Genomic DNA, 57,671 nt, shown 5'->3' with positions numbered 1-57,671 from the left:
TTAAATCATACGGTGATAACTCTACTGTCACTTTATCACCCGGTAAAATACGGATGAAGTGCATTCGAATTTTACCTGACACATGCGCCAATACCGTATGGCCATTTTCCAGTTCAACGTTAAACATTGCATTTGGCAATGTATCCGTTACAACGCCTTCCATTTCAATTACATCGTCTTTCGCCATCGTGTTGATCTCCCTTCTTCAAATCAGTCACAACCTCGTTTGTAAATTTTGCTATGGCAAATCGCAACTTACCATTTGTGACACGACCAGTTTCCAGAAGACTGCTTTGCACTTCGGAAGACACATAGTCCACAAGTTCAATATGATGCCTGTTTTTCTTTTTCGGGCGATCATATTTTCGCTTTTCTCCGTCCGCCAGCATGACATACCGATCGTCAATTACCTTAATGACTATCGCATACTGACCGTTTTCCCGGCCTTGCAATATACGAACAATTTGCCCCAATTGCGGTACCGAATCAGTTTCGTTCAACAACGATCACCTTCACTCAAGAGCTATAATTTAATTGACATATAAATGGAACATAGGAACATCCTGCGTCACTTAAGCATAGTAAGTTGTACACGTCCATTGAATTGCTACGTAATACATTATAACTTTTAACAAGCTGGATTGCATCTATTCTGTGTTATTTTCGAACTGCTTCACTGCTTATTTCTCAAGCTGCTTCTGTATGTCCTTAAATACATCAGTAATTTGCTGATCACCATTAATTGTTATCAGTGTACCTTCTTGTTTGTAAAAATCCAACAGTGGTTCCGTTTGTTTGATGTTAACTGCTAAACGATTTTTTACGGTGTCAGCTGTGTCATCATCTCGTTGAATTAACGTTGTACCATCTTTATCACAAATGCCGTCTTTCTCCGGGGGATTATATACAACATGGTATGTTCTCCCGCAAGTCGGACAAACGCGACGCCCAGTGAGGCGCTCCATCAATTTTTCTTCCGGGACGTCTACGTGAATAACATCATCTATTTTTTTATCCATATTTGCCAACAGATCTTTTAATGCTTCTGCTTGTGCAATCGTTCGTGGAAATCCATCCAATAAAAAGCCGTCTTTACAATCGTCCATGGCCAATCGTTCCTGCACAATTCCGATTGTTACCTCGTCAGGAACAAGCGCACCTTGGTCCATGAACTCTTTCGCCTTTTTACCGAGCGGTGTCCCTTCTTTAATTGCTAAGCGAAACATATCTCCAGTGGAAATATGCGGGATTTTATATTGTTCATTGATTTTTTCAGCCTGTGTACCTTTTCCGGCACCGGGCAACCCCATTAAAATTAAATTCAAATCTTTTCCCTCGCTCTCATTGGCAGAGAAGTCACATCTCTGGCGCCGGCTAAGCTCTCGCAGAACGATGAATGCTTTTAGCCGATTAAGCTATGTGCACCCTAGGTAAATGTCTGTTGCTTGATGCAAGCAGCTATAGGGTAGCTCCATGCTAATACTGGCGCTTTGATATTGCGATCGGGCGGGGTATCGCCATGTGACCGGACGTTTCCGATAGGACGAAAAAACCGTAAGCCCAAAACATCGCGCATTTAGCCAGTATGCAGTAAGAAAGTTTTAACCTTCCTTTTCTGCCAAGTTTATGATCTGATAAATCCTTTGTAATGCCGCTTTACGAGCTGACTTTCTAATTGTTTCATCGTCTGCAGTGCAACACCGACAACGATTAGTAAGCTTGTGCCGCCAATTTGTACCGCTGTAGGCAAACCGGCAAGACCGCCTAATAAGATCGGCAATACAGATACTGCAGCTAAAAAGATCGAGCCCACAAAGGTTAAGCGATACAGGACACGCGTAAGATACGTTTCTGTATTTTTACCAGGACGAATGCCCGGAATATATCCACCTTGTTTTTGCAAGTTTTCTGCCATCTGTTCCGGATTAACTTGAACAAATGTATAGAAATACGTAAAGGCAATTATCAATACTACATACAGTATCATACCAATTGGTTGCGTATAGTCAAAAATCGTTTCAATCGTTGAAGCGATTTGATTACCCTCAAAAAAACTAGCGACCGTTCGTGGTGCAACGATAAATGCAATTGCAAATATTACCGGGATAACACCTGCAGCATTTACTTTTAGTGGTAAATGTGCGGAGTGCCCACCAACTGGTGAACGATTAACAAGCTTTTTAGCGTATTGAATTGGTATTTTCCGAAGTGCCTGTTGAATATAAATAACACCTACAGTCACTGCAATAACAACCAACGCGATTAACGTAACGATAATAATGTTGATAAACAACTCATCACCTGGGTTGATGAAGTATTGACTGTATAACTGTTTAATGCCATTTGGTACTGCGGCAACGATCCCAGCAAAGATAATAATGGAAATACCGTTTCCGACACCATTGGCAGTTATTTGTTCCCCTAACCACATTAAAAATGCCGTTCCACTCGTTAGTACAATCGCAATAACTAAAAACTTCATAATACCCGGATCTTTTATCAACAAGCCGCCAGCCATGGCATTAAAGCCAATCGACATAGCAATGGCCTGGACAAAAGCCAGTACGATTGTTCCATAACGCGTTACTTGTGCAAGCTTCTTTCGACCCATTTCCCCTTGTTTCTTCCATTCGGAAAACTTCGGGACTACATCCATTTGCAAAAGCTGCATAATAATCGATGCAGTAATGTACGGCATAATACCCATTGCGAGGATGGAGAAGTTCTGTAATGCTCCACCGCCGAATGTGTTTAAAAAGCCGAATACATTTTGTTGATTCATGAAGTCGATTGCTTCTTTATTTGTAAAAGGAACCGGAATAAATGTTCCAAGACGAAAAATGACCAACATTAACAATGTAAAAACGATTTTCCGTCTAATGTCACCTATTTTAATAAAGTTGGAGATTGTACGGAACATTAAATCACCTCTGTTTTACCGCCAGCCGTCTCTATCGCTTCTTTAGCAGCAGCTGAAAACTTATGAGCCTTTACCGTTAATTTCTTTTCAATCGTGCCTTTGGCGAGTACTTTAATACCCGTCTTCATTTTACTTACGACACCTTCTTCAAGTAATAGCTCTGGTGTAATTTCCGTGCCGTCTTCAAATTGATTTAACGTATCCAAGTTTACAATAGCAAACTCTTTACGATGAATATTTGTAAAACCACGTTTTGGCAAACGTTGGAATAATGGCATTTGTCCGCCTTCGAATCCTGGACGCACACCGCCACCTGAACGTGCATTTTGACCTTTATGTCCACGTCCGGATGTTTTACCGTGACCAGAAGATGGTCCACGACCAACACGTTTACGAGATTTTCGAGTTTCTGCTGCTGATTGCAATTCATGAAGTTTCATGCGAGCACCTCCTTCTTAGGATTCGTTGATCTTATACTTCTTTAACCGTAACTAGATGCGATATCGTATTAACCATACCACGAACAGCCGGGTTATCATTTTGAACTACGGAATCATTTATTCTCTTCAAGCCCAATGCCTGAACGGTTTTCAATTGTTTCTGTGTTCTGCCAATAACACTGCGCGTGAGGGTGATTTCTAATTTTTTAGACATAGCCTTTCCCTCCTTATCCTAACAGTTCTTCTACAGACTTCCCGCGTAATTTTGCCACATCTTCTGCACGTTTTAAATTCGTCAAACCGTTCAACGTAGCATGAATCATATTAACCGGGTTGTTTGAACCAAGTGATTTCGTTAAAATATCGCCAACACCTGAAAGTTCCAATACCGCACGAATAGGTCCACCGGAAATAACTCCCGTACCTTCTGCTGCTGGTTTCATGAGAACGTTTCCTGAACCATAACGGCCATTGATTTGGTGTGGAATTGTTGTCCCGACAATCGGTACTTCAATTAAATTTTTCTTCGCATTGTCAATCGCCTTTTTAATTGCTTCAGGTACTTCCAATGCTTTTCCTGTTCCAAATCCTACGTGACCATTTTTATCACCAACAACGACGATTGCTGCAAAGCGAAAACGACGTCCACCTTTTACAACTTTAGCTACACGGTTGATGGCTACAACACGTTCTTCAAGATCTAGCTTGTTTGGATCAATGTTAAATTTCATTTAAGCGTTACCTCCTTTATCCATTAAAATTCAAGTCCTCCGGCACGAGCTCCCTCTGCCAATGCTTTCACACGTCCGTGATAAAGGTAGCCCCCACGATCGAATACTACTGACTTGTAACCTTTGTCTTGGGCGCGTTTAGCCATTAGTTCTCCAACTTTTTCAGCTGCTTCAACACTGCCTGTTGATTCCAGGTTTAATTCTTTATCGATGGTCGACGCACTTGTTAATGTGATGCCTTTATCATCATCAACTAGTTGTGCATAGATATTTTTATTTGAACGGTATACATTCAACCGAGGTCGTTCAGCTGTTCCAGAAATCTTTTTACGTACACGTTTATGAATTCTTTTACGTACAACGTTTCGTTCAGGTTTTGTGATCATCTAACCAGACACTCCTTTCTGCCTATTACTTAGCAGTTTTACCTTCTTTACGACGTACATATTCGCCTTTGTAACGAATACCCTTCCCTTTATACGGCTCAGGGGATCGAATCGAGCGGATATTAGCAGCAACCGCACCTACTAATTCTTTATCGATTCCTTTTACAATGATTTCTGTATTTTTTGGCACATCAATCTCAATGCCATCTTCTTCTTCGATTTCAACCGGATGTGAATAGCCGGCACTAACAATTAGTTTGTTGCCTTGCTTTTGTGCACGATAACCAACCCCGCTGATTTCCAGCTCTTTTTGAAATCCGGTATGGACGCCAGTGATCATGTTTTGAATCAAGCTGCGTGTTGTACCGTGTAATTGACGATATTTTTTCTGATTAGTTGGTCGTTCAACGTTGATAATCTTATCATCCACTTTTATAACCATGTTGCCATTAAGTGCTGTCGTTAATTCACCTTTTGGACCTTTTACAGTAACTGTATTTTCATTCAGTGTAACTTCAACGCCCTCAGGAATTTCAATTGGTTTAAGTCCTGTACGAGACATTCCATGCACCTCCTATCCAAAATATAAATTACCAAATATATGCTAAAATTTCTCCACCGATCGCTTGGGATCTTGCTTCTTTATCGGAAAAAACACCTCTTGATGTAGAAACGATTGCTGTACCCAAACCATTCAATACACGTGGTACTTCATCCGATTTTGCGTAAACGCGAAGTCCGGGTTTACTGATCCGCTTTAAGCCAGTAATTACTCTTTCATCATTTTGGCCATACTTAAGGAAAATCCGTAAAACCCCTTGCTTATTATCCTCGATGAACTCATAATCACGGACATAGCCTTCTCGTTTTAGAATATCGGCAATTTCCTTCTTTATTTTAGAAGCCGGGATTTCCAGCTTTTCATGTCGCACTACATTAGCGTTTCGAATGCGAGTTAACATATCTGCGATAGGGTCTGTCATTACCATTATTCATTACCTCCTTCCCGAATGGGGATTACCAGCTTGCTTTTTTGACACCGGGAATTTGACCTTTATGGGCAAGTTCACGGAAACAAATACGGCATAGTTTAAACTTACGAATTACGGAATGTGGTCGTCCACAACGCTCACAACGTGTGTATTCACGTACTTTAAACTTTTGTGGGCGTTTTTGTTTCGCAACCATTGATTTTTTAGCCACAAATTTCCCTCCTTTTATAGCTCTAAGCTTACTTTTGGAAAGGCATGCCTAGTTGTGCTAACAATTCACGTGCTTCTTCGTCCGTGTTGGATGTTGTTACGATAACGATATCCATCCCACGAACCTTACTTATTTTATCATAGTTAATTTCCGGGAAAATCAGCTGTTCTTTCACGCCCAACGTGTAGTTTCCACGACCATCAAATGATTTTTTTGATACGCCGCGAAAGTCCCGAACACGTGGAAGGGATACTTTAATCAGTTTTTGTAAAAAGTCATACATGCGCTCACCGCGTAACGTTACTTTCGTGCCAATTGGCATTCCTTCACGAAGTCGGAATCCAGCAATGGATTTTTTCGCGCGAGTAACTACTGGCTTTTGACCAGCAATCAATGTTAACTCTTCTACTGCATTGTCTAGTACCTTGGAGTTTTGAACGGCATCTCCAACGCCCATGTTTACAATTATTTTTTCGATCTTGGGTACTTCCATTACAGACTTGTAATTAAACTTTTCCATCATGGATGATACAATTTCATCTTGATACATCACTTTCAGTTCGTTCATTATGTCGCCCTCCTTTCGCCTGAAACTATTTATCTAACGCTTCACCGGATTTTTTAGCGATACGGACTTTTTTTCCATCTCGTATTTCATAACCAACTCGACTTGGTTCGTTTGTTTTCGGATCAATCGGCAGTACATTAGAAACATGAATGGCAGCTTCTTGATTAAGAATTCCACCTTGCTGATTATCTTGAGAAGGTTTTGCATGTTTTTTCACCATGTTAATGCCTTCTACGAGAACACGCTCTGTCTTTGGATATGCTTCTAAAATGGTGCCTTCTTTTCCCCGATCTTTTCCGGATAGCACTTTTACTTTATCGCCTTTTTTCACATGCATATTTACGCACCTCCTACAGGTCTTTTCATTACCTTGACTATTACAAAACTTCTGGAGCTAGAGATACGATTTTCATGAATTTTGCATCACGTAACTCACGCGCGACAGGGCCAAAAATACGTGTTCCTCTTGGACTTTTGTCATCGCGAATAATTACGGCTGCATTTTCATCAAAACGAATAAATGAACCATCTTTTCGGCGCGCACCTGTCTTTGAACGGACGATAACAGCTCGAACTACTTCGCCTTTCTTGACAACGCCTCCTGGTGTTGCGTGTTTCACCGTACAAACAACAACATCACCGATATTAGCGGTTTTACGTCCGGAACCACCAAGGACTTTAATCGTTAATACTTCTCGTGCTCCTGAGTTATCTGCAACTTTTATACGAGATTCCTGTTGAATCATTTCGCTGTAACCTCCCTTCGGATACACTTAACGCGAACTATTATATAATAACGGACTCTTTTACAATTTCAATTAAACGAAAACGTTTAGTAGCTGAAAGCGGGCGTGTTTCCATAATGGTAACAATATCTCCTGCCTTAGCCTGATTGTTTTCATCATGTGTTTTAAACTTCTTCGTCACCTTCACGCGTTTTCCGTACAATGTATGGAATTTATACGTTTCAACCACAACGGTAATCGTTTTATCCATTTTATCGGACACTACACGACCGGTATAAACTTTACGGTTATTTCGTTCACTCATATCGGAGTTAACCTCCCCTCAAATTTACTTATTTACGCTTAGTTCACGCTGACGTGCAACTGTTTTTAAGCGTGCAATTGATTTTCTGACTTGACTGAGTCTAGCCGTATTCTCCAATTGTCCGGTTGCAAGCTGGAAGCGTAAATTAAATAATTCTTCTTTTAATGATTTGACGTTTTGTTCAATTTCGGCAGTGGTTAGTTCTCTGATTTCATTAGCCTTCATTGATTTCACCACCAATTTCTTCACGTTTAACAAACTTTGTTTTAATCGGCAGTTTATGAGAAGCGAGACGCAATGCTTCGCGTGCTACCTCTTCCTGGACACCTGCAATTTCAAACAATATTTTCCCTGGCTTTACTACTGCAACCCAGCCTTCAAGTGCCCCTTTACCGGAACCCATCCGAACTTCGAGGGGTTTTGCAGTATATGGTTTGTCTGGGAATATTTTGATCCAAACTTTACCGCCACGTTTCATGTAACGAGTCATGGCAATACGTGCAGCTTCAATTTGACGACTTGTAATCCATGACGCTTCTACTGCCTGTAGTCCATAATCTCCAAAACTTACGGTTGTTCCGCCTTTTGCTTGGCCTTTCATACGGCCACGATGTTGTCTGCGATATTTAACACGTTTAGGCATTAACATAATGCACTACCCCCTTCCTTATTTTTTAGGTTTTTCTGGAAGGACTTCACCACGATAGATCCACACTTTAACACCTAACTTACCATACGTAGTGTTTGCTTCCACGTTGCCATAGCTAATGTCAGCACGTAGTGTGTGTAATGGCACGGTCCCTTCACTGTAATGTTCTGCTCTTGCAATGTCCGCTCCGCCTAGACGACCGGATACTTGTGTTTTAATCCCTTTTGCGCCGGCACGCATTGTACGTTGAATAGACTGCTTTTGTGCACGACGGAAAGAAATACGGCTTTCCAATTGACGAGCTATATTTTCTGCAACCAGTTTAGCATCCAAGTCGACTTTCTTAATTTCAACGATATTAATATGGATTCTCTTACCGGTTAAATTATTTAGTGCTTTTCGTAACTTTTCTACTTCTGAACCACCTTTACCGATTACCATTCCAGGTTTACCTGTATGGATGGTAATATTCACTCGGTTTGCTGCACGTTCAATTTCAATTGAAGAAACTGCAGCTGTCTTCAGGCGATTTTCAAGATATTCTCTAATCTTAATATCTTCGTGTAACAAATCTGCATAATCCTTGTCTGCATACCATTTTGATTCCCAGTCTTTAATGACACCGACACGAAGACCAACTGGATTTATCTTCTGACCCACTGACTACCCCTCCTTCTTTTCTGATAGAACCACTGTAATGTGGCTTGTGCGTTTATTAATTTTGCTTGCACGACCCTGCGCACGTGGGCGGAAGCGTTTCAAAGTAGCTCCTTCATTTACAAATGCTTCAGAGATAACTAAATTCTCCGTATCCATTTCGTAGTTATGTTCTGCATTAGCAACTGCAGAATTTAACACTTTTTCTACAACTGGAGAAGCACCGCGCTGTGTAAGACGTAAAATTGCTGTCGCTTCAGAAACGTCTTTTCCTCGAATTAAATCTACGACTAATCGTACTTTACGAGGAGCTATACGAACAGATTTCGCAATCGCTTTTGCTTGCATGTAGAGTGCCTCCTCTCATTAGCGTTTTGTTTTCCTGTCATCACCGGCATGACCTCTAAACGAGCGTGTCGGCGCGAATTCTCCTAGTTTATGTCCAACCATATCTTCTGTTATATACACTGGTACGTGTTTACGTCCGTCATAAACAGCGATCGTGTTACCGACAAAATCAGGGAAAATTGTTGAACGACGAGACCATGTTTTAATTACCCTTTTTTTATCTTTTTCATTCTGAGCTTCAACCTTTTTCTTTAGATGATCATCTGCAAAAGGTCCTTTTTTTAAGCTTCGTCCCATGAATAAACCTCCTTTCGTTAGATAAACTCGGCTAATTAAAGCCTTAATTATTTCTTGCGTTTACGAACGATATATTTATTTGATGGCTTATTGCGTGTACGAGTTTTGTAACCAAGTGTTTTCTGTCCCCAAGGTGATACAGGTGATTTACGGCCAATCGGCGTACGACCTTCCCCACCACCATGCGGGTGATCAATTGGGTTCATTGCGGAACCACGTACAGTTGGACGTTTGCCTAACCAACGAGAACGTCCTGCTTTACCTACCGTCGTCAATTCATGTTCGATGTTTCCTACTTGACCTACTGTCGCACGACAAGCAGTTAATATTAAGCGAACCTCTCCTGATGCTAAACGAACAAGACTGTATTTACCTTCGCGACCAAGAATTTGTGCTTCTGCACCAGCTGAACGAGCCAACTGTCCACCGCGTCCTGGCTTCAATTCAACATTATGAATAACGGTACCTATTGGAATGTTTCCAAGTGGCAATGCGTTCCCTACTTTAATGTCCGCATTTTCGCCAGACTCGATCACTAGCCCAACTTTCAACCCTTTAGGTGCTAAAATATACCGTTTTTCACCATCTGCATAATTGATTAGTGCAATATTCGCAGAACGGTTCGGATCGTACTCAATCGTAGCAACGCGCCCTGGTATTCCATCTTTGTTTCGTTTGAAATCTATAATTCGATATTGGCGTTTGTGCCCTCCACCATGATGGCGCATCGTCAATCTTCCTTGCGAATTACGACCACCACTCTTGTGTAATGGGCTCAACAATGATTTCTCCGGTTTATCTGTCGTAAGTGCCGAAAAGTCCATCCCTGACATATTACGTCTGCCATTTGTTGTTGGTTTGAATGTTTTAATAGCCATGTGTTTTTCCCTCCCTCATTTTTTTATTTGTTTATGCTTCAAAGAACTCCAGCTCTTTACTGTCTTCCGAAAGTTGAACAACCGCTTTTTTGCGATCTGGGCGAAATCCGCCATAACGACCCATGCGTTTGAATTTACCTTTCAGATTCATTGTGTTGACCTTATCTACTTTGACTCCGAAAACAGTTTCAATTGCTGCTTTAATTTCTGTTTTGTTCGCTTTCGGCTCTACTTCAAATGTGTATTTCTTCTGTTCTATTAAATCCGCAGAGTGCTCTGTAATAACTGGGCGCTTTATAATATCACGCAAGTCTTTCATTATGCAAGCACCTCCCCTGCTGTTTCGGCTGCTTCCTTCGTTAAGATCAGCGTGTCATGCGTAAGCAAATCCAATACATTTAACTGGCTTACAGTAACCACTTTTACTGACTGAAGGTTATTTGCTGAACGAACAACGTTTTCGTCTAATTCTTTTGTCACGACTAATGCTTTTCTTTCTACATTAAGAGCTCCGAGCATATGAACTACATCTTTTGTTTTAGGTGTGTCCAGTGCAAGGTTGTCTAAAATAATCGTGTTCTCTTCCTTCACTTTAGAAGATAGAGCTGATTTTAGTGCTAATCGACGCATTTTCTTCGGCATTCTATAACTGTAACTGCGTGGTGTTGGACCAAATACAGTTCCACCGCCGACCCACTGTGGTGAACGAATGGATCCCTGACGTGCACGACCAGTTCCTTTTTGGCGCCATGGCTTCCGACCGCCTCCACGAACAGCAGAACGATTCTTAACCGCATGTGTCCCTTGTCTGAGAGAAGCACGCTGCATGTTTACTGCTTCGTTTAACACAGTTATGTTTGGTTCAATACCAAATACGGATTCGTGTAATTCGATATCTCCTGCTTCTGATCCATCTTGTTTAAATAATGTTACTTTAGGCATGACATATCCTCCCTTCGTCTAAAATTTAATTACCTTTAACGGCTGTCGCTACTTTTACATATGATTTTTTTGCACCTGGAACATTTCCTTTAATTAAAAGTAAATTGCGTTCTGCATCTACTCTTACAATTTCAAGGTTTTGGATCGTAACTTGTTCGCTACCCATTTGTCCTGGCAATTTTTTACCTTTGAATACTCGTGCCGGGTCAGCTGCAGCGCCCATTGAACCTGAACCTCTATGGAAATGCGAACCGTGGCTCATTGGCCCTCTCGCATAATTATGGCGTTTAATAGAACCTTGAAAACCTTTCCCTTTGGACGTTCCTGTTACATCAACAATATCGCCCTCTTGAAAAGCTTCTACGTTAATTTCTTGGCCAACTTCATACTCATCAAGCTTAGCCGTACGGATTTCACGAACGTAGCGCTTAGGGTTTGTGTTTGCTTTTTCAGCATGACCTTTTTCCGCTTTATTCGTACGTGATTCCTTTTTGTCGGCAAACCCTATTTGCAATGCTGTGTATCCGTCATTTTCCATTGTTCTTTTCTGTAAAACGACATTCGGCTCTGCTTCTACTACAGTAACCGGGATTAACTCGCCACTTTCCGAAAAAAGTTGCGTCATGCCGATTTTTCGACCTAAGATTCCTTTCGTCATCCGTTACACCTCCTATTAGTTAAAACTTTCATTTATAGTTTAATTTCAATGTCTACACCAGATGGTAAATCGAGACGCATTAATGAATCGACTGTTTTCGGTGTTGGACTGACAATATCGATTAAGCGTTTATGTGTACGCATTTCAAACTGCTCACGTGCATCTTTGTACTTGTGCACCGCGCGCAATACTGTATAAATCGATTTCTCCGTCGGCAATGGGATCGGTCCGGAAACCTGTGCTCCTGAACGTTTCGCTGTGTCGACGATCTTTTCTGCCGATTGATCTAAAATACGGTGATCATACGCCTTTAATCGAATTCGAATCTTCTCTTTTGCCATTATCTTCCCTCCCTTTCGTCCATTTTATAATAGACTGCTCCATGAAAATTTCTTGACCACCGCCCATGGCAAAGGGTCCGTGTGTGCCAACAACCTTTCACTTCATTGCTAAATAGAGCGTTCAAATGTTCCGTTGAACAGCTTCTTTTATAACCAACGTTTCTATTATATAGAAAACCGCTGCCTATTGCAATCGTTTTATGCATCATATCTTTGATTGCACGATTATATATTATACAAAGGTTTGATGTGGAATGCAAGGATTAATTGGTATTAGTAGAATTTATTCCGAGAGGACCGCTCCCGGGTAATGTAAGATTCTATGATGGAAATAAGTACAAACTGCGTCCATATACGGTCTTTGCTTGTTTTATGCAGTGAAGGATTTTAATAGTTGAATGGATTTTTCATAAATCATCTGCCTTACATAGACATTCTTCTTTGAAAAGAATTATTTCACAAATTGAATAAATAAAGTTGGATTTCACAATTTGTGTCAGAGTAAGGGGGTGATAACACTTGTTTATGCAAGGCGATTCATGAGCTTCAAGAGGAGTATAATAAATAGAAATGCAGAACGACTAATGACTTAATTGTCTTGATTTATGATGAAAGTTTTCTAAAATGAATCACATTGTGTGAATTCACATCAAAATAATGCTTCCAAAAGACATAATAATCTTTGGAAGCACTATAGAATAATTAATCTTATCTCCAGTTATTTTCTAAGCTAATTAATGGAGATTAATTCAACTAACCCGATACTGCTATTTTTTTGGAAGTACCGGCCCAAGTGCTTTACTTGGCTTTCGTTCTCTAAATTCATTTAATAAGTCTACAAGTTCTTCAACAGCTGCTTCAAAAATTTGCTTTCCTTTTTCCTCTGTTGATGTAGTAGGATTCCCACGAACTCCGGATTCAGTCATCGTATGCCAAATTTCCATCATTTTAGCTGGACTTGAAAAACCCTCAGGACGACGACCTAATAGATCACTCCAGAAATGAGGTGTAAGATTATCCAATCCGTCTCTTCTGACCTTATCCATTTGTACAAGTTCTTTTTTAAGGTGTAAATATACTGAAGTCTCTAAGTCACATCCATGGCTTGTAGGATCACTATCTAATAATTGACCAGCCACATCACGAACCTTCTGTAACTCCCACCATGATATTGATGCACACAGGGTTTCTGGGTAATCAACAATTGTGTTTCGGGCAATCAAATCAATAATGGGTCTATTACTACCATGTCCATTTAATAGTAATATATGTTTAAACCCATGATAAGCAAGACTATTTGTTACTGCTCTACCAAATTCAATCAATGTAGCAGAAGGGATATCGATAGTGCCGGAGAACCCCATATGATGTGATTGAAACCCGAATGGAATTTCTGGCATAACAACATCCATTCCAGTTTTTTCAGCAGCTGATCTACTTATATTGTTAACGATTCTTGTATCAACATCAATTGGTAAATGATGTCCATGCTCCTCGGTAGCTCCTAACGGAAGAATAACCACCGTTTTTTCTTTATCCAACTCATGAATCTCTGGCCAAGTTAACTGTGCGTAATTTACTGTCATTTTAAGTTTCTCCTTATAAATTTCATCAAATTTTTGATTCCCATTTTCTAAAAGTGACCTTTTTAATCTCACTTTATTTATTTGTTCAAATTGTCTAATGGCCAAATTGGATGTGTAATCTGCCTGTACTGCAGTGTTGATAAATTATTTGTTGACACACCAGGAGCATCTACATAAATGATCTCTTCTACCAAAGGATCAAATGCCGCCCGAAAATGGTTTTTTACTTTAAGCCCTAATATTTTTTTATCGGTCGGCTCTATTCCTAAGTGCCTAAACATTTCTGGGTCATTTGCAGACATTGGGCGTCCAATTAATACGATGTCCAAATTATTTACAATGATATGCGCTGCACCTTTTAAATCAACCTTTAGATACTGATTCATCGGTCCAGAATTATAAAAGACACCATCTGTTAACTTCACTATTTTCGCTAGCACACTTACCGGAGATCCATATTCTGGAGTCACTTTCCCACCAAGATCCAACGATACCAGTTGCCCTTCTCCGGCCTCACGGCATTTCTCAATCGATTCAGGATCAAATAAACCTCCAAATAAAGCTTGCTCGACATCACTGTCAATCATGGTGCGCAGTAATTCTGTCGTATCTCCACTACCACAGCTTAATGGATTGTCAGATATATCGGCTAACACTATTGGCTTGATATTATTCCGTGATAAAGCTACTTTTAACCCTTCTTTTGCATTAGGTAAATCAACAATAAATTCTTCTTTTAATTCCCAGTATTGTTTCGTTAATTTTTGTATTACTTCTTTAACAGTATTTTCATCTATACCAACAACGATAATACTTGCCCTGCTCGTTGGAGTATCTGCATAAGGAAAGCCACCAAAAATAGATACATTTTCAATTCCTTCTATTTGCTCAGCTTCCAAAGCAAACTGGATCATTTTTTGCATTGGGCCTGATTCCGTACGCATGTTTAAAGAGGGAAGAAGCATTGGCAGCCATTCAAATGAAGCTTTAAATTTCTTATTTTCAAATAAATATTGATGAACGGCTCCTGCAGCTGCCCGACCTTGCTCATACATATCAATATGGGGATACGTTTTAAATCCGAAATGGAGGGGGGTATGGTTCAACATTCTTGCATCAATATTCGCATGCATATCTAATGTTGTTGCAATAGGAATACCCACTCCTACAATTTGTCGAATTTTTCCTAGTAGTATCTCTTCAGGATTTGACATCTGCTCAACAACCATTGCACCATGAAGTGCTAATAATACCCCGTCCAACGGTGCACTGTTCTTTATGATTTCAAGCATCTCTGATTCAATATGCTCATATGTTTCTTTTGTTACAACACCCGATGGAACAGCAGCAGCGCAAAGAAGAGGTACTATTTCTACTTCTGCCGACTTTTCTTGTAAGAAATCAATAAAACCGCCAATCTCAGTTTTTGTCCCTTTATAATGAGCAATGATTGTTTCTCCTGTTAGATATGCTTCATTTCTAAAATGCTCTAATTCAGTTATCATTGGCGTAAAACTGTGTGATTCATGATAGAAGAAGGCTATGCCAATTCTTTTTCTTTTCATTTTATATACATCCTTTTGTGATCTACTAGAAGTTAAGATTCTAAATCTGAATTCGAAATCGCTAAAAATAGCTTGGAAACGCTATTGTACTTATATACTCCTTTGCGCCTTCCCGGATTTATAAAGTGGATATAAAATTGACACTACTGCTATTAATAGAAGTATTAATGAAATTGGCCTAGAAAAGAACGGCAAAACATCTCCTCCTGTTGTCATTAGACCAAGACGCCAGTTTGATTCAATTATAGGTCCTAATATATAACCTAATATTATAGGTGCTAATGGAAACTTATTCTCCACTAAAGCGTAGCCTATAAAACCAAATAGTATAAGCACACCTAAGTCGAATATTCTGTTGTTAGCTGAATAAACACCTACCATAGACATTAAGATAATGACAGGCAATAAGATATATTTCGGTACCTGAATAATTCGTGCAAAAAACCTCATTAACCCACTCTGAATTAAAAACATTAAAATAGTCGCCAGCAGTAATGATACAAAGATAGTGCCTACTACATCCGCATTGTTACTGAAAAGCATCGGACCCGGTTGTAATCCATGAATCATTAGTCCCCCTAGTATTACAGCAGTAACCATGTCTCCAGGTATACCTAAAGTTATTAAAGGTATTAAAGCACCTCCAGTGATGGCGTTATTAGCTGATTCTGACGCTATAACCCCTTCATAGTGTCCTTCGCCAAATTTATTAGGAGTTTTTGATGCCTTTTTTGACCTATCATAGGCTAAAAATGACGCTATACTTCCACCTGCACCTGGCAAAATTCCTATCAACGTTCCCAAAAAGGATGAGCGAAATAGGTTTTTTATGGACTTTTTTAGTAAATTTAATGAGGGAAATATTCTATATTTTTTATCCATCACTACCATAGAATGATTGCTCTCTTTAGATGTTATATCGCTGAAAAAACGTGAGACAGCAAAAAAACCTAACAATGTTGGTAAAATACTAAACCCCCCTTCCAATTGTGTAAATCCGAAAGTAAAACGAGGTGTAGCAATAACTGGATCTTGGCCAAAAAAGGTTATAAAAACACCTAAACTTGCTGATATTAATCCTTTTATTAAATTCCCCCCAGAAACACTAACCACAATAGTCAACCCAAAAATTCCTAAAGAAAAATATTCCCAAGGACCAAATAGCAATGCTCCTTTTGCTAATAATGGGGCTACAAAGGTTAGTATGATCATACTGATGACTCCACCAACTAACGATGCAAATACTCCCAAGGAGAGAGCTTGGTTGGCATTTCCTTTTTGTGCCATGGGGTATCCATCAAAGGTTGTTACAATTGAAGCTCCTGTTCCTGGTATGCCAATCAGAGTTGCAGAAATTAAGCCTCCAGAAGTTGCACCAACATAAATACCCAACATGGCCGCTAATCCATTGATTGGTCCAAGACCGTAAGTAAATGGTAATATTAGTGCAATACCCAACGTTGCAGTTAACCCCGGTATAGCTCCAAAAAATATCCCTAAAGTGACACTTAAAGCAACAATTAATATTGTATAAATGTTAATTGTTTGTTCTAATCCTAATAAAAGAAATTCCACCATTTCACCACCTTAGAGGTTAGATTAAAATATATTTCCCATAGGTAAGAAAACCTTTAGTATTTCAGAAAAAATGAAGTAGGTACTGAGGGTAATAATAGCTGAAATGGCTAGTATTCTTAACTTACTAATGTTTTGATCTTTACCTAAAATGCTAATAGTTATAGTTAGAAATATAAATGTTATTAGAATATATCCTAAAGAGCCAATTAATGAAACGTATCCAACGGTAGCTAAAAGCATATAATATACTTGTCGTTTTTCTACAATGAGAGCAGTAATGGCTTTCTTTTCTTCTTTATCTCTTTTCCTACCCTGTAAAAATAACAATATACTTAGACCTATTAGAACTATAGACCATACTTGTGGGAAAAAGGCTGAATCATCCCTCACTATTGCAAATGGTTGATTTGAAATAGAAAAACTCATGATAAGCATAAATATAGCAAACATGAAGATTATCATCGCCATTGTCTTATCTGATTTAATCAATTTATCTCTCCTTTTTAACTTCCATACCCTTGATTTCGAGCATCTGTCTAGACGTTAAACAGACGCTCATTTTGTGAATCTAATATAATTTCACATTAATATTTTACAAGTTGCTATGATCTAATTACTCTCCCCTTTAATTCTAAAAACAAAGTAATGATATATCCTCAACCGCATTCACTTTTTAATTATCTTTCCGGCCTTCCTATTGCGACTTTCTTATATATTTTATTATTCAGCTTTTATTAAGTCGCCAACCGGTTCAATCATGTTGTCTAAGTCCTTTAATTCTTTAGTAAAATCTTCAGCAGATAAATAAGCGGATTCTGTAACCAATCCGTTCATTAGCTCTATATATTCTTCGTCTTCTGTAACTTCTTTTATTTTTTCATTTAACACATCAATAACCTCTTTTGGTGTACCTTTAGGCGCAAAAATCCCATTTCTATGATTCAAAACAAATTCAATATCCATTTCTTTAAATGTCGGGACATCTTCAAGCATAGGCGACCTTTCCGAACCTGTTGTTGCTAGCATCCTAAAATCTCCTTCTTGAATGAAATCATAAAACTCAGATACAAATCCAGCCATTATGTCGATATGATTTCCAGCTAAAGCTGCTCTACTTTCTGAAGACCCATCATAAGGAACATAGTTAACTTCAATATCTGCAGCATCTGCAAAAACAGCACTTATCACATGAGCACCCCCGCCAATTCCAGGAAGGCCTATAGATAATTCTCCTGGATTATCCTTTGCGTAATCTACTAAATCATCTATTGTTTCCCATTTCGAATCTGCCCTAACTACAATCCCTCCACTTTGTGAAGCTACCGCAGCGACTGGCTCCATTTCTTCCCATATTTTATTTTCATACAATCCAGAGTAATACCCAGATACTGTGGCGGTCACTGAGTGTGTTAATAATGTATACCCATCTGGATCAGATTCCACAACTTCCATTGTGCCAATTTTCCCACTCCCTCCATCTAGGTTAGTAACTACCATTTCCTCATCCATATCAATAAATTGACTCACAGCCCTTGCAACAGTATCGGTGCCACCACCAGCTGAGTAAGGAACAATCATTTTAAGCGATCTTTCTGGGTATGTTAAAGATGATTCATTCTCTTTTTCGTTACTACCATCTTCAGAGCTCTTTGTTGTTGATTCTTGTCCTTCACCACATCCAGATACTATTAGGCCTACTATGACCAACAAAAACACCATTGGTAAAACATTCTTTAACTTTTTCATTTAGACGTCTCTCCTTTTTTATTTCATATCATTTTCAAAAGAATCAATAACTTTCTCCAATATCGTCACCATTTCATCAATTTCTTCCTTATTTACGTTCAACGGCGGACTAATAATCAAATGCTCTCCTCTAAGTCCATCAATACCTCCCGATCCTGGATAGAATACTGCTCCCAGCTCAAATGCGATTTCATTGATTTGATTTGATACTTGTTCAATTGGATCAAATAAAATATTACTCTCCTTGTCTTTTACTAGTTCAATTCCTATTAAGAGTCCTTTTCCCCGTACATCTGAAATAATATTCGATTTGCTTTTTAATGAATCTAGTTTTTCAATTAAATACTTACTCATTTGTATACAGTTATTCAATATGGAATCTTCTTCATAAATTTCCATGGCAGCGAGCCCTGCTGCTGCTGTAACTGGATGCCCGCTATACGTATAGCCATGTATAAATTTCCCGGCACTGTTTTTAATCGTGCTTTCTATTATTTTGTCACTTACTATCATTCCAGCTAGTGGAGCATAACCTGCTGAAACACCTTTTCCGAATGTTATAATATCCGGTACGATCTCAAAATGCTCAATAGCAAAATTCTTTCCTGTTCTACCAAAGCCTGTCATCACTTCATCAATGATGAGGACTATGTCATGACTATCACAAAGTTTTCTTACCTCTTTAAAGTAATCTTTCGGAGGAACTACTGCCCCTTGTTGGCTCCCTACAATTGGTTCCATGATAATTGCTGAAATATTTTCTGAGCCCAAATTGTTAATTTTGGTTTCTAAATCTTTAACACAAGACCAATTTTTCCTTTGCGAACAATCCTCACTATTACGTTGGTAAGGACATCGACGACAATAAGGGGAATATACATGTTCCGTGTTTATCAGGTTCGGCATATAAGGTTTCCTTCTTTTTATATCACCTCCTACAGATAACGATCCAAGAGTATTCCCGTGGTATGACTGCCACCTCCCTATTACAATGTGTTTGTCACGGTCCCCATTATCTCTATGGTATTGTCTCGCTAACTTTATAGCGCTTTCATTTGCTTCGGATCCACCGGATGTAAAATAAACCTTTTTTAAATTACGCGGTGCTAAATCTACGATTTTTTCTGCCAAGTGGTGTAGAACTTCCGTTTCAAATCGCATAGAATGCACAAATCCAACCTTCATCGCTTGATCGGCCATAGCCTGCGCTATTCTATTATTACTATGACCCAGATTTGCTGCTACTGCACCCGAGGAAGCGTCAATATATCTTTTTCCAGACTGATCATATAAGTAAATTCCTTCACCATGAGTAATAATGGGATACTTTTTATTTAAATCTCTGTGAAAAACTGCGTCTTTTACTTTCTGTGTCATTTCCTCTCCACCACCATGGAAATTCCTTGACCGCCAGCTATACACATCGTTGCTAATCCAAACTGTTGACTTCCCTTATTCATTTCACTGATGAGGGTAGTTAATATTCTTGCACCAGTTGCACCAAGCGGGTGACCTAAAGCAATCGCTCCGCCATTGACATTCACATTAGCTCCATCAGAGCCCCACTCCCTTAATACGGCTAAGCTTTGTGCAGCAAATGCTTCATTTAATTCGATTAAATCGATATCAGAATAATGTAATCCTGCCTTTCTTAAAGCCTTTTCCGTCGCTGGAACCGGTCCAATACCCATGATTTTCGGATCAACACCAGCTGAAGCAAACGAGCGAATGTGAGCAAGTGGTTTCAAGCCTAATTCATGCGCCTTTCTTTCACTCATCAGTAACAGCATTGCTGCACCATCATTTCTCCCTGTAGCATTTCCGGCAGTTACTGTTCCTCCCTCCTGGAAAGCGGGCTTTAGATTTGCTAGCTTTTCCAAATTTGTATCTCTAGGGTGTTCGTCAACAGCAAAGTGTCGAAAATCCTTTTTACCTTCTTTTACAGTTATTGGTACAATCTCTTCAGAAAATTTTCCTGATTCCATTGCTTTTTTTGCCTTCATTTGGCTATTAAGCGCAAACTCATCTTGTTCTTGTCGAGATATATGGTACTTCTTAGCTAATCGTTCAGCTGTAACTCCCATAGAAAATTTTCCGTAAAATTCCTCTGGCTGTGATTTTGGTTGGCTTTCAATATTGGCGTCCGAAAGTTTTAAGTCGCCTGGTTGGATTCCAAACCGATTGTTTACAAAATAATACGGCGCCTGGGACATTATCTCAACGCCACCAGCTAATACCACTTCGTTTTTTCCTGCCGTTATTGACATTGCCCCATTCATTATTGCCTGCATTCCCGATCCGCATTGCATATGTACGGTATGTCCTGGGACATGTTCCGGAATTTCAGCTTTTAAAAGTCCTAATCTAGCAATGTTTGGATTATGTGCGCTTTGTTTCGTATGTCCTACGATTACCTCATCAATCAACGCTGTGTCTAAACCAACCGAAGACAAGTTGTTCTTCATAAGTATAGATACAAGTTCTTCCGGTGAAGTATTTTTTAGTGATCCACCATACCGGCCAACTGGTGATCGTAAGGCGCTAACTATAACTGTCATCAAACTTCAATCTCCTTTGTCATTTCTGTTAGATTAGCTGCAGTTCGAAATGGAGCACCCGTCTTTTCTTTCACTTCTTCTATTGTTTTTCCGGGCGCAATTTCAGTTAATATTAACCCCTTATCATCTGTCCGGAAAACGGCTATCTCGGTTACAACAACATCAACTTGCCGCTTGGATGTTTTAGGATACGTTAATTTATCAACTATTTTGGCATCCCCGTTTTTAGTTGTATGCAGCATGGTGACAATAACTTTTTGAGCTCCTTCCAATAAGTCCATCGCACCACCTACTCCTAATATATCTTTTCCCGGGATCGCCCAATTGGCAATTCTTCCATATTGATCAACTTGCAACACTCCCAATATGGCTACGTCAACATGACCTCCACGTATCATTCCAAAAGATGATGGGCTATCAAAAAAAGATGATCCCTCTTTGATCGTTACAGGTAGTTTACCGGCGTTTACTAAATCCTCATCAATATCTTCTGTTGCTGGTGTAGGGCCAAGTCCTAAAATTCCATTTTCAGAATGTAGATATATGCTAATATCATCCGGCAAATAGTCAACAACTAGCGTTGGTAAACCTATTCCAAGATTGACAATATCCCCATCATTTAGTTCTTGTGCTGCTCTTTGTGCAATATAATTTTTCTTATCCATTCTTAAGATCCTCCGTTAACAATTAAATAATCGATATATAAATGTGGTGTGATAATCTCTTCAGGGTTTAATTCCCCAACTTCAACAATTTCGTCGACTTCCGCAAAAACGGTCTTTCCTGCTGTTGCCATTGCCGGATTAAAGTTCCGTGCTGATTTACTATAAATTAAATTACCTAACTTATCTGCTTTTTTTGCTTTTATGAATGCAGCATCTGCATGTAAAGATTCTTGAAGTACATATTCTTTATTGGATAGAACCTTTGTTTCCTTGTTTTCTGCCAATTTTGTCCCTGCACTTACAGGTGTGTAAAATCCTCCGAGACCGGCTCCTGCTGCTCGTATCGCTTCTGACATCGTCCCTTGAGGAAGTAGTTCAATTTCTAATTCTCCTCGTTTGTATGCATTAACAACGTCTTTGTTAGATGTAAAATAAGACCCGATACCTTTTTTTACTTGTTTATTTAGGACTAGCTTACCTAGGCCTTTACCGGCCTCTCCCAAATTATTACTAATAATAGTTAAATTCCTACGATCAGATTTACTTAGTTCATCTACAAGTTGTATCGGACAACCTACAAGACCAAAACCACCAATCATAATTGTGAAACCATCTTTTATCATACTAATTGCTTTTTCCGATGTAATTACACTTTTCATTCACAAACCCCTTTCCAGTTGTAAAAAAACAAAAACCGAGCATCACATTATAATTTAAAGAGTTTAATACTCTCTAAACGTATAATGTCTGCTCGGTTCTAAAGATTTTCTGAGGTGGGGTTGCCAACTCAGCTCAATATAACCAAATTTACATTAATTGTTTTGATTTAATTTTACGTATTCCCAATATCTTTGATTAGCAGATTGCAAAGCAACAATTATTGCTTGTTGCGATGGCGCAAAGTAACACTCTTTTATGCGGTCAATTAAATTATCCAGACCGTCTTCAAGAGAATATCCTACAACTATCTTTTTAAAAAAATTTTTAGTAAGCTCAGCAACCATTGTAAATTCTACATCTAGAATTTTATGCGTATCAACTTCTACTTCTAAAACAATACCTGCATGACGATATACCTCATACATTGATGTTCCTTGTGGTGCTTTTGAGTAACCTGTCACAAGCACAGATGTCATTTTTTCCATTTGTTAATTCCTTTTGAGTAACTTTGTTGACTATTATATTATTCTAAATTTTATAACCTGTCAAGCAACTTTTTAAATTTTATTAAATCTGCGACCAAGTAAAATCTAAAAAAGACTTTATGATAGCTAGGGAATGTTGGTATTTTTCAAGCTGTAATGCTCTGTATTTACTTTTTAAATAATTATATTAACCCAACTTAAAATGCCGATACTCAACAAAATCCAGCTGATAAAACACTCGTTGTCGCTAGTATTCGACAAAATCATGCCGAGAACAAGCGTAACAACGCTGGGAAACTAAATATTTGCGCCGATAAGCAATCCGTCCACCACCCACGACATGCTGTTTCACAATTCGTCCGCCATTTAAACGAAAGACTAAAAAACCCGAACAGCTTCTGAAAGCTACCCGGGTTTATATTAAAACTAATTACTTTTCAATAGATGATACAACACCAGATCCAACTGTACGTCCGCCCTCACGGATGGAGAAACGAGTACCGTCTTCAATAGCAATTGGAGAAATAAGCTCAACGCTCATTTCAATGTTATCGCCAGGCATTACCATTTCTACTCCTTCAGGTAGCTGGATAACTCCAGTTACGTCTGTAGTACGGAAATAGAACTGTGGGCGATAGTTTCCGAAAAATGGAGTGTGACGTCCACCTTCTTCTTTAGATAGTACATAAACTTCCGCTTTAAAGTTTGTATGTGGTGTAATTGAACCAGGCTTAGCCAATACTTGACCACGAGTGATATCTTCACGGCCTACACCACGAAGAAGTGCACCAATGTTATCGCCAGCTTCAGCATAATCAAGAAGCTTACGGAACATTTCAACACCAGTAACAGTTGTTTTTCCTGGTGCTTCTGCAAGCCCGATAATTTCTACTTCATCGCCAACTTTAACCTGCCCACGCTCAACACGACCTGTAGCAACAGTTCCACGTCCTGTAATAGAGAATACGTCCTCAACAGGCATCATGAATGGTTTATCTGTGTCACGCTCTGGGTTTGGAATGAACTCATCAACTTCGTTCATAAGTTCAACAATTTTTTCTTCGTAATCTGCATCACCTTCAAGTGCTTTAAGAGCAGAACCAGAAACAACCGGTGTATCATCACCAGGGAAGTCATACTCGGACAATAGGTCACGAACTTCCATTTCAACTAGCTCGAGTAGCTCTTCGTCATCAACCATATCCACTTTGTTAAGGAATACGACGATGGAAGGTACACCAACGTTACGAGAAAGTAGAATGTGCTCACGAGTTTGTGGCATTGGACCATCTGCAGATGATACCACAAGGATGGCACCGTCCATTTGCGCTGCACCAGTAATCATGTTTTTAACATAGTCAGCGTGTCCTGGGCAGTCTACGTGTGCATAGTGACGATTTTCTGTTTCATACTCAACGTGAGAAGTAGCGATTGTAATTCCACGTTCTTTTTCTTCCGGCGCACCGTCAATTTGGTCATAAGCCATTGCGGAACCTGAACCGTTTCTTTTGTTCATTACAGTTGTAATTGCAGCCGTCAATGTAGTTTTACCATGGTCAACGTGTCCAATAGTACCAATGTTAACGTGTGGTTTCGAGCGATCAAATTTTTCTTTAGCCATTTATAGTTCCTCCTTTTAATAAATGAACCTTTAATTTTTATATTGATAACTAAGAGTGAATCTTGTTGAATTAATCTTAGTCTTTAACACATGTTATACTGGAGAATGCGTAAAAAATCAATTATTCACCAGCATTTTTCGCGATTATTTCTTCAGAGATGCTTTTCGGCACTTCTTCATAGTGATCAAAGAACATTGTATAAGTTCCACGTCCTTGCGTGTTTGAACGTAATGCTGTCGCATAACCGAACATTTCAGCAAGTGGAACGAATGCCTTAACCAACTGTGCGTTGCCTCGAGTGTCCATGCCTTCCACACGTCCGCGTCTGGAAGTAACGTCACCCATAATATCACCCATGTACTCTTCTGGAATAACAATTTCGACTTTCATCATTGGTTCCAAAAGTACTGGTTGACACTTAGACTTTGCAGATTTCAATGACATTGAACCTGCAATTTTAAATGCCATTTCGTTTGAGTCCACATCATGGTAGCTTCCGTCATACAATGTCGCTTTAATGTCGATTAACGGATACCCTGCTAATACACCATTTTCCGTTGCCTCTTTAATACCTGCTTCAACGGATGGAATGTACTCACGTGGTACAGCTCCACCAACGATTTTATTAACAAACTCAAAACCTGCGCCATCTTCATTTGGTTCATACTTAACCCAAACGTGACCGTATTGTCCACGACCACCCGATTGACGGATGAATTTACCTTCAACCTCAGCCGAACCACGGAATGTTTCACGGTAAGCAACTTGCGGCGCACCAACATTTGCTTCTACTTTAAACTCACGCTTCAAGCGATCAACAATGACATCCAAGTGGAGCTCACCCATACCAGCAATCAATGTTTGCCCTGTTTCGGTATCGGATTCTGTCGTAAATGTCGGATCTTCTTCCGCCAACTTACCTAATGCAATCCCCATTTTATCTTGGTCTGCTTTTGTCTTCGGTTCGATAGCAACTTGGATTACCGGATCTGGAAAGTCCATGGACTCCAGAATGACAAGATTTTTCTCATCACATAAAGTATCCCCTGTTGATGTATCTTTCAACCCAACTGCAGCCGCTATTTCCCCGCAGTGGATCTCTGAAATCTCTTGACGAGAGTTAGCGTGCATTTGCAAAATACGTCCAATACGTTCACGCTTGTTTTTCACGGAGTTTACTACATAGGAACCGGATTTTAATACACCGGAATAAACTCGGAAAAAGGTAAGTTTACCAACGTACGGATCAGTCATTACTTTAAATGCCAACGCCGAGAACGGTTCTTTATCATCTGCTGGACGCTCAACTGTTTCTTCGCTATCAGGTAAAATACCTTGAATCGGAGGAATGTCCGTTGGTGCAGGTAAATAATCAAGCACACCGTCGATAACGAGTTGAACACCTTTGTTTTTAAATGCAGAACCACAAAACACTGGATAGAATTCTACATCTAATGTAGCTTGTCGAATGACTTTTCTTAATTCCTCGTTGGAGATTTCTTCTCCTTCAAGAAACTTCATCATCAAGTCTTCATCAAGATCAGCAACCGATTCGATTAACCCATTCCGTAACTCCTCAGCTTGCTCTCGATATTCTTCAGGAATTTCTCTTGATTCGTCTTTTGTACCCAGATCATCCAAATAGAAGTGGGCTTCCATATTGATAAGATCAATAATGCCGTCAAAGTTATCTTCTGCGCCGATCGGCATTTGGACCGGGTGTGCGTTTGCGCCTAAACGATCTTTCAGCGTGTTCGTTGCATATAAAAAGTCTGCACCGATTTTATCCATTTTATTAATGAATACGATTCTTGGCACGCCGTAAGTTGTTGCTTGACGCCATACTGTTTCTGTTTGTGGTTCAACGCCCGATTGTGCATCCAATACCGTTACAGCACCATCAAGCACTCTTAGGGAACGTTCAACTTCAACTGTGAAATCTACGTGTCCCGGTGTATCAATGATGTTGATACGGTGACCTTTCCATTCGGCAGTAGTAGCTGCAGAAGTAATTGTAATTCCACGCTCTTGTTCCTGCTCCATCCAGTCCATCTGGGAAGCACCTTCATGCGTTTCACCAATTTTGTGAATACGTCCTGTGTAGAAAAGAATACGCTCAGTAGTTGTTGTTTTCCCAGCATCTATGTGAGCCATGATTCCTATATTGCGCGTCTTTTCCAAGGAGAACTCTCTAGCCATGTATTCTTCTCCTTCCTTTCAAAAACCTATTAGTAGTTTATTCTTACCAGCGATAATGTGCAAAAGCTTTGTTCGCTTCTGCCATTTTATGCAGTTCTTCGCGTTTCTTTACAGATGCACCTGTATTATTAGAAGCATCAAGAATTTCATTGGCAAGTCGTTCTTCCATTGTTTTCTCACCGCGCAAGCGCGAGTAATTTACAATGTATCTTAAGCCAAGTGCTTGACGGCGTTCCGGACGAACTTCCATTGGTACTTGGTAGTTAGAACCCCCGACACGACGTGCACGTACTTCAAGTACAGGCATAACGTTTTTCATTGCTTGTTCAAAAACTTCCATTGCATTTTGTCCGCTCTTCTCAGAAACAAGTTCAAAGGAATTATAAAGGATTTTTTGTGCCTTTCCTCGTTTTCCGTGGATCATTATCTGGTTGATCAAACGCGTAACTAATTTTGAATTATAAAGTGGATCTGGTAAGACATCCCGCTTAGGCACTGGTCCTTTTCGTGGCATATGTCCCCCTCCTTTCCTCAATCTGCTGTTACTGTTATCCGTTTATTATTATTTCTTCGGCTTCTTCGTACCATACTTAGAACGACCTTGAGCCCGTCCTTCTACTCCCGCAGTATCCAATGCACCACGAACAATATGATAACGAACACCCGGCAAGTCTTTCACACGACCACCACGAAGTAATACTACACTGTGCTCCTGCAAGTTGTGACCAATTCCAGGGATGTATGCAGTTACTTCCATATTATTTGATAAACGAACACGCGCATACTTACGAAGTGCAGAGTTCGGTTTTTTAGGTGTAAGTGTTCCAACACGAGTACATACGCCACGTTTTTGTGGAGAGTTCAATTTCGTGAACCGCTTCTTAAAGCTATTGTACCCTCTGTTTAGTGCTGGTGAGTCATACTTTTTTGGTTTACTTACACGACCTTTACGTATAAGTTGGTTAATTGTAGGCATATATTGTCCTCCTTTCCAGTAATAATATATAGTTAGGAATTCGCCGATCCGACAAGCCCTAATTTTTTAATACATTAACAATATAAAGTCTTGTTAACATACTAACAACATAATCATTCATGAACCACACATCCAGGTGGTTCATCTTTGTGCAAAAAACAAAGTCTTCATGAATAAATTCATCAAAACTATTTTTGTTTTAATGCAACTGTGGACGCCCCTACTTCAATTCCACAAGCTGCTCCCAGCTTTTTCATGGAATCGACGTGACTACAAGGAATGTTTAAACTGTTGGCCAGTTCAATTACTTTCCCGATAATCTGCTGATCGGCATCGTTAGCGATAAACAATTCGCTTATTTCGCCATTTCTCATCGCTTTCAGCGTTTGCTTGGTTCCGATAATTGTACGAGCTTTATGCTGAGCCACTTTTTCATAAGACATCAGTCTTTCCTCCATGAAACAAGTAAAATTCGGAATCACCCTGGTTATATTACCATTCTCACGTTTTAATGTCAACACAAACCTTACATTTTCTACTTGTTTTTCTATCTTTTTTCATTCTATTCCTGTCTTATGATGAAAACCGTAAACACCACTATTATCTTTTCCCATAATCGTGCCCGCTGTAAACATCATACTTTTATAAAGATTGTATAAGCATCCCGTATTATAAAGTGAATACGGGATGCTTATGCTAGTTGTCAAAAATTTACACGTACTATTAAAAAAGTGTTATTAACCTATCATCTTTACTGGACAATTTCCGGATGTTCGATAACTTCTTCCTCTTCCGGTTTATCCAATCCAGGTTTAATTTTTCGATAACGCTGCATTCCTGTACCTGCTGGAATCAGTTTACCGATAATAACATTTTCTTTCAATCCAAGCAATTCATCTCGTTTACCTTTGATTGCTGCATCGGTTAATACTCTTGTTGTTTCTTGGAATGATGCTGCGGACAAGAAAGAGTCTGTTTCTAGTGAAGCTTTTGTAATTCCAAGAAGGATAGGTTCACCTACTGCAGGAATTTTTCCTTCTTTCAGCGCTGCTTCATTCGCTTCTTTAAACTGATGCAACTCAAGCAAAGCGCCTGGTAAAACGTCGGTGTCACCGGAGTCAATGACTCGCATTTTTCTTAACATTTGACGAACCATTACCTCAACGTGCTTATCACCAATTTCAACACCTTGCATGCGGTATACGCGTTGAACTTCACGCAGTAAGTATGCTTGAACACCTTCGACACCTTGCACTGTTAAAAGCTCTTTTGGATCAACAGAACCCTCGGTCAATTCTTGGCCAGCAATTACTTCGTCGCCAACCTGCACTTTAAATCGAGCGTTGTATGGAACAGCATACGAACGTTGTTCAATTTCACCTTGAATGACAACTTCATGTCTATCTTTTACTTCTTTAATCTCCTGGACCGTGCCGTGTACTTCACTAATAACCGCTTGCCCTTTCGGATTACGCGCCTCGAACAATTCCTGAATACGCGGTAAACCTTGAGTAATATCGTCGCCTGCAACCCCACCAGTGTGGAAAGTACGCATTGTCAACTGTGTACCCGGTTCTCCAATTGATTGCGCAGCGATAATTCCAACGGCTTCTCCAACTTCAACTTCATCCCCTGTTGCCAAGTTACGGCCGTAGCATTTTTTACATACGCCATGCTTCGTATTACACGTAAATGCGGATCGGATTGTGACTTCTTCAATGCCTGCATTTACAACTTGTTTTGCTTGGTCTTCAGAAATAACCGTATCTTTTTCAACGATTGTTTCGCCCGTTTCCGGATGTTTAATCGTTTCGAATAGCGTTCTTCCGATCAGACGATCAATTAGCGGTTCAATCAATTCAGACCCTACGCTCAATGCTGAAACTGGTAGTCCTCGATCGGTTCCACAATCAGTTTCTCTTACAATGACATCTTGAGCTACATCTACGAGGCGTCGTGTCAAGTAACCGGAATCTGCTGTCTTCAGTGCAGTGTCCGCAAGCCCTTTACGCGCACCATGAGTAGATATAAAGTATTCAAGAACGGTTAACCCTTCACGGAAACTTGATTTAATCGGAAGCTCAATAATTCTTCCTGCAGGGTTAGCCATCAACCCACGCATACCGGCGAGCTGTGTAAAGTTAGATGCATTACCACGTGCACCTGAATCACTCATCATGAATATTGGGTTTTCATTACTTAATGAGTCCATCAGCTTTTCCTGAATGACATCTTTTGCCTCGGACCAGATCGAAATAACCCGATCATAACGCTCTTCGTCTGTTATTAAACCACGTCGAAATTGCTTAAGCACATTGTCTACTTTTAATTGTGTCTCATCAAGCAACTTCCCTTTTTCTTTTAAAACGACGATATCGGAAACGCCGACTGTCATCCCGGCGCGTGTAGAATAATAGAAGCCGAGATCTTTCAGAAGGTCGAGCATTTTCGACGTTTCGCTTATTTTAAACCGTTTAAAGACTTCGGCAATAATATCACCTAAGATACCTTTTTTGAACGGACGAATAAGCTCGCGTTTTTCAATTTCTTCTTTAATATTTGCACCTTTATCAAGAAAGTACTTTTCAGGTGTCTCGATCTCCAAGTTGGATCTTGTCGGTTCGTTAATGTAAGGAAACGAATCCGGCAAAATTTCATTAAAAATTAATTTACCAACAGTTGTTAAAAGAAGCTTCTTATGTTGCTCTTCCGTAAACGTCTTATTATTTAAACTGCCGGCATATAAAGCGATTCTGCTGTGCAAATGAACATAGCCGTTCTGATAGGCAATTAATGCTTCATTTATATCACTAAATACTTTTCCTTCTCCAATAGCCGACTTGCGCTCCATCGTGAGGTAGTAATTCCCCAACACCATGTCTTGGGAAGGTGTAACGACTGGTTTCCCGTCTTTTGGATTCAAAATATTTTGTGCAGCGAGCATTAATATGCGTGCTTCAGCTTGTGCTTCAGCGGATAGCGGTACGTGAACAGCCATCTGGTCCCCATCGAAGTCCGCGTTGTATGCTGTACAAACGAGTGGGTGCAGACGAATGGCACGACCTTCTACTAACGTAGGTTCAAATGCTTGAATTCCTAATCGGTGAAGCGTCGGAGCCCTATTCAGCAATACTGGGTGTTCTTTAATTACTTCCTCAAGAACGTCCCATACTTCCGGATGAACACGTTCAATTTTACGTTTTGCCGACTTTATATTATGGGCAATTCCTTGCCCGACCAGCTCTTTCATAATAAATGGCTTGAACAATTCAAGTGCCATTTCACGTGGCAATCCACACTGATACATTTTTAAGCTTGGGCCTACGATAATAACCGAACGACCTGAGTAATCCACACGCTTACCAAGTAAGTTTTGACGGAAACGTCCCTGCTTCCCTTTTAACATATGGGATAGTGACTTTAACGGACGATTACCCGGACCTGTTACCGGTCGACCTCGACGGCCATTATCAATTAGTGCATCAACTGATTCTTGAAGCATCCTTTTTTCATTTTGAACAATAATACTTGGAGCCCCGAGGTCTAGCAACCGTTTTAACCGATTGTTTCTGTTAATGACCCTACGATATAAATCATTTAGATCAGAAGTTGCAAACCGTCCGCCGTCTAGTTGTACCATTGGTCTTATTTCCGGCGGAATGACCGGTAGTACATCTAGTACCATCCACGATGTATCATTACCTGAATGACGAAAAGCTTCCATCACTTCCAGGCGTCTAATCGCACGTGTGCGCCGTTGTCCTTGAACAGTCTTGAGCTCTTCTTTTAACGCAGCAACTTCTTTTTCCAAGTCAATATCTTGCAATAACCTACGGACAGCCTCGGCTCCCATATCTGCTTTAAATACATTGCCATACTTTTCGTAATAGGTTCGGTATTCTTTTTCAGATAATAACTGCTTTTTCTCGAGCGGCGTACCACCCGGGTCTGTTACAACATAGGCTGCGAAATAAAGAATCTCTTCCAATGCTCGTGGCGACATATCCAAGACAAGGCCCATACGGCTTGGAATTCCTTTAAAATACCAAATATGCGATACAGGTGCTGCCAATTCAATATGTGCCATACGCTCACGACGAACTTTGGATTTCGTTACTTCAACACCACAGCGATCACAAACAACGCCTTTATAGCGCACACGCTTATACTTCCCGCAATGACATTCCCAATCTTTTTGGGGACCGAAAATTCGTTCACAAAAAAGCCCGTCTTTTTCCGGCTTTAGTGTCCGATAATTAATTGTTTCCGGTTTTTTGACCTCACCATAGGACCAAGACCGTATCTTTTCGGATGAAGCTAAACCAATTTTCATAAACTCAAAGTTATTTACATCTAGCAAGGGGCCTACCTCCCATTTAATGTCCGATTTCACCATACATTTATAATTCTCGGCTTCTTGCCGTGTGTATTTTAAGAAAAGCGCAAGCGCCCTGGTAAGCCCCGACAAGCTTAAGCAAGAAATCGTAGTGGCGGTGTTGCCACGAAGAGTTATTGCTTAAGACCTCGAGGGGCTGGGCGCTGGCAGGCTTAGAACGCCACGTCCTGTGGCGTCGCCTGCACTAGAACATCCTGTACGTCGAAGCTAGACAGCTATGCGCCAAAATTTTATACTTCCATATTTTTCAAAAAGAAAAACGTGCCATTGTCTTTTTTATTAGTGAATGCTTTCATTTTTCTTATTCTCGGAACTTAAAAGACTTCACTTCACAAAATTCCTTACTTTCCTGTCGTTGTATAAAGAGACGGGAGGTTGACGATGAAGCCAACCTTCCTGTTCTTTTAGTCCTGTTTAATTTCAAGATTTAATTTGCTCGCTGTTTGTGCCTCATCGTCTTCCAGTGCGCGTAAGTCAATTTCTTGTTCGTCACTGGAAAGCATTTTAACATCCATTCCTAGGCTCTGAAGTTCCTTTATAAGTACCTTGAACGACTCAGGAACGCCCGGCTCCGGCACATTGTCACCTTTTACAACCGATTCATACGTTTGAACGCGACCTACAATATCATCGGATTTAACTGTCAATATTTCTTGTAGTGTATAGGCGGCACCATATGCTTCCAGTGCCCAAACTTCCATTTCTCCAAAACGCTGTCCACCAAACTGCGCCTTACCTCCCAACGGCTGTTGGGTAACAAGGGAGTATGGACCAGTAGAACGAGCGTGTAATTTATCGTCAACCATATGGGATAGTTTAATCATATACGATACCCCTACGGAAACACGATTATCAAATGGTTCGCCTGTTCGGCCATCGTAGAGCACAGTTTTGGCATCTCGCGGCATTCCCGCTTCTTCTAGTGTACTCCAGACATCTTCTTCATTGGCGCCATCAAATACCGGAGAAGCTACATGAATTCCCAATTGTCTCGCAGCCATTCCTAAATGAAGCTCGAACACTTGTCCGATATTCATTCGTGACGGAACGCCAAGCGGGTTTAACATAATGTCAACCGGTGTCCCATCAGGAAGAAATGGCATATCCTCTTCCGGAAGCAATTTGGAAATTACCCCTTTATTCCCGTGTCTTCCAGCCATTTTGTCCCCTTCAGAGATTTTTCTCTTCTGGACAATGTAGACACGGACAAGCTGATTAACGCCCGGTTTTAACTCATCACCATCGACTCGGTTAAAGACTTTAACTTCATGTACGATACCACCTGCACCATGAGGTACACGTAAAGAAGTGTCACGGACTTCACGGGCTTTTTCACCAAAAATCGCATGCAACAATCGTTCTTCAGCTGATAGTTCCGTCACTCCTTTTGGTGTTACCTTTCCTACTAATATATCACCATCGGAAACTTCTGCCCCAACACGAATAATTCCATCTTCATTCAAGTCCTTTAATGCCTCTTCACCAACGTTTGGAATGTCTCGGGTGATTTCCTCCGGTCCCAACTTTGTATCTCGAGATTCTGATTCATATTCTTCAATATGAATCGATGTATACACATCATCTTTTACAAGGTTTTCACTCATAATAATCGCATCTTCATAATTATAGCCTTCCCAAGTCATAAAGGCGACAAGTACGTTACGGCCTAATGCAAGCTCTCCGACTTCCATGGAAGGTCCGTCAGCAAGGACTTCTCCTTTTGTTACACGATCGCCTTGCTTAACAATTGGTCTTTGGTTATAACAAGTTCCCTGATTGGAACGAATAAATTTACTCAGACTGTACCGATCCACATCGCCTTGGACTTCTTTTCCGTCCACTTCGGAAATTCGACGAACATGAACTTCTTTCGCTTCCACTCGTTCGACAATTCCAGCGTTTTGGCAGATGACTGCTGCGCCTGAATCTTTACCGGAAACATATTCCATTCCTGTTCCAACAATAGGTGCTTCCGGCTGTAATAACGGGACAGCCTGTCGTTGCATGTTAGCACCCATTAGTGCGCGGTTAGAGTCATCATTCTCTAGAAATGGTACACAAGCTGTCGCAGCAGATACGACCTGCTTAGGTGATACATCCATATAATCGAGCTGTTCCCGAGGCACAATTGTGTTCTCTCCTCGGAAGCGGGCAATGACCTCATCATCAATAAAGTGGCCATCCTCGCCTAAACGTGCGTTTGCCTGTGCAACGACATAATTATCTTCTTCATCTGCGGTTAGATAATCAATTTCCGCTGTAACCTTTCCAGTATCGGGATCAACCCTCCGGTATGGCGTTTCAATAAATCCAAATTTATTTACTTTGGCATAGCTTGAAAGGGAATTGATTAGTCCAATATTTGGCCCTTCCGGGGTCTCAATCGGGCACATGCGTCCGTAATGGGAATAGTGTACGTCACGTACTTCCATCCCTGCACGTTCACGAGTTAAACCTCCAGGTCCAAGTGCGGATAAACGACGCTTATGTGTCAGCTCAGCTAACGGATTCGTCTGATCCATAAACTGCGACAACTGGGAACTTCCGAAAAACTCTTTAATGGATGCTATTACCGGTCTAATGTTAATTAGCTGCTGCGGTGTAACGCTTGATGTATCCTGAATGGACATTCTTTCGCGCACGACACGCTCCATACGTGATAAACCAATACGAAATTGATTTTGTAGCAACTCTCCAACTGACCGCAGTCGACGATTACCCAAATGATCAATATCATCTGTATCTCCGACTTTGTACAGCAAATTAAAGAAGTAACTGATTGATGCCAATATGTCTGCTGGTGTTATATGTTTCGTGCTTTCATCAACACCTGCATTTCCAACGACATTCAGTACTCTTTCACCTTCAGGATCAGTAGGGTCCATAATTTTAATTGATTGAACAGAGACTTGTTCGTCGAGAACGCCCTCCTGAAGTTCAACCATTTTTTCACCTAGTTGTTCTTCACCTTCTAAGTACGGAATTAGCTTATTCAACAATTTTCTTTCTAGTTTATCGCCTTTTTCCGCTAGAACTTCTCCTGTTTCTTTATCTACAAGAGTTTCAGCGAGCACTTGATTAAACAAGCGATTTTTAATGTGTAATTTCTTGTTCATCTTGTAGCGACCCACATGTGCAAGATCATAACGCTTTGGATCGAAAAAGCGGGAAACGAGTAAGCTTTTCGCATTCTCAACGGTCGGCGGCTCACCCGGTCTTAAGCGTTCATATATTTCTAGCAAGGCTTTTTCCGTTGTTTCCGTATTATCTTTTTCAAGTGTATTTTTTAAGTATTCATTTTCACCAATTAAATCAATAATTTCTTGATCTGTACCAAGACCCAATGCACGAAGCAACACGGTGATTGGCAACTTTCTTGTACGATCAATCCTCACGTATGCAACATCTCTTGCATCTGTTTCCATTTCCATCCAAGCACCACGGTTTGGTATGACTGTAGCAGTCATGCCTCTTTTCCCGTTTTTATCTATTTTTTCATTGTAATAGACGCTTGGCGAACGAACGAGTTGGGAAACAATAACACGTTCTGCCCCATTAATAATAAATGTTCCTGTATCTGTCATAAGCGGGAAGTCGCCCATAAATACTTCCTGCTCTTTTACTTCCCCTGTTTGATTGTTAATGAGACGTACCTTTACACGAAGCGGTGCGTTATAAGTAACATCTCTTTCCTTGGACTCCTCTGTGGGATACTTAGATTCTCCCAAGCTGTAATCGACAAATTCCAATGACAGATTCCCAGTGAAGTCCTCAATTGGAGAAATGTCTTTGAACATCTCCTTTAAACCTTCTTCCAAAAACCAATCATAAGAAGCGGTTTGGATTTCAATAAGATTTGGCAGTTCCAAAACTTCACTTATTCGTGCATAACTTCTTCGCTTGCGGTAACGCCCATACTGAACTAGCTGACCTGTCAACTGCTTCACCCCTCAAATCAAACATTTTTCAAAATACTTTTCAGAGTCTTATATGTGAAACTTAAAAAGTTTGCTGAACTAATAATAAATCTTTCATGCACTAAAAATAACATTATATTTCAACGTCTTTATAACAGAAGCTTCCTTGCAATCACATCACAATTTTCAAATTGTGCAACAAATCAAATCAGAAATCTTTCTTTTAATTCCCTTGTACTATTTCATAATATAGGTTATTATTTTTTTAGCAGAGAGGAAAATGATTGCCGAATGACTTAGATCATACCTTGGCATGAGTGCATGCTGCGTGCAAAAATAACTTCCTTCGATAAAACAATAATGCTTAAGCTTACCTGACGCCTATGCGGCGTTGTACTTACGCTCTCTATGCCGGAAGTACTTTTGCTTTCTTTCTGCTAAAATAGATTTGGTTATTGCTAAAAGCAGAAAATAATTATATAATTTTAATAAATAAATACGGAAATCTAACATGTAGCCGAACCATCCAGTCGTATATTATGAAACACAAAAAATTCCGGTACGAAAAAAGCTGCAGAGAGTAGGCTGCTTAATTCTTACATTCTAATCATTCTCTCCAGATTATACCAATTTATACGTTGGATATGGTCCGCAAAATTTCAGACAATATAACTCCAATATAGCATTAAACTATGTTATCACAACACATTGGTTAGGTCAACTTTTTATCGCCCTCAAAATATAATAACCTTTATCACGAGCCACTACTTCAACGTTCCCAAATACATTTTGTAACTTATCTTTCGCCGATGGCGCTCCTTGCTTTTTTTGGATAACGATCCAGAGCTCCCCTTGTCTTCGCAAAAAGTCAATGCTCTCTTCAAACATCTTGTAAATCACTTTTTTCCCAGCCCGTATAGGCGGATTTGTTACTATTGCCGCAAAATCACCAGATGGTATATCAGAAAATCCATCACTGTTAACGAATGATACATTCACCAAGTTATTTACCTTTGCATTCCTTTTTGCAAGTTCAAGTGCACGCTCGTTAATATCTGCCATTATTATGCGACGCTCACGATTGTGGTCGGCAATTGCGATACCGATAGGCCCATATCCACAGCCAATATCAAGAACATTACCAGCGACTGCAGGCGGTTGAAACTGCTCTATTAATAACTGAGAACCGAAATCGACGTCGTCTTTTGAAAAAACACCAATGTCACTTGTAAACGTGTACCACGTTCCTTTAAGTTTATATTCCCAAGTTTTTGGCGCGCTCCCAGCCTGAGGGTTTTTGGAAAAATAATGTTCCGACATACAGCAACACCTACTTATAAGCTTTTTACAAACGCAATCACGTTTCCCTCGATAATCAAATACCTATATAAGAAAAGCGCAAGCGCCCCGCTTAGAAACGTAGCGACTGGACCGAAGCAACTAAGATAAAGGAATCATGCCCCTGCAAAAGGGGTATGCCAACGTTGGCCGCAAAGGCCGTATTTAGTTGGCCCTCCTTTGTCTTACCGAATCGATGATAACTTTCACCCAAGGTCATAAGGGCGACTAAGCCTCTGGCTGAAGCCAATCGGCAAGTCTTCTTTATCGTATGGCGCTGCGGGAAGTCGCCTAGTTTCTGGGCGATTAAGCTAGACAGCTACGCGAAAAATTTTATACATTGTTATCTTTTTAGAAAACTTGGCTTATCGCCAGGCCTTTAAGGCGAAAGCCTTAGTTGCATTTATGCAGCAAGAAAGTTATATACTTTCTTATCTGCCAAAAAAAGATATATAAAGCTCGTCAAATAAATGACGAGCTTTTTCATTTTCATTATTTTAGTTCTACGGACGCGCCTACTTCTTCTAGTTTTGTTTTAACTTCTTCTGCTTCTTCTTTTGACACGCCTTCTTTAACCGGCTTAGGTGCTGAGTCAGTCAATTCTTTCGCATCCTTCAAGCCAAGACCGGTAATTTCACGAACTGCTTTAACAACTTTGATTTTTGAAGCTCCTGCATCGTTAAGAACTACATCAAATTCAGTTTGTTCTTCAGCAGCCTCTCCACCGCCTGCTCCACCTGCTACTGCTACAGGTGCTGCAGCCGTTACACCAAACTCTTCTTCTATTGCTTTAACAAGGTCATTTAATTCCAATACAGACATCTCTTTTACAGCTTCAATAATTTGTTCCTTAGTCATCTGTTAGTTCCTCCTATTTTCGTTTTAATTTATTTATCGAACCACTATTTGTAACTTTTTATTATGCTTCCTGCTCTTCTTTTTGTTCCGAAATTGCTTTTGTAGCGTAAGCAAGATTGCGCATAGGCGCCTGCAGAACGCTAAGCAACATAGAAACAAGTCCGTCGTAGTCTGGAAGCTTCGCCAACTCCTGGATCTGTTCAACTGTTGCGATTTCCCCTTCGATAACGCCACCCTTAATCTCTAGCGCATCATGATCCTTAGCAAACTGATCGATAATCTTGGCCGGGGCGACAACATCATCTTTACTGAAAGCAACAGCAGTCGGGCCGACAAGTGTTTCTTGTAGTCCTTCGAGTTCCGCTTTGACAACTGCTCGTCTTGCCATTGTGTTTTTGTAAACCTTATACTCAATATTCGCATCGCGCAGCTCTTTACGAAGCTGTGTAATTTCCGCTACATTTAACCCTCGATAATCAACCAATACGGTTGATTGACTTTCACGAAAATTATTCGTAATCTCTTCAACTACTTGTTTTTTCTGTTCTACTTTAGCCATCTTTCCACCTCCTGCTTTTCCATTCATCATACCGAATCAAAAAAGCCTTCATGTAGACATGAAGGCTTAATATACAAATGCAAAATCAAATATGATTTAACCACTTGTTTTAAACACCTCGGCAGGAAATTAAGCGAGAATACTCGCACCTACTGTCTACGGTACAACGTAATATATTATTTTAATGACGCACCAAATTATAGCGAATCATTTCCTAAAAGTCAATACTATAAGCAAACTATTATATTAGCGACGGAAGCTTGAAACGTCGACTTTAACACCAGGCCCCATCGTAGAAGTAATAACTACATTACGTAAATACGTTCCTTTGGATGCCTGTGGCTTCACTTTAACAATTGTATCTGTCATTGCAGTAAAGTTCTCTTCCAGTTTTTCATTATCAAAAGATAACTTTCCAATCGGAACGTGAAGATTCGATGACTTATCAACACGGTATTCAACCTTACCTGCTTTAATATCCTTAACTGCTTTTTCAACTTCAAATGTTACTGTGCCAGTCTTCGGATTCGGCATAAGCCCTTTAGGTCCCAATACTCTTCCAAGTTTTCCAACTTCAGCCATCATGTCCGGTGTAGCAACAATAACATCGAAGTCAAACCAACCTTGGTTAATTTTAGCAATCATGTCCTGATCACCGACGTAATCAGCACCTGCTGCTTCAGCTTCTTTAAGCTTTTCGCCCTTGGCAAAAACAAGTACACGTTGTGTTTTCCCTGTACCATGCGGTAAAACAAACGCTCCGCGAATTTGTTCATCAGCCTTCTTCGGGTCTACGCCGAGACGATAAGCCACTTCAACCGTTTCGTCAAAGTTTGCTTTTGCGATTTCTTTTAGCAATTGAACTGCTTCTTTTATATCATACGTTTTAGAACGATCAACCTGTTTGATCGCTTCCTGATGTTTTTTACCTCTTTTAACCATCATATTTCCTCCTTTATTGTGGTAATAGCGGTGTTACCTCCCACTTATAAAAGCACCGATGTACTTTTATAACATATGCTTCCAGACAGTATAAGGATAGTCCTGTTTACCGGTCCGGACGCATACTTATTAGAAAACTTGGCTTGTCGCCAAGCCTTTATGGCGAAAGCCTTAGTAGCACTTATGCAGTAAGAAAGTTGTATACTTTCTTATCTGCTAAGAAAAAGCGCAAGCGCCTTGCTTAAAAATGAAGCGCCAGCAGTTAATCGGCTTTCCTCCCTACAAAAGCAAAGGTTATACGTCCCTTCATCAATTTGTGAAGGCATTATACGATCGTAATCTGCCAGCACTATTCGTTAGTCCTCGATTGTAATGCCCATGCTGCGTGCAGTTCCTTCAACCATACGCATCGCTGCCTCTACATCAGCAGCATTTAGATCTTGCATTTTTAATTCTGCAATTTCTTTTACTTTATCACGCTTAACTACGGCAACCTTATTCTTGTTCGGTTCACCGGAAGCTTTATCAATACCAGCTTCTTTTTTAAGCAAAACAGCAGCTGGTGGAGTTTTTGTAATAAATGTAAATGAGCGGTCTTCAAACACAGTAATTTCAACCGGGATAATTAAACCAGCCTGATCTTGTGTTTGCGCATTAAATTCTTTACAAAATCCCATGATGTTAACCCCTGCTTGACCAAGCGCCGGCCCAACTGGCGGTGCTGGGTTTGCTTTACCTGCAGGAATTTGCAATTTTACTAACTTGATTACTTTTTTAGCCACGAAACACACCTCCTTAAAGTCCGTGATGTGGTAATTGGGTTTCCTCGCCTATGTCAAAAATGCAACATGCAAGGCTTCCCTCCCACTCCTGTTAACCTATCCTTTATGTGAAAAGAGAACATGAATAACAAAAGAATTTTAGCATGAATATCAATAGAATGCAAGAATAAAATGACTTCCTACTAAAATTGTGAAGAACAGAGCACTTCATAGATAAATGCATTTATAATTTATCGATTTGAGAAAAATCAAGCTCGACAGGCGTTTCACGACCGAACATGTTCACATGTACTTTCACTTTTTGTTTATCAAGATCAATATGCTCAATTGTTCCTGTAAAGTCTGCAAATGGACCTTCCATCACACGAACGTTCTCTTTTACTTCAAAGTCGATATGAACAACTTTCTCATCTACTCCCATCCGCTTTAACACGGCATCTACTTCATGTGGAAGCAATGAGGTCGGCTTCGTGCCCTGTCCGCTTGAGCCAACAAACCCAGTAACTCCTGGTGTGTTTCTTACAACATACCATGAATCATCTGTCATAATCATTTCCGCTAGCACGTAACCAGGGAATACTTTCTTCTTAGCTACTTTCTTCTTGCCATCCTTTATTTCCGTTTCTTCATCTTCTGGGAAAATCACACGAAAGATCTTGTCTTCCATCCCCATTGTCTCTACTCTTTTTTCCAAGTTCATTTTTACTTTGTTTTCATACCCGGAATATGTGTGAATAACATACCAATTTTTTTCCATTCATTTGGACAATTTGATTTGCCCTTCCCTCCCTTATAACATTTATTAATTAACCGTTGCACGATACAACACAGAAAAGCGCAAGCGGTCTCGTAAGCTAAAACCGCTACATCCTTAGGACTGCGCGTAAATGCTCGTGTCACAACGCATTCACTAGTACATCGTGTGCGACCAAGCTAGACCGATAACGACTACTTTATACTTTGTTACCCATTTTCAATATGTTGTTATTCTAACCATATTAAAAAAACCCGTTTATTCAGCGGGTTTTTTATTGGAAATAAATAGCATTGGATTTATTATAGCATAAGCGCTTATTAATTATTCAAAAAAGGTACATTGTTTAAAACTTGCGTGATGCCAAGATCAACGACTGCAAAAAACAACGCTACAAACGATACTGTTACTATAACAGTAATCGTATAACTGGTCAATTCCCGTCCCTTGGGCCAACTTACCTTTTTCATTTCTCGAGATACATCTTTTAAAAATTTAAAGATATTCACTTTGTTCCTCCAAACTCCCTATTTTGTCTCTTGATGCAGTGTGTGCTTTTCGCATCTTTTACAAAATTTGTTCACTTCCAAACGATTCAGGTTAGTCGATATATTTTTATTCGTTGTATAATTTCTGCTTGAACAGATTGAACAAGCCAACGTTATTTTTTTATTCAAGTTTCCTCACCCCAAACAAGGGTTTTTGCTCTATATACATTAGCATGTCTTCAGTCCTATGTCAATGCTTTCAAACACTGATCTCCTTATTACACAAGTATCATAGGCTATTAAGAAAACGCATTCAAATAACGAGTTCATTTAATTCAACGAACTGTTCCATCTTCCGCTTAACCCGCTGCAAGGCATTATCCACTGACTTGACATGCCGATTTAACTCTTCCGAAATTTCCTCATAAGACCACCCATCCAAATAAAAATAGAGAACTTTCTTTTCTAAATCGCTTAATGATTCAGATAATTTATCTTTTACAAAATCGAACCTTTCACGATTTATCAATAGTTCCTGTGGATCGATTGCCTTAGATCCGGCAATGACATCGAGTAATGTCCTATCTGATTCTTCATCATAGATCGGTTTATCCAGTGATACATAGGAGTTTAAAGGGATATGCTTCTGTCTCGTCGCCGTTTTGATGGAGGTAATGATTTGTCGCTTTATGCATAGCTCGGCAAATCGCTTAAACGATGCAAGCTTGTCCCCATCGTAATCACGAATTGCCTTGTATAAACCAATCATTCCCTCTTGAATAACATCTTCCCGATCACTACCAATTAAGAAATAGGTTTGGGCTTTTGCATATACAAAACTTCGGTACTTCTCTATCAAATGATTAAGCGCATGCTTATTACCTTGCTGGACCTGCTGTAAAACTTCCTCGTCTATCATGGCCTTGAAACTTACTTCTACTTTTTTTAATTGATTGACAGCCATTCTGTATGACCCCCTGACCGTGACACAGCCATTATTAAAAGTCATTATACAACATGGCTCACGAAACATCAATATAATTCGGCATACCGCCAATTAAACCTCTTTTTTGACAAAAAAAGAGCCGCACAGCCGACAGCGTTTTACTTAAATCTTGCCCCTTCGCCACTTCTCAAATAACTCCATCGTTTGTTTATTTAGGATAATTTTGGATTGGGGCTTCTTGTTTTGCTCTTTTACAACCTTTTTTTCGATACTGTTCTGAATTTGTTTCAGCTCGATAAGCAGTTCTCTAGCCGATATTCGTAAAGCACCCTGGCTGAAAATCGTCCGTTGCTCCGCGTAATCCGATGTTGCTACGTATACTTGGTTTTTAATGTTTTTCAATGATTTTATAAGCTTTTCAATACACTCATCCGCCGTTTCTTTCTCCTTTGTAAAAATCACTTCGACATGATGAATATTCATTGTACTTTCTTTACCACTAACATAATAAGCATCAAAAACGATAATTACCCGTATTCCAGTAAATGCCTTATATTCCGCCATCAAATCGATGAGTCGATCTCTTGCCTGTTCCATATCTGTTTGTTTTATCGCTTGGAGTTCCTGCCACGCACCGATGACATTATAGCCATCTACTAATAAAATATTCATGGAGATTCTCCCAATGGGTTTCTTTTTCTAAACACTTCATACAGCAGCAAGCTGCAAGCAACTGACGCATTTAAAGAAGAAATACTCCCCTTCATTGGCAAACTAACCGTCCAGTCACATTTTTCCTTTACGAGCCGGCTCATCCCTTTGCCTTCATTCCCTACAACGAGGGCAATCGGTATATTTCCGTCAAGCGTGCGATAATCTTCTGTTGCATTTCCTTCTGTACCAACAACCCATACATGCTGCTTTTTTAACGTTTCAATCGTATTGGAAATGTTAGTCACTCTCGTTACCGGTATATGTTCTAGAGCTCCGGATGCCGTCTTTGCGACTGTTGCCGTCAACCCAACCGAACGGCGCTTCGGGATAATGATGCCATGCACACCAGTTGCATCAGCCGTACGTAAAATAGACCCTAAATTATGCGGGTCTTCCAACTCATCCAATATAACAAAGAATGGAGCTTCTTTCTTTTGTTCAGCATGTGCGAATAAATCATCCATTGTTGCATATTGATAAGATGCGACATACGCCGCAACTCCTTGGTGATTTCCATTCGTAACTTGATCAAGCTTCTTTCGCGGTACTTTTTGCATAAATGTATTTGCTTGTTTGCAAGCTTGTACAAATTGATATGCCGCTTTATCATTTAATTGATCGGAAAGCATTACTTTATTTACAGATCTGCCTGATTTAAGCGCCTCCAGAACGGGATTTTTCCCAATAATAAGCTCTTCTTCATCCATTTTCTACATTCCTTCCTTATAAGTCATAACCGTTTTTGTATCGTAATAAAACGTGTCGACTCCGACAACAATTCATTTAATCGTTGTTCATTTTTCGCCACATAGTGATAGCCAATCAACGCTTCAAACCCTGTGCTAAGGCGGTACGTTTGGATTGATGTGTTTTTTGGGGCAGATGCAGACTTGGCATTCCGCCCCCTTCTTACAATATTTTTTTCTTCATCCGTCAGCCAATGCTCTTCCAGCCAGTGACGAACTACTTTTGCTTGCGCCTCAGCAGATACAAAAGTTATCGCTTTTTGATGTAAGTCATTCGGTTTAATCTCTCCGGAATGAATGAGAAATTGCCGTACGTGCAATTCATAGACAGCATCCCCGATATAAGCGAGCGTTAAGCTCTTCATTTGTTTTGGGTCAAGTGTCGTCATTAATCAGCCTCTTCTCCAGCGAACCCCTTGGTCCGTATCTTCAAGAATAATATCTTTCTCCTGGAGCATATCACGAATTTCATCCGCCCGTTTAAAGTCACGATTTTTTCTGGCTGCAGTTCGTTCTTTAATTAAAGCATCGATATCAGCATCCAACAATTCATCCAATTCGTCCATTTGGATACCTAATACACGGAGTAAGTCTGTAATGACTTGTTGAAAAGCACCGATCACTTTCTCGTCCGTCTGCTTTGATTCTAAGTACAGGTTTGCTTCTTTAGCAGCTTCAAATAAAACAGAAATCGCATTTGCTGTATTAAAATCATCGTCCATAGCCGCTTCAAATTGGTTCTTGAACGTTTCCACCTTTTCGAGCCATCCATCTACATTACCGGCAAGATTCATGCTCGTTTTCTTGCGATGTTCCAAATTAAAGTATGTTGTTTGGATCCGTTCAAGGCTATTTTTCGCACCTTGCAACAACTCATCCGTGAAATTAATCGGATTGCGATAATGTACACTTAACATAAAAAAGCGAATTACTTTCGGGTCATGCATTTGAATTAAATCTTTTGTCAACACAAAGTTGCCCAATGATTTCGACATTTTTTCATTATCAATATTCATGTACCCGTTGTGCATCCAATAATTAGCAAAAGGTTGTTCATTTAATGCCTCAGATTGCGCGATTTCGTTCTCATGGTGCGGGAATGCTAGATCTTGCCCTCCGGCATGAATGTCGATCGTCTCGCCCAAATATTTTTTTGCCATTGCTGAACATTCAATATGCCAACCAGGGCGTCCTTTCCCCCAAGGTGAATCCCATGCAATTTCATCCGGTTTGGCACCTTTCCATAAGGCGAAATCAAGCGGATCGGTTTTCTTTTCACCGACTTTTATGCGCGCTCCGGAGCGGAGTTCATCCACAGATTGATCAGAAAGCTTTCCATACTCATCAAACATGCGTGGCTTGAAATATACATCGCCATCCACTTCATAGGCATACCCTTTTTCAACAAGCCCGCCGATAAATGTAATAATTTCGTCCATTGTATCGGTGACGCGTGGATGATACGTTGCCGGTTTCACTCCTAATGCTTGAACGTCCTTCAAATAAGCATCAATAAAACGGTTCGTCAAATCACTTACTTTCTCGCCCGTCTTATTGGCGGCATCAATTATTTTATCATCCACATCTGTAAAATTAAGCACATATTTTACGCTAAAGCCTTTATACTCAAAGTAACGCCGTACTGTATCAAAAACAATCGCGGGTCTTGCGTTTCCGATATGAATATAATTATAAACCGTCGGTCCGCAAACATACATGCTTACCTCATTTTCCACAATCGGGGTGAACGTTTCTTTCTTACGTGTCATCGTATTATAAATTGTGATCGACATGGACTCAATTCCCTTCTTTCAGCTTCATGATCTCTTTCTTTAATTCATCGATTTCCGTTTGCAATTGATTACATCTATCCTTAACGGGATCAGGCAATTTATGATGATCCAATCCCCGTCGAACCTTTTCCCCTTTATGTTTGACGACCCGACCGGGTATACCAACTACTGTTGCATCATCAGGAACATCGTTCAGAACGACTGACCCGCCGCCCACTTTAGCATTTTCACCAATAGTTATAGAACCAAGAACCTTCGCACCTGTTGCAACAAGCGCGTTGTCCTTTAGTGTAGGATGCCGTTTTCCTTTTTCATGACCGGTGCCTCCAAGGGTCACTCCTTGATAAATTGTAACATTATTTCCAATTTCACATGTTTCTCCAATGACAACACCCATCCCATGGTCTATAAAAAATCTTCTGCCTATCTTTGCACCGGGATGGATTTCGATACCAGTAAAAAATCGACTCAACTGAGAAATAATCCGTGCAAGAAAGAACCATTTACGCTTATAAAATGCATGGGCAATACGGTGGCTCCATACGGCGTGTAAGCCGGAATAGGTTAGGAATACTTCAAAATAAGTGCGTGCGGCAGGATCTTGTTCAAATACGACATCCATATCTTCTTTCATCCGTTTAAACATGACTATATGCCTCCTCTATCTCTTTATATTTTTTTCAATTATTGATCTCTAGTTAACAGTCCACGATGGGACTAGTATCAATCAATTTACGGTTTCATCTTATGTTTTTACATAAAGAAAAGCGCAAGCGCCCTGGGCATCCACAGGCATGGCTTAAGTAAGAAATCGTAGTGACGGATTTTAGTCACGATGATTTATTGCTTAAGACCTCGAGGGGCTGCTTAGAACACCACGTCCTGGGACTGTGCGTAAATGCTCGCCCCATCGAAAAGATTTGCACTAGAACATCCTGGGACTGTAGCTATGCTTTCATCCCACCGAATACATTTGTACGTCAAAGCTAGACAGCGATGCACTAAGTTTCAAACTTTCTGACCTACGAAAAAGGCCCCTGTGCATAATATACACAGAGGCGCTTTTGACGCGGTTCCACCCTGTTTGGAGCATGGATACAAACCAATACTCCCAACTCCATCTCTTATAACGGTAGAGCAACCGCCATTATGTACTCATTTTTCCATAATGGACTCAAAGGGGCATTTCAAAAGCAGCAACTAAAAATCACTTTCAGCCGATGGTGATTCTCTCTGTATGAGTTGGTTGCATTTTACTTTTCCTTTTCCACGTTCAATTATTTATAATCCGTATTCAAAAGGGAAGGTAAAAAGCGCTACGTCGACAAATTTTACCGGACTTTTTGAATAACTTTTCATAATAACACTATATTACACAATCTCCTGTATGTGAATCATTCTGCTTCAAGATCACTTAAAACAAGATCAAGTCTATTGAGAATAACTTCTTTCCCTAATAATTCTATCGCTTTTGGCAACTCCGGTCCATGTGTCTGTCCGGTTGTCGCTACCCGTATAGGCATAAATAGCTTTTTACCTCGGTGCTTTGTTTCTTTTTGTGTCGCTTTAAATTGCAGTTTAATTTCATCTTTGTTGAACTCGTCTAAATGAATCAATTTATCTGTAAATACTTGTAACACTTCCAACACCTGCTCGCCAGCGAGCACTTCTTTTGCAGCTTCGTCATAATCAATTTCCCGCTTAAAAAACAACTCCGTTAGATCGACAATTTCCGCTCCGTAGCGTAATTGGGCATGGTAGAGTGCGATTACTTCCTCCACCCATTTCCGAGTCGTAGCATCCATATCTTCAGCTACTTTTCCTGCTCTTACTAAATGCGGTAACGCTAGATCAATTACTGTTTGTACATCCGCTGCTTTTATATATTCACCATTCATCCATTTTAACTTTTGCACATCAAAGATTGCTGCTGATGTGGATAAACGTTCCGGATCGAAAATTTCAATCAGCTTTTCTTTATTAAAAATCTCTTCCTCCCCAACAGGCGACCAGCCAAGTAACGTTATAAAATTAAAAAGTGCCTCTGGTAAATACCCTAAATCTCGATATTGCTCAATAAATTGTAAAATATGTTGGTCTCGCTTACTCAGTTTTTTCCGATCTTCATTTAAAATAAGGGTCATATGCCCGAATGTTGGCGGCGTCCAACCAAATGCATCATAGATCATCATTTGCCTTGGTGTATTGGAAATATGCTCCTCGCCACGCAGTACGTGCGTAATTTCCATGAGATGATCATCAATGGCAACGGCAAAATTATACGTCGGAATGCCATCTTTTTTCACGATAACCCAATCGCCAAAATCACTGGATTCAAATGAGATATTACTTCTTACAAGATCGTGGAACGTATACGTGCGATTGGCCGGCACCCGAAGACGAATGCTTGGTTTCCGTCCTTCTTCACGAAACGCCTTTTTCTGTTCGGCTGTTAAATGGGCATGTGCACCGGAATATTTGGGTACTTGTCCATTTGCTCGCTGCTCTTCACGCTCTTGTTCCAATTCTTCTGCTGTCATATAACATTCATAAGCTAGGTCACGTTCCAGTAATTCATCTACATATTTTTGATACAAATCGAGCCGCTCCATTTGGCGATACGGTCCATACGCTCCACCGATGTCCGCACCTTCATCCCATTCAATACCTAGCCATTTCAAAAATGTCAGCTGGCTTGCTTCTCCGCCCTCGACATTTCTATTGGCATCTGTATCTTCCGTTCGAATTATAAATTTTCCATCAAAATGTTTCGCATATAAATAATTGAATAAAGCCGTACGCGCATTACCGATGTGCAAATCACCTGTTGGACTTGGCGCATATCTCACTCGAACCTCTATTGTCATTCCTGTTCCCCTCTCTTTTTCATCAAGCGTTTTGAAAAAATATGATTATAAAAATCTTTTTGGAATCTCTTGTATTTGATGAGAAGTCTACATAAAGGAAACTCCCCCAGATTTAAGGGATTCTCTCATATTCTCCGTGCGTCTATCTTCAAATGATAGAATGAAGACTACGATACAATTAAGTATAAAGGATGTACAGTAAAACAGATAATAAAAAGCGATAACAGCAATTGTTATCACTTTTTTATCCCTCTGGCACACGTATAAAAGGATTTTGAATAACGTAAATAATAAAGGCGACGTTGCTATGTGTACCGAGATGCATCCATTTACCACGTAAGTATAATCGATAATTTCATCTCAGACAGTTAAGGCAACTTCTGACAAGCTACTGTGAACTGCCTTTCATAGTTATACCTTTTTTATAACGCTTTTTCAAGTAATTTTGGTTTAGCAAAAATCATTCGGCCTGCCGACGTTTGCAAAACACTCGTAATTAAAACTTCTATTTTCTTGCCAATATAATCCCGACCTTCTTCAACAACAATCATCGTTCCATCATCCAAGTAAGCAATACCTTGCTTTTGTTCTTTGCCGTCCTTGATAACCTGCACCATTAATTCTTCTCCCGGAAGCACAACCGGCTTCACTGCATTGGCCAGATCATTAATGTTCAATACGCGAACTCCTTGAAAATCACATACTTTATTTAAATTAAAGTCATTTGTAACGACAATGCCGTCAATCTTTTTTGCCAGCTTGATAAGCTTGCTGTCCACCTCTTGAATCTCTTCAAAATCACCTTCATATATTTCTACTTCAATCGGTAAATCTTTCTGAATCCGATTTAAAATATCGAGCCCTCGTCTACCACGATTGCGTTTTAATACATCCGATGAATCTGCTATATGCTGTAATTCACCCAACACAAATTGGGGGATTACGACCGGCCCTTCCAAAAAATTCGTTTGACAAATATCCGCAATCCGACCGTCAATTATAACACTCGTATCCAATATTTTAGCTTTCGGTTTATAAATGACATCATCCTGTTCAATTTCCGTTTCACCAGTACGCTTTTTGGATTTTTCCTTTCGGTTCACATTTAACAGACTGACAAATTCCTCTCTGCGCCGAAAACCGACCTGAAAACCTAAATACCCTAAAATAATAGTTATAAAGAGCGGAATAACTTGCGAAACAACCTGAATGCTAACATCTTTCAAAGGGATATTTATTAAATACGCAACAAACAATCCAAGAATTAAACCTAAACTCCCAAAAAACAAATCTCCTACAGGAACCTTAATAAGCGCTTCCTCAATCCATTTAAAAAAACCGACAATATAATCAGCCAATAAATAAGACATAAGAAACAACACAATAATTCCTAACACTGATCCTAGATAGGGAGAAGCTACCCAATTTAATTCAGTAAAATCCAATAGTTTTACAATGTCGGGAACATATAAATACCCAACTGTACCACCAGTTATAATAAAAAATAAATGCACTATCTTTTTCAGCACTACTGACACCTCCTTGTCTTTATTATTACCCGTTTCAAAAAAAATAATCCAAATAATGTATAAATTATAGCTGTTAACACCAATTTTTTTAAAAATGAATCTCCCGGTGGCTTACATTCATCATCAACCCCGTAAGAATTAGGCGTCCAATTGAATTAGTTTTTCAAAACGATTCCAGCATAAATTAAAACGACATACAAAAATCTATAAAAAGTTAAATATCCCTATGATTTCACATAAATAATAGCACAGCATGCGAATACAGTCAATTTAGCAAACCTAAAATTTTAGCACACTGTCATATCGTTGTCAAACCCTTGTAAAATGATCTTCCTATAAAAAAGCTGTCATACCGGTTAAGCTGCCATGACTAACACCTTATTTATCAACAGATAAATTCAATGCTTCTTGGACAGTTTCAACCCCAATTACTTGGATGTTCTCCGGTATTGTCCATCCATCTAAATTATTACTTGAACAAATGACCCGTTTAAAACCAAGTTTTGCAGCCTCCGTAACACGTTGTTCAATACGTGAAACACGCCGTACTTTCCCAGTGAGACCTACTTCCCCAATAAAAATATCCTCTGGTTTCGTTGGCTGATCCCTAAAGCTTGAAGCAATGCTGACAGCAATGGCCAAATCAATTGCCGGTTCATCCAGCTTAACGCCTCCTGCAACCTTAATATAAGCATCTTGATTTTGGAGCATTAGACCAACACGCTTCTCCAGTACAGCCATTAATAACGGTACGCGATTCGCATCAATTCCCGTCGACATCCTTCTAGGGTTTCCGAAACTGGATGGTGCAATCAATGCTTGTATTTCAACTAAAACCGGCCTTGTACCTTCCATCGATGCCACTACAGTAGAACCCGCAGCTCCCTGTGAACGTTCCTCCAAAAATATTTCCGAAGGGTTCAACACTTCCCGCAAGCCTTCTTCCTTCATTTCAAATATACCCATTTCATTTGTGCTTCCAAATCGATTTTTTACACTGCGAAGTATGCGATATGTATGATGTCTTTCTCCCTCAAAATAGAGAACAGCATCTACCATATGCTCCAGCATTCGAGGTCCGGCAATTGCTCCCTCCTTTGTTACGTGACCAACAATAAATATAGGAATACTATATGATTTTGCAAGCTTCATTAACTCCATCGTACATTCTCTTACTTGGGAAACACTGCCGGGCGCACTCGTAATTTCCTCTCGAAACATCGTTTGAATGGAATCGACAACAACAAAGTTCGGTTTTAATTGTTCGATTTGCTGGCGAATCTCAAATAAATTTGTTTCTGATAAAACAAATAACTGATCCGAGCGAATATCAAGACGGTCTGCACGAAGTTTTGTCTGCTGGGTCGATTCCTCCCCTGAAATATAAAGAACCGTCAATTCCTTATCCGCCAACTGTGCCGAGATTTGTAATAACAGTGTAGATTTACCAATTCCGGGGTCTCCCCCAATTAGAACGAGTGAACCTGGCACAATACCACCACCAAGAACACGGTTGAACTCTTTCATCGATGTCGTTACTCTTGGTTCTTTTTCCGACTGTATGGCTGTTATTCTTTCTGGAGATCTCGCAGCCTGTATGCCCGTTGTGTGTCTGTTTTTAGTTCCGGTAATAACCATTTCTTCCACTAACGTATTCCAATTCATGCAGCTTGGGCACTTTCCCATCCATTTCGGAGATTCATAGCCGCATTCCTGACAAACAAATTTCGTTTTCCTTTTAGCCAATCCGATCCGACCCTTCCACAAACTTCCAGTTAAAGATAAATCTAAGATGCAGACTTTATCACTCTATTCTTATTATAAACCATTTATGTGCTTACTAGGTTACAACTTCCTATCATTTCAAATAAATTATTCCACTATTTTTACACACTTAGGGTGATAAACTTCCTTATTTGAGGGAAATCATACGGGAAAAAAGCGATGCATGTTTAAAAAAATGAATTTGTGCTGTAGACATAATCAAACTAGGGTAATTTGCAAAAATCCGGATGAAAACAGCAGTGCAGTTTCATCCGGACCAAAAAGGTAAATTAACGCTTATGAAAGTACAGTAAATTCGCCTTTATTGTTTAATCCAATTTTTACTTTTACTCCCTTGTCAATTGTTCCCTTTAACAGTTCCTCTGACAGTAAATCTTCTACATTCTTTTGCAAGGATCTTCTTAGTGGTCGGGCACCATACTCTGGGTCATACCCATCTTCAACTATTTTTTCCACTGCTCGATCGGTTAAGGTAAATTCGATTTCTTGGTCTTTTAACCGCGTCTGTAATTGCTGCAGCATTAAAGTTGCAATGTCTTTCATATGCTTTTTCTCCAATGAGTGGAAGACAATTGTTTCATCAATACGGTTCAAAAACTCCGGACGGAACGTCTTTTTCATTTCCTCCGTAACTTTCGATTTCATTTCCGAATGTTCTTGGCCTTCCTCCTGCAAATTAAAGCCTACATACCGATTCCGTTTTAATTCACTGGCACCAACATTCGATGTCATGATTAATACGGTATTGCGGAAATCAACCACGCGACCAGTTGAATCAGTCAAACGCCCGTCCTCAAGTACTTGCAGTAATATGTTAAAGACCTCCGGATGAGCTTTCTCCACTTCATCCAGTAGAACAACAGAATAAGGCTTACGGCGAACCTTTTCGGTTAATTGACCGCCTTCTTCATACCCGACATACCCAGGAGGGGAGCCGACCAAACGAGATGTTGCATGTTTTTCCATATACTCGGACATATCGATACGAATCATCGCTTCCTCGTCGGCAAACATCACTTCCGCCAATGCACGAGCTAATTCTGTTTTCCCAACGCCTGTTGGTCCAAGGAAAATGAATGAACCAATTGGACGCTTCGGATCTTTCAAACCGGCACGAGCTCTGCGGATCGCTTTGGATACGGCATTGACAGCCTCCGTCTGGCCAATAAGTCGATCATGCAAGATTTCCTCCATATTTAACAAACGATCACTTTCATCTTTTGTTAATTTGGAAACCGGTACACCCGTCCAAGTCGAAACAACACTGGCGATATCCTCCATTGCGACTTCGGTATCTTCTTGCCCTTGTCTTTCTTTCCACTTGTCTTTTGTTTCTTCTAATTCTTCACGTAGCCGTTGCTCGTTATCTCTTAATGATGCTGCCTTTTCAAACTCCTGACCTTGGACGGCCGAGTCCTTTTCTTTTCTTACTTCTTCCAATTTTTCTTCTAGTTTTTTCAGATTTGGTGGGATCGTATAAGATTTTAATCGTACTTTAGACCCTGCTTCATCCATCAAGTCTATCGCCTTATCAGGGAGGAACCGGTCCGTTATATATCGATTTGATAACTGAACAGCTGCTTCAATCGCTTCATCGGTGATTGTGACCCGATGATGCGCTTCATACCGATCTCTTAACCCTTGTAATATTTGAATTGTTTCGTCCAACGTAGGTTCATCGACTTGAATCGGCTGGAACCTACGCTCCAACGCTGCATCCTTTTCGATATATTTACGATATTCATCAAGTGTCGTTGCACCAATACATTGCAGTTCACCGCGTGATAATGAAGGTTTTAATATATTCGAAGCATCAATGGCTCCTTCTGCTCCACCTGCCCCAATGAGGGTATGCAGTTCATCAATGAATAATATAATATTGCCTGCTTGACGAATTTCATCCATTACTTTTTTCAGACGGTCTTCAAACTCACCGCGGTATTTCGTTCCTGCTACAACTGTTCCCATATCTAATGTCATAATGCGCTTATCACGCAAAATTTCCGGTACTTCGTTATTCATAATCTGGTGTGCCAATCCTTCCGCAACAGCGGTTTTACCGACTCCCGGCTCTCCAATCAATACCGGATTATTTTTCGTCCGTCGGCTCAAGATTTGAATGATACGTTCAATTTCCTTATCACGTCCAATAACCGGGTCAATACTTCCTTCTTTTACACTTGCTGTTAAATCTTTAGCAAGTGAGTCCAATGTTGGTGTATTGGCACTTGTTGACTGTCCTCTTCCTTGCCGATTCGTCTGAGATTCATTCGTTCCAAGCAGCTGGAGTACTTGCTGTCTCGCCTTATTCAAACTGATATCAAGATTACTTAGTACACGTGCAGCTACTCCTTCTCCCTCACGAATAAGACCTAGCAATATATGTTCTGTCCCCACATAGGAATGACCTAATTTTCTCGCTTCATCTTGTGATAATTCCACTACCTTTTTTGCTCTCGGAGTGTAGTGGATCGTCTGCATCGGTTGCTTGCCTTTTCCAATTAAATTTTCAACTTCTTCTTGAATCTTTTTAATTTCCAACCCAAGAGCTTGTAATGCCTTAGCGGCTATTCCGTCGCCTTCACGAACTAATCCAAGTAATATATGTTCCGTACCTATATTATTATGTCCAAGCCTAACAGCTTCTTCTTGCGATAAAGCTAATACTTTTTGTGCTCTTTCCGTAAAGCGTCCAAACATCATATTCCGTTCCTCCTTCTATTTTTCCAGCTGCAAGCGATCGCGGATTAACGATGCCCGCAGTACATCCCGTTCACTTGTCTTTAATACTTTCTGCGCATATTGCTGTAAAAAGCCCGGCTGTGTTAATACCATTAATTCATTTAAAATATTTCGAGATACATTTTTAATGATACCTAAGTCAATACCCAATCGAACGTCAGATAAACAGGTTGCCGCCTCCTTCGACTCAATAATACGGCTGTATTCCAACACCCCGTAAGATCGAAAAATTCGATTTTCCAGTCCGATCGTTGATTGCTCCATTAATCTATTTCTTGCTGTTCTCTCATGTTCAATCAATTGGCCGACCACGCTTTTTAAATCCTCTACAATATCATGTTCCGATTTTCCTAGTGTAATTTGATTTGAAATTTGGAAGATGTTCCCTACAGCTTCACTTCCCTCACCATAAATTCCTCTTACTACAAATCCCAGCTGGTTAATCGCCGGCAACATACGGTTAATTTGTTTTGTAAGCACAAGAGCAGGTAAGTGGATCATGACGGAAGCACGCATTCCAGTTCCAACGTTGGTCGGGCAGCTTGTTAAATACCCTTTATTTTCATCATACGCATAATCTATCTTTTCCTCTAGCCAATCATCAAATAAAAATGCTTCTTCCAATGCTTGCTTTAATTGAAAACCCGGATAATAGAGTTGTATGCGAATATGATCTTCTTCGTTAATCATGAGAGAAACCTGTTCATTCCCTGATATGATTGCTCCTGCAGCAGTTGCTTGTTTTGCTAAATACGGGCTGATTAAATGTTTTTCCACAAGGACACGTTTTTCGATATGTGTTAAATCCTCAATAGATATAAATTCAAAATCCGTATAACTTTCAAAGGACTTATGTGCATATTCAGTTTTAAAAAACTGACGAATCTCTTTTAGATCCTTTTCTTCAGCTATCGTAGGGAAGATCGTTGTTTCTAAGTTGCGGGCCAGCCGGATTCGACTGCTTAAAACGATATCACTGTCCGGCGCATCCACACGCATCCATGGACTAATAGCTTCATTCATAAACTCCTGCAAGCTCATTCGTCATCACCAGCTTTTTTATTCAGACGTTCTAATTCTTTTATTTTATCCCGCACTTTCGCGGCATCTTCAAAGGCTTCTTTTTCAATTAATTGTTGCATTTGATCTCGATACGATTCCAACTGTTTTTTTGTATGTAGATCTCCACCTTTACGACGGGGTATCTTCCCATAATGTTTCGTATTCCCACTGTGAACCCGTCGAAAAATAGAATCAAGCTTTTCAGAGAACGTATCATAGCAAGAAGCACAACCAAACTTGCCAACGCGCTGAAATTGGTTGAATGTAAGTTTACATTTCTGACATTGCAATTCCTCTACTTTCTGAAAGGGATCCTCTTGATGACCGTCAAGCTGTTGATTGTCAAAGTTGAATAAACCCGACAATAAATGATGAAGGGAATATCCCTCTTCTGGATAATTCATATACCCCTTCTTTTTGGCGCAAACTTCACACACATGCATTTCCGTTTTATTTCCGTTTACAACTTGTGTAAAGTGAAGAGACGCTGGACGCTTGTGACATTCCTGACACTCCATGTTAACTCCCCCTTACTTAAAATACTTTAATGTCGTAAGCATAGCAGTTAATATACGAGCCCTAATTTCATCTCTAACTGGTAACGGAACAGATAGTACATCCCGATCGACAGCACTTAAAATCATACGACTTTCACGTTCTGTAAGTACTTCTTTATCCAGTAACCGCTGCAATACATCTGCTGCAGCCTGTTGAGAAACAGTCGGACTGATCATGCTAATAATATCATCAATTAAATCGGAGGCCTGTTGATGCTCTACACGAAAAATCCGAATATATCCTCCGCCTCCACGCTTACTTTCAATGATATAACCCTTTTCCACTGTGAACCTTGTATTAATCACATAATTTATTTGTGAAGGAACACATTGGAATTGATCAGCAATTTCACTTCTTTTAATTTCAATCATGTTTTTTCCTTTTGCGTGCAAAATTTGTTTTAAGTACTCCTCAATAATATCCGAAATATTACTCATGAACCCTCCCCCTCTATCGGAGTCATCCATATTTTACTTTAGTTGACTTTGACTATATTTGACTATATTTTTATTATACGACAAATATGCAACGATGCCAATAATTTTTGTCTCTCTATATATAATAGACAAATGAATGGTAATCAAAACATCTATTTTTTATGTTAAATAAGTTTACCATTTTATATTAATTGCTCCAGCGGCTTGAAATGAAGCAGATGAAATGCTTAATAAACAGCACATATGTAAGTTTATGCCAATACAAAAAAGCACCCCGTGTTTTCGGGATGCTTTTTCTGAATAATGTGCCTGGCGGCGTCCTACTCTTGCAGAGGCAAAGCCTCAACTACCATCGGCGCTGGAGAGCTTAACTGCTGTGTTCGGTATGGGAACAGGTGTGACCTCTCCGCTATAACTGCCAGACCGTTACGGATCAATTCTTCCGTCTAGGTGGACAATACTTTTTTAGCGACAATCTCTATTATAATTGTTTCTTGGAAAAAATCAAGTGTTTTTATTCCTACCTTGAAAACTAAATAAGAATCGTTTCATCAATGGGCATCGCCAACAGAAATAGTTAGTTAAGTCCTCGAACCATTAGTATCCGTCAGCTTCACGTGTCGCCACGCTTCCACCTCGGACCTATCAACCTCATCGTCTCTGAGGGGTCTTACTCACTCGAAGTGATGGGAAGTCTCATCTTGAGGCGGGCTTCATGCTTAGATGCTTTCAGCACTTATCCGTGCCACA

The 57,671-nt window shown here is 40.0% G+C and carries 63 protein-coding genes, 2 rRNA genes and 2 other annotated features (1 of these 67 running past the window's edge); all 65 genes read right to left on the bottom strand.

Annotated elements, in window-relative coordinates:
* Window positions 1-187: the 5' portion of a translation initiation factor IF-1 gene (gene infA, locus ACLIBG_RS08925; protein ID WP_439312422.1), read on the bottom strand. The gene continues 32 nt to the left of window position 1, outside the view; 187 of the gene's 219 nt are visible here — the first part of the coding sequence; it begins with the start codon at window positions 185-187; its stop codon lies off the left edge, out of view.
* On the bottom strand, window positions 165-500 hold the full coding sequence (locus ACLIBG_RS08920) for a KOW domain-containing RNA-binding protein (protein WP_439312421.1): 336 nt from the start codon (window positions 498-500) through the stop codon (window positions 165-167). The genes infA and ACLIBG_RS08920 overlap by 23 nt, the downstream gene beginning before the upstream one ends.
* A gap of 180 nt (window positions 501-680) precedes the next feature.
* Window positions 681-1,325, bottom strand: a complete 645-nt coding sequence (locus ACLIBG_RS08915; protein ID WP_439312420.1) for an adenylate kinase — start codon at window positions 1,323-1,325, stop codon at window positions 681-683.
* A 299-nt stretch (window positions 1,326-1,624) separates the two neighbouring features.
* On the bottom strand, window positions 1,625-2,920 hold the full coding sequence (gene secY, locus ACLIBG_RS08910) for a preprotein translocase subunit SecY (RefSeq protein ID WP_439312419.1): 1,296 nt from the start codon (window positions 2,918-2,920) through the stop codon (window positions 1,625-1,627).
* Entirely contained in the window at window positions 2,920-3,360 is a 441-nt protein-coding gene (rplO, locus tag ACLIBG_RS08905; RefSeq protein ID WP_439312418.1) for a 50S ribosomal protein L15, read from the bottom strand. The genes secY and rplO overlap by 1 nt, the downstream gene beginning before the upstream one ends.
* Before the next feature lie 31 nt (window positions 3,361-3,391).
* Window positions 3,392-3,574, bottom strand: a complete 183-nt coding sequence (rpmD, locus tag ACLIBG_RS08900; RefSeq protein ID WP_439312417.1) for a 50S ribosomal protein L30 — start codon at window positions 3,572-3,574, stop codon at window positions 3,392-3,394.
* A 13-nt stretch (window positions 3,575-3,587) separates the two neighbouring features.
* Window positions 3,588-4,091 carry a 30S ribosomal protein S5 gene (rpsE, locus tag ACLIBG_RS08895; protein ID WP_439312416.1) on the bottom strand — a complete coding sequence of 168 codons (504 nt, stop codon included), beginning with the start codon at window positions 4,089-4,091 and terminating at the stop codon, window positions 3,588-3,590.
* A 23-nt stretch (window positions 4,092-4,114) separates the two neighbouring features.
* The gene (gene rplR / locus ACLIBG_RS08890; protein ID WP_439312415.1) at window positions 4,115-4,477 is read right to left on the bottom strand and encodes a 50S ribosomal protein L18; all 363 of its coding nucleotides are present in this window, start codon (window positions 4,475-4,477) and stop codon (window positions 4,115-4,117) included.
* Between the two features lie 25 nt (window positions 4,478-4,502).
* The gene (gene rplF, locus ACLIBG_RS08885; RefSeq protein ID WP_439312414.1) at window positions 4,503-5,039 is read right to left on the bottom strand and encodes a 50S ribosomal protein L6; all 537 of its coding nucleotides are present in this window, start codon (window positions 5,037-5,039) and stop codon (window positions 4,503-4,505) included.
* Window positions 5,040-5,067: 28 nt separating this feature from the next.
* On the bottom strand, window positions 5,068-5,466 hold the full coding sequence (gene rpsH, locus ACLIBG_RS08880) for a 30S ribosomal protein S8 (protein WP_439312413.1): 399 nt from the start codon (window positions 5,464-5,466) through the stop codon (window positions 5,068-5,070).
* Window positions 5,467-5,494: 28 nt separating this feature from the next.
* Window positions 5,495-5,680 (bottom strand): type Z 30S ribosomal protein S14, encoded by a 186-nt coding sequence (locus ACLIBG_RS08875; RefSeq protein WP_336263704.1) that lies wholly within the window; start codon window positions 5,678-5,680, stop codon window positions 5,495-5,497.
* Window positions 5,681-5,708: 28 nt separating this feature from the next.
* Entirely contained in the window at window positions 5,709-6,248 is a 540-nt protein-coding gene (gene rplE / locus ACLIBG_RS08870; protein WP_439312412.1) for a 50S ribosomal protein L5, read from the bottom strand.
* Between the two features lie 25 nt (window positions 6,249-6,273).
* Window positions 6,274-6,585, bottom strand: coding sequence for a 50S ribosomal protein L24 (gene rplX, locus ACLIBG_RS08865; RefSeq protein WP_439312411.1), 312 nt, complete (start codon window positions 6,583-6,585; stop codon window positions 6,274-6,276).
* A gap of 40 nt (window positions 6,586-6,625) precedes the next feature.
* Window positions 6,626-6,994 (bottom strand): 50S ribosomal protein L14, encoded by a 369-nt coding sequence (rplN, locus tag ACLIBG_RS08860; RefSeq protein ID WP_439312410.1) that lies wholly within the window; start codon window positions 6,992-6,994, stop codon window positions 6,626-6,628.
* Between the two features lie 40 nt (window positions 6,995-7,034).
* Entirely contained in the window at window positions 7,035-7,298 is a 264-nt protein-coding gene (rpsQ, locus tag ACLIBG_RS08855) for a 30S ribosomal protein S17 (RefSeq protein ID WP_439312409.1), read from the bottom strand.
* A gap of 24 nt (window positions 7,299-7,322) precedes the next feature.
* The gene (gene rpmC / locus ACLIBG_RS08850; protein WP_439312408.1) at window positions 7,323-7,523 is read right to left on the bottom strand and encodes a 50S ribosomal protein L29; all 201 of its coding nucleotides are present in this window, start codon (window positions 7,521-7,523) and stop codon (window positions 7,323-7,325) included.
* Window positions 7,513-7,947 (bottom strand): 50S ribosomal protein L16, encoded by a 435-nt coding sequence (gene rplP / locus ACLIBG_RS08845; protein ID WP_439312407.1) that lies wholly within the window; start codon window positions 7,945-7,947, stop codon window positions 7,513-7,515. Before rplP ends, rpmC begins: the two co-directional genes overlap by 11 nt.
* An 18-nt stretch (window positions 7,948-7,965) precedes the next feature.
* Window positions 7,966-8,607: a 30S ribosomal protein S3 gene (gene rpsC, locus ACLIBG_RS08840; RefSeq protein ID WP_439312406.1), complete on the bottom strand. Its 642-nt coding sequence runs from the start codon at window positions 8,605-8,607 to the stop codon at window positions 7,966-7,968.
* Between the two features lie 3 nt (window positions 8,608-8,610).
* Complete coding sequence (gene rplV / locus ACLIBG_RS08835) at window positions 8,611-8,952, bottom strand: 50S ribosomal protein L22 (RefSeq protein ID WP_439312405.1); 342 nt, start codon at window positions 8,950-8,952, stop codon at window positions 8,611-8,613.
* An 18-nt stretch (window positions 8,953-8,970) separates the two neighbouring features.
* Window positions 8,971-9,249, bottom strand: a complete 279-nt coding sequence (gene rpsS, locus ACLIBG_RS08830) for a 30S ribosomal protein S19 (RefSeq protein ID WP_439312404.1) — start codon at window positions 9,247-9,249, stop codon at window positions 8,971-8,973.
* 47 nt (window positions 9,250-9,296) lie between these two features.
* Window positions 9,297-10,127: a 50S ribosomal protein L2 gene (gene rplB, locus ACLIBG_RS08825; RefSeq protein WP_439312403.1), complete on the bottom strand. Its 831-nt coding sequence runs from the start codon at window positions 10,125-10,127 to the stop codon at window positions 9,297-9,299.
* A 31-nt stretch (window positions 10,128-10,158) separates the two neighbouring features.
* Window positions 10,159-10,446, bottom strand: coding sequence for a 50S ribosomal protein L23 (gene rplW / locus ACLIBG_RS08820; protein ID WP_439312402.1), 288 nt, complete (start codon window positions 10,444-10,446; stop codon window positions 10,159-10,161).
* Window positions 10,446-11,069 (bottom strand): 50S ribosomal protein L4, encoded by a 624-nt coding sequence (rplD, locus tag ACLIBG_RS08815; RefSeq protein ID WP_439312401.1) that lies wholly within the window; start codon window positions 11,067-11,069, stop codon window positions 10,446-10,448. The genes rplW and rplD overlap by 1 nt, the downstream gene beginning before the upstream one ends.
* A gap of 25 nt (window positions 11,070-11,094) precedes the next feature.
* A complete protein-coding gene (gene rplC / locus ACLIBG_RS08810) occupies window positions 11,095-11,727 on the bottom strand; it encodes a 50S ribosomal protein L3 (protein WP_439312400.1) in 633 nt (210 codons plus the stop codon).
* A 32-nt stretch (window positions 11,728-11,759) separates the two neighbouring features.
* The gene (gene rpsJ / locus ACLIBG_RS08805; protein WP_439312399.1) at window positions 11,760-12,068 is read right to left on the bottom strand and encodes a 30S ribosomal protein S10; all 309 of its coding nucleotides are present in this window, start codon (window positions 12,066-12,068) and stop codon (window positions 11,760-11,762) included.
* 767 nt (window positions 12,069-12,835) lie between these two features.
* A complete protein-coding gene (locus tag ACLIBG_RS08800) occupies window positions 12,836-13,654 on the bottom strand; it encodes a creatininase family protein (protein WP_439312398.1) in 819 nt (272 codons plus the stop codon).
* Between the two features lie 77 nt (window positions 13,655-13,731).
* The gene (locus ACLIBG_RS08795; RefSeq protein ID WP_439312397.1) at window positions 13,732-15,219 is read right to left on the bottom strand and encodes a M81 family metallopeptidase; all 1,488 of its coding nucleotides are present in this window, start codon (window positions 15,217-15,219) and stop codon (window positions 13,732-13,734) included.
* Between the two features lie 90 nt (window positions 15,220-15,309).
* Window positions 15,310-16,794, bottom strand: a complete 1,485-nt coding sequence (locus tag ACLIBG_RS08790; protein WP_439312396.1) for a tripartite tricarboxylate transporter permease — start codon at window positions 16,792-16,794, stop codon at window positions 15,310-15,312.
* Window positions 16,795-16,818: 24 nt separating this feature from the next.
* Window positions 16,819-17,286, bottom strand: coding sequence for a tripartite tricarboxylate transporter TctB family protein (locus tag ACLIBG_RS08785; protein ID WP_439312395.1), 468 nt, complete (start codon window positions 17,284-17,286; stop codon window positions 16,819-16,821).
* Window positions 17,287-17,517: 231 nt separating this feature from the next.
* Window positions 17,518-18,543 carry a tripartite tricarboxylate transporter substrate binding protein gene (locus tag ACLIBG_RS08780; RefSeq protein WP_439312394.1) on the bottom strand — a complete coding sequence of 342 codons (1,026 nt, stop codon included), beginning with the start codon at window positions 18,541-18,543 and terminating at the stop codon, window positions 17,518-17,520.
* An 18-nt stretch (window positions 18,544-18,561) separates the two neighbouring features.
* Window positions 18,562-19,920 (bottom strand): aminotransferase family protein, encoded by a 1,359-nt coding sequence (locus tag ACLIBG_RS08775; RefSeq protein WP_439312393.1) that lies wholly within the window; start codon window positions 19,918-19,920, stop codon window positions 18,562-18,564.
* Window positions 19,917-21,101: a thiolase family protein gene (locus ACLIBG_RS08770; RefSeq protein ID WP_439312392.1), complete on the bottom strand. Its 1,185-nt coding sequence runs from the start codon at window positions 21,099-21,101 to the stop codon at window positions 19,917-19,919. The genes ACLIBG_RS08775 and ACLIBG_RS08770 overlap by 4 nt, the downstream gene beginning before the upstream one ends.
* A complete protein-coding gene (locus tag ACLIBG_RS08765) occupies window positions 21,101-21,766 on the bottom strand; it encodes a 3-oxoacid CoA-transferase subunit B (RefSeq protein WP_439312390.1) in 666 nt (221 codons plus the stop codon). Before ACLIBG_RS08765 ends, ACLIBG_RS08770 begins: the two co-directional genes overlap by 1 nt.
* A gap of 2 nt (window positions 21,767-21,768) precedes the next feature.
* Window positions 21,769-22,425, bottom strand: a complete 657-nt coding sequence (locus ACLIBG_RS08760) for a CoA transferase subunit A (RefSeq protein ID WP_439312389.1) — start codon at window positions 22,423-22,425, stop codon at window positions 21,769-21,771.
* A 153-nt stretch (window positions 22,426-22,578) separates the two neighbouring features.
* Window positions 22,579-22,911 (bottom strand): DUF3870 domain-containing protein, encoded by a 333-nt coding sequence (locus tag ACLIBG_RS08755; RefSeq protein ID WP_439312387.1) that lies wholly within the window; start codon window positions 22,909-22,911, stop codon window positions 22,579-22,581.
* Between the two features lie 430 nt (window positions 22,912-23,341).
* A complete protein-coding gene (tuf, locus tag ACLIBG_RS08750) occupies window positions 23,342-24,532 on the bottom strand; it encodes an elongation factor Tu (RefSeq protein WP_439312386.1) in 1,191 nt (396 codons plus the stop codon).
* A gap of 121 nt (window positions 24,533-24,653) precedes the next feature.
* Window positions 24,654-26,732: an elongation factor G gene (gene fusA / locus ACLIBG_RS08745; RefSeq protein WP_439312385.1), complete on the bottom strand. Its 2,079-nt coding sequence runs from the start codon at window positions 26,730-26,732 to the stop codon at window positions 24,654-24,656.
* Between the two features lie 43 nt (window positions 26,733-26,775).
* Window positions 26,776-27,246 carry a 30S ribosomal protein S7 gene (rpsG, locus tag ACLIBG_RS08740; protein WP_439312384.1) on the bottom strand — a complete coding sequence of 157 codons (471 nt, stop codon included), beginning with the start codon at window positions 27,244-27,246 and terminating at the stop codon, window positions 26,776-26,778.
* Window positions 27,247-27,294: 48 nt separating this feature from the next.
* A complete protein-coding gene (rpsL, locus tag ACLIBG_RS08735; RefSeq protein WP_439312383.1) occupies window positions 27,295-27,708 on the bottom strand; it encodes a 30S ribosomal protein S12 in 414 nt (137 codons plus the stop codon).
* Window positions 27,709-27,896: 188 nt separating this feature from the next.
* Window positions 27,897-28,151, bottom strand: a complete 255-nt coding sequence (locus tag ACLIBG_RS08730) for a 50S ribosomal protein L7ae-like protein (RefSeq protein ID WP_439312382.1) — start codon at window positions 28,149-28,151, stop codon at window positions 27,897-27,899.
* A 308-nt stretch (window positions 28,152-28,459) separates the two neighbouring features.
* On the bottom strand, window positions 28,460-32,068 hold the full coding sequence (gene rpoC, locus ACLIBG_RS08725; protein WP_439312381.1) for a DNA-directed RNA polymerase subunit beta': 3,609 nt from the start codon (window positions 32,066-32,068) through the stop codon (window positions 28,460-28,462).
* 440 nt (window positions 32,069-32,508) lie between these two features.
* Window positions 32,509-36,042, bottom strand: coding sequence for a DNA-directed RNA polymerase subunit beta (rpoB, locus tag ACLIBG_RS08720; protein ID WP_439312380.1), 3,534 nt, complete (start codon window positions 36,040-36,042; stop codon window positions 32,509-32,511).
* 696 nt (window positions 36,043-36,738) lie between these two features.
* On the bottom strand, window positions 36,739-37,341 hold the full coding sequence (locus tag ACLIBG_RS08715; protein ID WP_439312379.1) for a class I SAM-dependent methyltransferase: 603 nt from the start codon (window positions 37,339-37,341) through the stop codon (window positions 36,739-36,741).
* 510 nt (window positions 37,342-37,851) lie between these two features.
* Window positions 37,852-38,217, bottom strand: coding sequence for a 50S ribosomal protein L7/L12 (gene rplL, locus ACLIBG_RS08710; protein ID WP_439312378.1), 366 nt, complete (start codon window positions 38,215-38,217; stop codon window positions 37,852-37,854).
* Window positions 38,218-38,278: 61 nt separating this feature from the next.
* Window positions 38,279-38,776: a 50S ribosomal protein L10 gene (gene rplJ, locus ACLIBG_RS08705; RefSeq protein ID WP_439312377.1), complete on the bottom strand. Its 498-nt coding sequence runs from the start codon at window positions 38,774-38,776 to the stop codon at window positions 38,279-38,281.
* Between the two features lie 29 nt (window positions 38,777-38,805).
* Window positions 38,806-38,956 (bottom strand) — a sequence feature (ribosomal protein L10 leader region).
* A gap of 66 nt (window positions 38,957-39,022) precedes the next feature.
* The gene (rplA, locus tag ACLIBG_RS08700; protein WP_439312376.1) at window positions 39,023-39,718 is read right to left on the bottom strand and encodes a 50S ribosomal protein L1; all 696 of its coding nucleotides are present in this window, start codon (window positions 39,716-39,718) and stop codon (window positions 39,023-39,025) included.
* Window positions 39,719-40,074: 356 nt separating this feature from the next.
* On the bottom strand, window positions 40,075-40,500 hold the full coding sequence (gene rplK / locus ACLIBG_RS08695) for a 50S ribosomal protein L11 (protein WP_439312375.1): 426 nt from the start codon (window positions 40,498-40,500) through the stop codon (window positions 40,075-40,077).
* A 223-nt stretch (window positions 40,501-40,723) separates the two neighbouring features.
* Entirely contained in the window at window positions 40,724-41,257 is a 534-nt protein-coding gene (gene nusG / locus ACLIBG_RS08690; protein WP_439312374.1) for a transcription termination/antitermination protein NusG, read from the bottom strand.
* A gap of 317 nt (window positions 41,258-41,574) precedes the next feature.
* Window positions 41,575-41,763, bottom strand: coding sequence for a preprotein translocase subunit SecE (gene secE, locus ACLIBG_RS08685; RefSeq protein WP_439312373.1), 189 nt, complete (start codon window positions 41,761-41,763; stop codon window positions 41,575-41,577).
* Window positions 41,764-41,781: 18 nt separating this feature from the next.
* Complete coding sequence (gene rpmG / locus ACLIBG_RS08680) at window positions 41,782-41,931, bottom strand: 50S ribosomal protein L33 (protein WP_439312372.1); 150 nt, start codon at window positions 41,929-41,931, stop codon at window positions 41,782-41,784.
* Window positions 41,932-42,055: 124 nt separating this feature from the next.
* Window positions 42,056-42,706: an RNA polymerase sporulation sigma factor SigH gene (gene sigH / locus ACLIBG_RS08675; RefSeq protein WP_439312371.1), complete on the bottom strand. Its 651-nt coding sequence runs from the start codon at window positions 42,704-42,706 to the stop codon at window positions 42,056-42,058.
* A gap of 144 nt (window positions 42,707-42,850) precedes the next feature.
* Window positions 42,851-43,360, bottom strand: a complete 510-nt coding sequence (locus tag ACLIBG_RS08670; RefSeq protein WP_439312370.1) for an NYN domain-containing protein — start codon at window positions 43,358-43,360, stop codon at window positions 42,851-42,853.
* Window positions 43,357-44,109, bottom strand: coding sequence for a 23S rRNA (guanosine(2251)-2'-O)-methyltransferase RlmB (gene rlmB / locus ACLIBG_RS08665; protein ID WP_439312369.1), 753 nt, complete (start codon window positions 44,107-44,109; stop codon window positions 43,357-43,359). Before rlmB ends, ACLIBG_RS08670 begins: the two co-directional genes overlap by 4 nt.
* A 23-nt stretch (window positions 44,110-44,132) precedes the next feature.
* Complete coding sequence (locus tag ACLIBG_RS08660; protein ID WP_439312368.1) at window positions 44,133-44,537, bottom strand: Mini-ribonuclease 3; 405 nt, start codon at window positions 44,535-44,537, stop codon at window positions 44,133-44,135.
* A gap of 3 nt (window positions 44,538-44,540) precedes the next feature.
* A complete protein-coding gene (gene cysS / locus ACLIBG_RS08655; RefSeq protein ID WP_439312367.1) occupies window positions 44,541-45,941 on the bottom strand; it encodes a cysteine--tRNA ligase in 1,401 nt (466 codons plus the stop codon).
* A 4-nt stretch (window positions 45,942-45,945) separates the two neighbouring features.
* A complete protein-coding gene (cysE, locus tag ACLIBG_RS08650; protein WP_439312366.1) occupies window positions 45,946-46,587 on the bottom strand; it encodes a serine O-acetyltransferase in 642 nt (213 codons plus the stop codon).
* 405 nt (window positions 46,588-46,992) lie between these two features.
* Window positions 46,993-47,220, bottom strand: a binding site (T-box leader).
* A 115-nt stretch (window positions 47,221-47,335) separates the two neighbouring features.
* Window positions 47,336-48,808: a glutamate--tRNA ligase gene (gltX, locus tag ACLIBG_RS08645; RefSeq protein ID WP_439312365.1), complete on the bottom strand. Its 1,473-nt coding sequence runs from the start codon at window positions 48,806-48,808 to the stop codon at window positions 47,336-47,338.
* A gap of 422 nt (window positions 48,809-49,230) precedes the next feature.
* On the bottom strand, window positions 49,231-50,337 hold the full coding sequence (locus ACLIBG_RS08640) for a PIN/TRAM domain-containing protein (protein WP_439312364.1): 1,107 nt from the start codon (window positions 50,335-50,337) through the stop codon (window positions 49,231-49,233).
* A gap of 378 nt (window positions 50,338-50,715) precedes the next feature.
* Entirely contained in the window at window positions 50,716-52,083 is a 1,368-nt protein-coding gene (gene radA, locus ACLIBG_RS08635) for a DNA repair protein RadA (RefSeq protein ID WP_439312363.1), read from the bottom strand.
* A gap of 315 nt (window positions 52,084-52,398) precedes the next feature.
* A complete protein-coding gene (gene clpC / locus ACLIBG_RS08630) occupies window positions 52,399-54,825 on the bottom strand; it encodes an ATP-dependent protease ATP-binding subunit ClpC (protein WP_439312362.1) in 2,427 nt (808 codons plus the stop codon).
* A gap of 15 nt (window positions 54,826-54,840) precedes the next feature.
* Window positions 54,841-55,905: a protein arginine kinase gene (locus ACLIBG_RS08625; RefSeq protein WP_439312361.1), complete on the bottom strand. Its 1,065-nt coding sequence runs from the start codon at window positions 55,903-55,905 to the stop codon at window positions 54,841-54,843.
* The gene (locus ACLIBG_RS08620; protein WP_439312360.1) at window positions 55,902-56,444 is read right to left on the bottom strand and encodes a UvrB/UvrC motif-containing protein; all 543 of its coding nucleotides are present in this window, start codon (window positions 56,442-56,444) and stop codon (window positions 55,902-55,904) included. The genes ACLIBG_RS08625 and ACLIBG_RS08620 overlap by 4 nt, the downstream gene beginning before the upstream one ends.
* Before the next feature lie 12 nt (window positions 56,445-56,456).
* Window positions 56,457-56,921: a CtsR family transcriptional regulator gene (locus ACLIBG_RS08615; RefSeq protein WP_439312359.1), complete on the bottom strand. Its 465-nt coding sequence runs from the start codon at window positions 56,919-56,921 to the stop codon at window positions 56,457-56,459.
* A gap of 307 nt (window positions 56,922-57,228) precedes the next feature.
* Window positions 57,229-57,344, bottom strand: a 5S ribosomal RNA gene (gene rrf / locus ACLIBG_RS08610).
* A 154-nt stretch (window positions 57,345-57,498) separates the two neighbouring features.
* Window positions 57,499-57,671 (bottom strand): 23S ribosomal RNA (locus ACLIBG_RS08605); the annotation flags it as partial.

It is taken from the genome of Virgibacillus sp. W0181 (genome assembly GCF_051846915.1).
GTDB lineage: Bacteria > Bacillota > Bacilli > Bacillales > Amphibacillaceae > JBPYCR01.
Note: the sequence above shows the minus strand (reverse complement) of the source record. Positions and strands in the feature narration are given on the sequence as shown.

Coding starts and splice junctions, on each gene's coding strand:
- secY (WP_439312419.1), bottom strand. CDS start 2,920: ATGTTCCGTACAATCTCCAACTTTATTAAAATAGGTGACATTAGACGG.
- rplO (WP_439312418.1), bottom strand. CDS start 3,360: ATGAAACTTCATGAATTGCAATCAGCAGCAGAAACTCGAAAATCTCGT.
- rpmD (WP_439312417.1), bottom strand. CDS start 3,574: ATGTCTAAAAAATTAGAAATCACCCTCACGCGCAGTGTTATTGGCAGA.
- rpsE (WP_439312416.1), bottom strand. CDS start 4,091: ATGAAATTTAACATTGATCCAAACAAGCTAGATCTTGAAGAACGTGTT.
- rplR (WP_439312415.1), bottom strand. CDS start 4,477: ATGATCACAAAACCTGAACGAAACGTTGTACGTAAAAGAATTCATAAA.
- rplF (WP_439312414.1), bottom strand. CDS start 5,039: ATGTCTCGTACAGGACTTAAACCAATTGAAATTCCTGAGGGCGTTGAA.
- rpsH (WP_439312413.1), bottom strand. CDS start 5,466: ATGGTAATGACAGACCCTATCGCAGATATGTTAACTCGCATTCGAAAC.
- rplE (WP_439312412.1), bottom strand. CDS start 6,248: ATGAACGAACTGAAAGTGATGTATCAAGATGAAATTGTATCATCCATG.
- rplX (WP_439312411.1), bottom strand. CDS start 6,585: ATGCATGTGAAAAAAGGCGATAAAGTAAAAGTGCTATCCGGAAAAGAT.
- rplN (WP_439312410.1), bottom strand. CDS start 6,994: ATGATTCAACAGGAATCTCGTATAAAAGTTGCAGATAACTCAGGAGCA.
- rpsQ (WP_439312409.1), bottom strand. CDS start 7,298: ATGAGTGAACGAAATAACCGTAAAGTTTATACCGGTCGTGTAGTGTCC.
- rpmC (WP_439312408.1), bottom strand. CDS start 7,523: ATGAAGGCTAATGAAATCAGAGAACTAACCACTGCCGAAATTGAACAA.
- rplP (WP_439312407.1), bottom strand. CDS start 7,947: ATGTTAATGCCTAAACGTGTTAAATATCGCAGACAACATCGTGGCCGT.
- rplV (WP_439312405.1), bottom strand. CDS start 8,952: ATGCAAGCAAAAGCGATTGCGAAATCTGTTCGTATAGCTCCTCGTAAA.
- rpsS (WP_439312404.1), bottom strand. CDS start 9,249: ATGGGACGAAGCTTAAAAAAAGGACCTTTTGCAGATGATCATCTAAAG.
- rplB (WP_439312403.1), bottom strand. CDS start 10,127: ATGGCTATTAAAACATTCAAACCAACAACAAATGGCAGACGTAATATG.
- rplW (WP_439312402.1), bottom strand. CDS start 10,446: ATGAAAGACTTGCGTGATATTATAAAGCGCCCAGTTATTACAGAGCAC.
- rplD (WP_439312401.1), bottom strand. CDS start 11,069: ATGCCTAAAGTAACATTATTTAAACAAGATGGATCAGAAGCAGGAGAT.
- rplC (WP_439312400.1), bottom strand. CDS start 11,727: ATGACGAAAGGAATCTTAGGTCGAAAAATCGGCATGACGCAACTTTTT.
- rpsJ (WP_439312399.1), bottom strand. CDS start 12,068: ATGGCAAAAGAGAAGATTCGAATTCGATTAAAGGCGTATGATCACCGT.
- ACLIBG_RS08800 (WP_439312398.1), bottom strand. CDS start 13,654: ATGACAGTAAATTACGCACAGTTAACTTGGCCAGAGATTCATGAGTTG.
- ACLIBG_RS08795 (WP_439312397.1), bottom strand. CDS start 15,219: ATGAAAAGAAAAAGAATTGGCATAGCCTTCTTCTATCATGAATCACAC.
- ACLIBG_RS08780 (WP_439312394.1), bottom strand. CDS start 18,543: ATGAAAAAGTTAAAGAATGTTTTACCAATGGTGTTTTTGTTGGTCATA.
- ACLIBG_RS08775 (WP_439312393.1), bottom strand. CDS start 19,920: ATGACACAGAAAGTAAAAGACGCAGTTTTTCACAGAGATTTAAATAAA.
- ACLIBG_RS08770 (WP_439312392.1), bottom strand. CDS start 21,101: ATGACAGTTATAGTTAGCGCCTTACGATCACCAGTTGGCCGGTATGGT.
- ACLIBG_RS08765 (WP_439312390.1), bottom strand. CDS start 21,766: ATGGATAAGAAAAATTATATTGCACAAAGAGCAGCACAAGAACTAAAT.
- ACLIBG_RS08760 (WP_439312389.1), bottom strand. CDS start 22,425: ATGAAAAGTGTAATTACATCGGAAAAAGCAATTAGTATGATAAAAGAT.
- ACLIBG_RS08755 (WP_439312387.1), bottom strand. CDS start 22,911: ATGGAAAAAATGACATCTGTGCTTGTGACAGGTTACTCAAAAGCACCA.
- tuf (WP_439312386.1), bottom strand. CDS start 24,532: ATGGCTAAAGAAAAATTTGATCGCTCGAAACCACACGTTAACATTGGT.
- fusA (WP_439312385.1), bottom strand. CDS start 26,732: ATGGCTAGAGAGTTCTCCTTGGAAAAGACGCGCAATATAGGAATCATG.
- rpsG (WP_439312384.1), bottom strand. CDS start 27,246: ATGCCACGAAAAGGACCAGTGCCTAAGCGGGATGTCTTACCAGATCCA.
- rpsL (WP_439312383.1), bottom strand. CDS start 27,708: ATGCCTACAATTAACCAACTTATACGTAAAGGTCGTGTAAGTAAACCA.
- ACLIBG_RS08730 (WP_439312382.1), bottom strand. CDS start 28,151: ATGTCTTATGAAAAAGTGGCTCAGCATAAAGCTCGTACAATTATCGGA.
- ACLIBG_RS08715 (WP_439312379.1), bottom strand. CDS start 37,341: ATGTCGGAACATTATTTTTCCAAAAACCCTCAGGCTGGGAGCGCGCCA.
- rplL (WP_439312378.1), bottom strand. CDS start 38,217: ATGACTAAGGAACAAATTATTGAAGCTGTAAAAGAGATGTCTGTATTG.
- rplJ (WP_439312377.1), bottom strand. CDS start 38,776: ATGGCTAAAGTAGAACAGAAAAAACAAGTAGTTGAAGAGATTACGAAT.
- rplA (WP_439312376.1), bottom strand. CDS start 39,718: ATGGTTAAAAGAGGTAAAAAACATCAGGAAGCGATCAAACAGGTTGAT.
- nusG (WP_439312374.1), bottom strand. CDS start 41,257: ATGGAAAAAAATTGGTATGTTATTCACACATATTCCGGGTATGAAAAC.
- sigH (WP_439312371.1), bottom strand. CDS start 42,706: ATGGCTGTCAATCAATTAAAAAAAGTAGAAGTAAGTTTCAAGGCCATG.
- ACLIBG_RS08670 (WP_439312370.1), bottom strand. CDS start 43,360: ATGAATATTTTATTAGTAGATGGCTATAATGTCATCGGTGCGTGGCAG.
- rlmB (WP_439312369.1), bottom strand. CDS start 44,109: ATGGATGAAGAAGAGCTTATTATTGGGAAAAATCCCGTTCTGGAGGCG.
- ACLIBG_RS08660 (WP_439312368.1), bottom strand. CDS start 44,537: ATGACGACACTTGACCCAAAACAAATGAAGAGCTTAACGCTCGCTTAT.
- cysS (WP_439312367.1), bottom strand. CDS start 45,941: ATGTCGATCACAATTTATAATACGATGACACGTAAGAAAGAAACGTTC.
- cysE (WP_439312366.1), bottom strand. CDS start 46,587: ATGTTTAAACGGATGAAAGAAGATATGGATGTCGTATTTGAACAAGAT.
- gltX (WP_439312365.1), bottom strand. CDS start 48,808: ATGACAATAGAGGTTCGAGTGAGATATGCGCCAAGTCCAACAGGTGAT.
- clpC (WP_439312362.1), bottom strand. CDS start 54,825: ATGATGTTTGGACGCTTTACGGAAAGAGCACAAAAAGTATTAGCTTTA.
- ACLIBG_RS08625 (WP_439312361.1), bottom strand. CDS start 55,905: ATGAGCTTGCAGGAGTTTATGAATGAAGCTATTAGTCCATGGATGCGT.
- ACLIBG_RS08620 (WP_439312360.1), bottom strand. CDS start 56,444: ATGGAGTGTCAGGAATGTCACAAGCGTCCAGCGTCTCTTCACTTTACA.
- ACLIBG_RS08615 (WP_439312359.1), bottom strand. CDS start 56,921: ATGAGTAATATTTCGGATATTATTGAGGAGTACTTAAAACAAATTTTG.